Raw genomic sequence first — 42,973 nt, forward strand, 5'->3', positions numbered from 1 at the left:
TCCGGGGGGCGGCGCCGGGGGGGGGGGGGGGGGGGCGCCGTGGCCGGCCGGGCGCAGGGCCACGCCCGCGGAGAGGAGCAGCAGCACGCCGAGCATCACGAAGGGCGCGGCCGTCCCGGCGAGGCCCGCGAGGAGGCCCGCGGAGGCGGGCGCGGCGACCTGGCCGAGGCGGTTGCCCGTCAGCCGCAGCGCCAGCGCGGTGGAGCCGGCCCCGTCCGGGGCGGCCTGGACGACGGTGGTCATGGACAGCGGCTGGCCGACGCCGAGGCAGAAGCCGAGCGCGGCCAGCAGGAGGCCGAGCGCCCACGCGGGCAGCGGCAGGGCGAGCGCCGCGCACAGCAGCCCGGCTCCCAGGCAGCTGGCGGCCATCAGGGCGGTGCGGCCCATCAGGCGGATCATCGGGGTCATGACGAGCCGGCAGGCGACGGTGGCGGCGGCGCGCAGGCTCAGCAGCAGTCCGATGACCGCCGGCGCGATGGACCGCTGCTCGCCCACGACGGGGAGGTAGGCGGTGAGGATGTCGGTGGCGGAGAGCACGGCGAGGCTGATGAAGATGCCGGAGGCCACGCCCCGGGTGCGCAGGATGCCGCCGACGGAGACCCGCCCGGGGCGCGCGCCGTCGGCGGAGGGCGGGCGCGGCCCCTTCGCGGGGGCGCGGTGCTCGACGCGCCACAGGGAGGTGACCGCGAAGGCCGCGACGGCGGCGGACCCGAAGAGCGCGGCGGCGCTGGTGCGGGCCAGCGCGTCGGCGTGCTCGGAGACCACCAGACCGGCGGCGACGGGGCCGATGAGCTGGCCGAGGGAGGCGCCGATGGTGAAGTGGCCGAAGTTGCGGTCCTGGTCCTCGGGGGCGCTCTGGCGGGCCACCAGGGACTGCGCCCCGATCACGAAGGACAGGTGGCCCAGGCCCATCACCCCGCTCCAGACGGCCATCTCCACCAGCGACCCGGCCCGGCCGCTGAGCGCGCAGCCGGTCGCGATGAGCGCGACGCCGACGGGCAGCAGCGGGGCGCAGCGCCCGTGGTCGGTGCGCCGCCCCAGCGGTACGGCGGCGAACAGCGGCAGCAGGGCGTAGACGCCGGCGATCACGCCGACCGCCCGGGCGTCCGCGCCCAGCGCGAGAGCCCGGTAGGAGACGGCCGGGCGGGCCATGCTCACCGCCGCCTGCGCGAACGTGAAGGCGATGACCAGCCGCAGCAGCCAGCCCCTACCGGGCTCTCGTATGTCCACAGGTCCCACCGGTTCCACAGGTCAGATGATGCCGAACAACAGGCCCGCGCCGAGCACCACCAGCGAGGCGAGCGCCGCCCACTTCACCACGAAGCGGGTGTGGTCGCCGAACTCGACCTTCGCCATGCCCACCAGGACGTAGACGGCCGGGACCAGCGGGCTGGACATGTGCAGGGCCTGTCCGACCAGGGAGGCGCGGGCGATCTCCACCGGCTCGACGCCGTGCGCGGCCCCGGCCTCGGCGAGGATCGGCACGATGCCGAAGTAGAAGCCGTCGTTGGACATGAAGTAGGTCAGCGGGATGGACAGGATGCCGGTGACCAGGCCCATGTGCGGGCCCATGCCGTCCGGGACGCCGTCGACCAGCCAGCGGGCCATGTGCTCGACCATGCCGGTGCCGGTGAGGACGCCGGTGAAGACCGCGGCGGCGAAGACCATGCCGGCGACGTTGACGACGTTCTCGGAGTGGGCGGCGACGCGGGCCTTCTGGTCGGCGACGCTGGGGAAGTTGACGGTGAGCGCGATGGCGGCGCCGAGCAGGAACAGGACCGGGATGGGCAGGTCCTCGCGGATCATCATGGTCAGCAGCGCGATGGTGAGGGCCGCGTTGAACCAGTACAGCTTGGGGCGCAGGGTGGGCCGGTTCGGGTCGAGACCCTGGTGCTCCTCGGCGCCGTCCACGGCGCCGCCCGCGGGCGCCTCGGCGTCGGTGCCGCCGCCCGCGCCGCCGGTGGCCTTCTTGCCCGTACGGCCCTTGGCGCCGCGGCCGGTGCCGGAACCGGCGCCGACGAGCACGGTCTCGGGCTCGGCGGTGACCTCCTCCAGGGTCAGCGTGCCCAGGCGCTTGCGCTCGCGCAGCCCGAGGCCGTAGGCGAGGGCGAAGACGAAGACCAGGCCGCAGGCGAGGGCCGGGATCATCGGGACGAAGATGTCGCTGGCGTCGAGCTTGAGCGCGGCGGCGGCGCGGGCGGTGGGGCCGCCCCAGGGGAGCGTGTTCATCACGCCGTTGGCCATGGCCGCGACCCCCGTCATGACCACCAGGCTCATCTTCAGCCGCCGGTACAGCGGCACCATGGCCGAGACGGTGATCATGAAGGTGGTGGAGCCGTCGCCGTCGAGCGAGACGATCGCGGCGAGCACGGCGGTGCCGACGACCACCCGCATCGGGTCGGCCTTGCAGAACCGCAGGATGAGCCGGACGATCGGGTCGAAGAGGCCGACGTCGATCATCACCCCGAAGTAGATGATGGCGAACATCAGCATCGCCGCGGTGGGCGCGAGGTCACCGACGCCCTTGATGACGTAGTCCCCCAGGTGCGCCCCCTTCCCGACGAGGACGCAGAAAAGCGCCGGGATGAGCACCAGCGCGCCCATCGGGGTCATCTTCTTCATCATGATCAGCACCAGGAAGGTGGCGATCATGACAAATCCGAGGATTGTCAGCATATTTGGCTACCTCACGTTCACCTTTGAACTCCCCCAGAACTGGCGGTCGAGGTGACGTTAGGTGCCGCAACTTTGCGTTAACAAGGTCTTGACACGTGAGCAATAAGCGCAAAACCCCAGGTCAGCCCGGGGAGGGCGGCTGAGCGGAAGGGGCGGCTCAGGCCGAGGGTGCGACCACCGTGAGCTGCACCGGGCAGCCGTTGAGGACCGCCGTGCCCGAGAGGGGGTCGAGCCGGGAGCCGTCGATCAGCTGGTTGACGTTGACCCCGGGGTGCGCCGCGGCGACCGACATCCGGGTGCCGGGGCGGTCGTGCCCCCAGCCGTGCGGCAGGCTGACCACCCCGGTCCGCACCGCGTCGGTCACCTCCGCCTCGACCTCCAGCTCGCCGCCGTCGCCCTTGACCCGCACCAGGGCGCCGTCGGCCACGCCGAGCCGGGCCGCGTCCTTGGGGTGCACCTGGAGGGTGCAGCGGTTGCTGCCGCCGACGAGGGCGGGGATGTTGTGCATCCAGCTGTTGTTGGAGCGCAGATGGCGGCGGCCGACCAGCAGCAGCCCGTCGGCGCGGCTCTCCAGCGTCCGGCGCAGCCGCTCCGTCTCGGCGGCCAGCGGCTCGGGGCACAGCTCGACGGTGCCGCTGCGGGTCTTGAGCAGGCCGGGCAGCCGGGGCCGCAGCGGCCCCAGGTCGATGCCGTGGGGGTGGGCCAGGACCTTGGCGAGGGTCAGGCCCTCGGGGTCGGCGCCGAAGCCGTCGCCGTACGGGCCGAGCCGCAGCATCAGGTCCAGCCGCCGCTCGGCGCCGTCGACGCCGGTGAGGTGGGCGGCCAGCTCGCCGCGGTCGCGGCCGTGCACCGGCGACTGGGGGTCGGCCACGGCCTTGCCGAGGGCCGCGTCGATCGCCATGGCGTCCACGGCCGCCGGGTCGGCGCCGCCGCGGCCGCTCACGCACAGCACCAGCCGCGCCAGGATCTCGGCCTCGCTGAGCCGGCCGGCCTCCAGCGGGAGGGCGGGGCGGGAGTAGCGGACCTGGTTGCGGACGGCGAAGGCGTTGAAGGCGAAGTCGAAGTGCGGGCTCTGGCCGGGCGGGGGCGGCGGCAGCAGGACGTGCGCGTGGCGTGAGGTCTCGTTGAGGTACGGGTCGACGCTCACCATGAAGTCGAGCCCGGCCAGCGCCCGGTCCAGCCGGTCGCCGTCCGGCGCGGAGAGGACCGGATTGCCCGCTATCACGATCAGCGCCCTGACCCGCCCCTCGCCCGGGGTCTCGATCTCCTCGGCCAGCGCGGCGGCGGGCAGCTCGCCCTTCGCCTCGGGGTGCCCGCCGACCCTGCTGCGCCAGCGGCCGAGCGCGAACCCCTTGCCGGGGCGCGGCGGGCGCGGCGCCCTGGCGGTGGCGGACAGCGGAAACATGGCCCCGCCGGGCCGGTCGAGGTTGCCGGTCAGGGCGTTGAGGACGTCGACCAGCCAGCTGGTGAGGGTGCCGAACTCGACGGTGGTGGAGCCGATCCGCCCGTAGACCACGGCCCGGGGCGCGGCGGCGAGCTCGTGGGCGAGCGTACGGATCTCCTCGGCGGGCAGGTCGCAGGCCCCGGCCACCGCCTCGGGCGGGAAGTCGGCCGCCAGGCGCCGCACCTCGTCCACGCCCGTCAGGTGCTCGCCGACCGCCCCGGGCGCCACCAGGTCCTCGGCGAACACCACCTGCACCAGGGCGAACAGCAGCAGCGCGTCCGTGCCGGGCCGGATGGCCAGGTGCCGGTCGGCGGCCTCGGCGGTGCGGGTGCGGCGCGGATCGACCACGGTGAGCCGCCCGCCGCGGCGGCGCAGGGCCCGCAGCCGGCCGGGGAAGTCGGGGGCGGTGCACAGGCTGCCGCCGGAGTCCAGCGGGTTGGCGCCGATGATCAGCAGGTGGTCGGTGCGGTCGAGGTCGGGCACGGGGACGGCGTTGGCGTCGCCGTAGAGGAGGCCGCTGGAGACGTGCTTGGGCATCTGGTCGAGCGTGCTGGCGGTGAAGAGGTTGGGGGTGCGGAGCGCGCCGAGCAGCAGCGGCGGATACAGCCCGCCCGCCATGGTGTGGACGTTGGGGTTGCCGAGGAACACGGCCGTCGCCCGCGGCCCGTGCTCCGCCAACAGGGGGGCGAGGCCCGCCTCGACGGCGGCGAAGGCCTCGTCCCAGCTCGCCGGCTCCAGCCTGCCGCCGCGCCGCACCCACGGCTGCCGCAGCCGGTCGGGGTCGGCGTCCACCTGGCCGAACGACGCGCCCTTGGGACAGATGAAGCCCCGGCTGAAGACGTCGTCCCCGTCGCCGCGGGCCCCGGTGACCCGCCCCTCCTCCCCGATGGTCAGGGTCAGCCCGCAGGTGGCCTCGCACAGCGGGCAGATACGCAGGGCGGTACGGCTCATCGGTCCCTCCCGGGGACGGCGGCGGCGGTGACGCGATGGCCCCTCACCCTACCGACTGGTAGGCATGTGGGGGGGAGGGTGGCGGGTGTTCAGTCCAGGACGCCGGCCAGATACGCGCGCAGCAGCTCCTTCGTCTCCGCCACGATCACCGGGTCACCCTCCGGGTGGACGCGGAAGGCGAGCCGCAGCAGCGCGTCCGCGGCCTCGACGGCGAGCAGGAAGGCCACCCGCACCCGCTCCCCCGCCTCGCCCGACTCCTCCAGGCCGAGCCGCTCGCCGAGGAGTTCCCGCAGCCGGTCCGCGACCAGGTGGTTGGGCTGGTCGGGCGTCGCGGTCACGGGCACCGGCATGCCGAACTCGACCAGCGCGAAGCCCGGCGCCCCGCGCTTCATCGCCAGGTACTCGTCGACCACCACGTCCATCGCCTCCCGCCAGCCGCCGCCGTCCGCGCCGGACGCGGCGGACGCGGCGGACGCGGCGAGCCGCTCGGTGACGCGCGCGGCGTACTCGTCGAGATTGCGGTGGGCCAGGGCCTCGGCCATGGCGCGCTTGTTGGAGAAGAAGCGGTAGACGGACCCGATGGGCACGCCGGCGCGCTCGGCGACCGCACGGGTACTCAGGTCCTCGTAACCGGTCTCGTCGAGGAGTTCGGCGCAGGCGTCGAGGATCCGGCCGAGGCGTTCTGCGCTGCGGCGCTGGACCGGGGCGCGGCGGAGGGGCGGTATGGGCACGCCACCATCCTGCCCGATCATTGACTCACCCCGCTTTCGATTCCTATGGTCGTACATAGGAATCACGACATGGAATCACTGCGCCGAAAGACGAGTGAGCCAAGTGAGACGAGTGGGCCGAGTGGCGGGAGCCGGACGATGAGCGGCGGAACGGACAGCGGCGGGACGGACATCGAGCGGGCGCGCAAGACGGCCGAAGGGCTGGCCCACTCCCCCGGGTTCGGCAACGAACACAGCAGCGAGGCCGTCGCCGGCGCCCTGCCGGTCGGCCGGAACTCCCCCCAGCGCGCCCCCCTCGGGCTGTACGCGGAGCAGCTGAGCGGCACCGCGTTCACCGAGCCGCGCGCCCACAACCGCCGCTCCTGGCTGTACCGCATCCGCCCTTCCGCGGCGCACCCGCCCTTCGTCCGGGTCGCGGGCGGAGCGCTGCGCGGCGCGCCGTTCACCGAGTGCGCCCCGGACCCGAACCGGCTGCGCTGGGATCCGCTGCCCGAGCCCGCCCCCGGCACCGACTTCCTGGCCGGCCTGTGGACGCTCGGCGGCAACGGCGACCCCGCCCGCCGGGAGGGCATGGCGATCCACCTCTACGCGGCGAACGCGCCGATGACCGACCGGGTGTTCAGCGACTCGGACGGCGAGCTGCTGATCGTGCCCGAGCGGGGCGGGCTGCTGCTGTGCACCGAGTTCGGGCGGCTGCGCGCCGAGCCGGGCCATGTGGCGCTGGTGCCGCGCGGGGTGCGCTTCCGCGTCGAGCCGCTCGACCCCGAGGTGCGCGGCTACGTCTGCGAGAACCACGGCCGCCCCTTCACCCTCCCCGACCTGGGCCCGATCGGCGCCAACGGGCTGGCCAACCCGCGGGACTTCCTGGCCCCGGTCGCGGCGTACGAGGACGTCGAGGGCCCGGTGGAGGTGGTCAACAAGTTCTGCGGCGAGCTGTGGTCGGCGACCTACGACCACTCCCCGCTGGACGTCGTCGCCTGGCACGGCAACCACGTCCCGTACGTCTACGACCTGCGCCGCTTCAATGTGCTCGGCACCATCAGCTACGACCATCCCGACCCGTCGATCTTCACGGTCCTGACCTCGCCCTCGGACACCCCGGGCCTGGCCAACGTGGACTTCGTCGTCTTCGCGCCGCGCTGGCTGGTCGGCGAGGACACCTTCCGGCCGCCGTACTTCCACCGCAATGTGATGAGCGAGTACATGGGCCTGATCGAGGGCGCGTACGACGCGAAGCGCGCCGGCGCGGGCGGCTTCGTGCCCGGCGGCGGCTCGCTGCACAACATGATGTCCGCGCACGGCCCGGACCGGGAGACCTTCGAGCGGGCGAGCGCCGCCGAGCTGGCGCCGCACAAGGTCGACGACGGGCTGGCCTTCATGTTCGAGACCCGCTGGCCGGTGGCGGCCACCCGGCAGGCGCTGGAGGCGGACCACCTCCAGCAGGGGTACGACGATGTGTGGCGGGGCCTGGAGCGGCACTTCCGGTGACCTCCTTCGCCCCCGACTCCCTCACCCTCAACCGCAAACTGCCGCTGTGGTACCAGGTCTCGCAGTCCCTGCGGGCCTCGATACTCGGGCGCGGCCCCCACGAGCCGCTGCGGCTGCCCCCCGAGGACCGCCTGGCCGAGCACTACGGCGTCAGCGTCCTGACCATGCGCCAAGCGCTCAAGGAGCTGGAGTCGGAGGGGCTGATCAGCCGCCACCGGCGGCGCGGCACCTTCATCGAGCCCAGCGCCCGGCGCGGCGCGCCGGTGCGGCTGCTGGGCTCGGTGGACGCGATCGTGGCCCAGCAGTCCGGCGAGCGGACGACCGTGCTCGGCCACGGGCCCGCCGCCGTACCGGCGGAGCTGGCGGAGCACTTCCCGGGGCTACGCGAGGCCATGTCCTACCGGCGGCTGCGGCGCGACGCGGCGGGCGGCGAGCCGACCAACTGGGCCGAGAATTTCGTCCGCCCGGAGGTCGCGGACCGCATCGACGTGGAGGACCTGGCGCGCTGGCCGATGACGAAGGTGCTGCGGGACGCGGTGGGCGTGCGGATCAGCCGCATCACGGACACCGTCGAGGCCCGGCTGGCCGACCCGGAGACGGCCCGGCTGCTCCAGGTGCCCCTGCTCAGCCCGATCCTGCACTACACCGGGGTGACCTACGACGACGCGGGCCGGGCGGTCGACGTGGCCCGCATCCACTACCGGGGCGACCGCTTCTCGTTCACGGTCACCCTCGACGCGGAGTGACCGCCGCCGGGCGGCAGCCCCTTCGCGCCGCGCGGGCGTGGATACGATGCGGGGTGGGAGCGGGAGCGAGTGCCGGGGGAAGGGCTGCGGCGTGACGGCGACACGGGCCACAGGGGCGGCCGACCGGGCCGTATGGGCCGACGCGCCGCTGCTGGCGGACCTGATGCCCTGGTCGGTGGGGCCGCTGCGGCTCGGCCGGGCGTGGGTGCTGGGCCCGGACCCGGCGGTGCTCAAGGCGCGCTGGGAGCGGCTGGTCGCCGCCGGTGACGAGGGCGGGCGGGCGGCGCTGTTCCGCCCGAGCCGCTCCCGGACGCTGCGCAGCGCGGTGCCCCAGTTGCCCGGGCAGCGGACCTCCACCGCCCCGCTGGCGCTGGAGAGCGGGCGGTGCCCGGAGCCGGTGCGGGTGGCCCACGGGCCGTACGACCAGCAGTGGCTGATCCCCGATCACCGGCTGATCGACGCCGCCCGGCCGGAGCTGTGGCGGGTGGCCGACGACCGGCAGATCCACGCCGTCGAGGGGGCCGGCCCCGATCCGGCCCCGACGCTGACGTTCTCGGCGCTGCTGCCGGACGGCCACTCCCCCGCCGGCCGCCCCGGACGCATCCGGCCGCTCTACCGCCGCCCCGGCGGGCGCGAGCCCAATCTGGCGCCGGGGCTGCTCGGCCTTCTCGCCGCCCGGCTGGCCCGGCCGGTGGGCGCCGAGGACTTCCTGGCCTGGGTCGCCGCCTGCGCCGGTCACCGCCCGGAGGGCTGGGCGGTGCCGCTGGCCGCCGACCCGGAGACCTGGGAGGCGGGCGTGGAGCTGGGCCGCCGGGCGCTGTGGCTGCATACGCGCGGGGCGCACAGCGGCGAACGCCCGCGCCTACCGGGCGGTCAGCGCCCCTACGTACGCGCCGCGCTCCCCGAGCGCGGTCTGCCCGGGACCCTCGCGTACGACCCGGAGGAGGCGGCCCTGCACCTCGGCGCGGGCCGCGTCGCACCGGTGCCGCGCGCCGCGTGGGAGTTCCACGCGGGCGGGGTGCGGGTGCTGGAGAGCTGGTTCGAGCGCCGTACGGCCCGGGGCGAGCCCGGCACGCTGGAGGCCGTCGTCCCGGCCGCCTGGCCGCGCGAGTGGACGTCCGAGCTGCTGGAACTGATCACCGTGCTGGCGCTGCTCGCCGAGGAGCGCCCGGCGCGGCGGGCGCTGGCCGAGCGGCTGGCCGCCGGGCCGCGCATCGGCCCGGCGGAGCTGGGCGAGGCGGGCGTACTGCCGGTGCCCGGCGCGGCCCGCCGCCCGGCGTCCGTGCTGGATCATCACGAGGAGGGGCCGGGCGGGCAGTTCGCGCTGGTGTGAGCGCCGCTCCCCCGGTTCGCGACGGGTCGGCCCTGATACAGGGTTGTTGGGGAACGCGCAGGGTTGTTGGGGAACGCAGGACACCGACACGCCTGGTCATGGCGTGTCGGTGTCCTGTATGCACCACAGAGTCACTGCACGGCCTCACCGGCTGGAGCGGGCCGGACGGGCCGCACGGGTCAGTGGCGGCTGCCGAACAGCGAACGGCGCAGTCGGCGCAGCGGCGCGAACAGCGAGACCCTGGCGCCCCTGTTCCGCTCCGTGCGCGCGTGGTCCCGCGCGGTCAGCTCCTGCATCAGCACCGCCGCACCCTCCGCCTCCCGCTGTGGCACGGCAGGGCCGGCCAGCACCGCGAGATGGCGGTCGAGGCGGGCGCTGGTCGAACCGCTCCCGCAGGTGATGGCAGGCACGCGCGGCCTGCTGCGTACTGTTATCTGCTCCATTGTCACTCCCCACCCGTACGAGGGCACCCGCCCCGGGCAGAGTAACCCTACCTCGGCGAGCCGTCACCCACGCACCCCCGGTCGCTGATTCACCTTCACGTCAAGGGCGTTGACGCGTTCACCGCGAATCATGGATCACTCAGGGCGAGTTGCACGACCGGATTCGTGGTCGGCCGGGGCGAGCCGCCGGCCGGTTCCAAGGTCACCGCCAGGCGCTCGGTGTCCGCCCCGAAGCCGCCCGTGACCAGCGGGTCCCCCTCCCCGCTGCCCTTGAGGAGACCGGCCGGGCGGGGAGCGGCGGACCCGCCGGGACCCGCGTCGATCAGCCAGAGCTGGTAGGCGCGCCCCTCGGGCGGCGCGGGCAGCCCGAAGACGGTGACCACGGCCGCGCCGAGCCGGCGGGAGGTGACGGCGTTGATGCCGCGGCCCCGCGCGTCCCGCCCGCTCACGCCGCGGGCGTCCGGCGCCGACAGCACCTGCTCGACGGCGCGTGTCGCGCCCCGCGCGCGGTCCAGCTCCTCGCGGGTGCGGGCCAGTTCGACCCCGGGCACGACCGCGGCGGCCAGGGACAGCGCGGCGGCCGCCGCGGCGAGCCGCAGGCCGAACGCGGGGCGCCGGAAGGACGGGGACGGGCCCGCGGCGCGCGCCCGCCGCCCGCCGGGCCCGGGGCGGCCCGCGTGGGCGGCGCGGGCCGGCTGCCCGGCGGGTCCGCCGGCCGCGGCCGAGGGCGCCTCCTGAGGGGTGGCCCGGGCGGCCGCCAGCACCCGGTCCCGCATCCCTGGCGGGGCAGGGACCGTCACCGCCCGCGCCAGCCGCACCGCGCCCTGCGCCAGCTCCCGCACGTCCCGGGCGCACCCCGGGCAGCGGGCCAGGTGCCGCTCGTACCGACGCCGCTCCCGGGGCGCCAGCGCGTCGAGGGCGTACGCGGCGGCCGACGTGTGCGCCTTGCGCCCCCTGCCGCCCCGGTACGCCGGGGCCCGATCGGCCGCCCGGGCGAAGATCCAGTCGGCCGCCCGGTTGTCGGTCCCGCCGGGGGTCCGGTCCGGGGTCCCGCCGGGGGTCCGGCCGGAGGTCCCGCCGGGGGTCCGGTCCGGGGTCCCGCCGGGGGTCGGGTCGGGGGCCCCGCCGGGGGTCCGGTCCGGGGTCCCGCCGGGGGCCGGGTCGGGGGCCCCGCCGGGGTCCCGCCGGTGCTCATACCGCCGCTCCCAAGGTCCTCGCCCTCCCGGCGGCTGACCCGCTATCCGCAGGGCCGGCTCTCCTCCCCGCCCGACGAGCGGGCCGCCGCGCTGCGCACCGCGCCGGGCGGCCCGCCGCTCGCCGACTCGCGGGCGGGCGGGGCGTCAGAGGGCGCGGAGGGGGCGGAGAGGCGGGAGGAGGCGCCCGGCGGCGGGGTGTTCCCGCGCGGCGTGGACCGCTGGACCCAGGCGCTCACCGCGCTGGTGGCGCGGCACGACATCACCCCGTTCTTCGCCGTGACCGCCTTCGCCACCGCGATGCTGCTCGGCGCGGTGCACGCGCTCGCCCCGGGCCACGGCAAGACGCTCATGGCGGCGGCCGCGGCGGCGGGCGGGCGCACCGCGATGCGCGACGTGCTGGCGCTCGTGGCTTCGGTGACGGTGACCCATACGCTCGGCGTGTTCGCGCTGGGCCTGTTGGTCACGGCGGGGTCGGCCGCCGCGCCGTCCGTGATCGCGTGGCTGGGCGTGGCGAGCGGGGTGCTCGTGGCGCTGGCGGGGGCGGGACTGCTGCGCAAGGCGCTGCGGGTGCGTCGCGGTTCCGTACACCATCACCACCACCATCAACCTCATCACCATCACCACCCACATACCTCCGGCCGTCCCACGCTGCGCGGCACCCTCCTCCTCGGCTTCGCCGGCGGGCTCGTGCCCAGCCCGTCCGCCGTGGTGGTCCTGGTGGGCGCGGCGGCGCTGGGGCAGGCGTGGTTCGGCTTCCTGCTGGTGCTGGCGTACGGGGCGGGGCTGGCGCTGACGCTGACGCTGGCCGAGGCCGCGGTGGTGCGCCTGGGGCGCCGGGCCACGCGGCGGCTGGCCGCCCGGGCCGGGGACGGCGGCCCCGGCCGACGGGTGCTGCGGCTCCTGCACCGCGCCTCGCCCGTCGGCACGGCCGCCGTGGTGCTGGCGCTGGGCTGCGGGCTGGTGCTCAGGGGGGCGGCGGCCGCCATGGGCTGACCCATGCGAGGAGGCCCCGGACGGACGTCCGGGGCCTCCCGCTCTCACGTGGGGGGTGGAGAAGGTGCGTTTGGTGGCGAGGTACAAGCAAACAGCTGATCAGATCCCGTCGGCCGCGTTCAGGACGGGGAGGTAGCCGCCGGACTGACCCGCGGCGGTCGGGTGGTAGGACTCGTCGATGGGCCAGGTGACGCTGTGCAGCCACTCGCTGCCGGAGCAGATCTCGTGGCCGGTGAACGGGGTGGCGACGTCACCGAAGGAGAAGCCGTGGGCGGTGGCGCGCCCCCTGATGACGGAGTTCAGGAAGTCGGAGGCGTTGTTGATGGCGGAGCGCTCGCTCTCGGTGAGCCCCGCGATGCAGTCGCCCTGGAGCTTGTAGAAGCGCGGGTAGCCGAGGACGACGACGCGGGCGGACGGCGCCTTGGAGCTGATCGCGTTGTACACCTGGTCCAGCTTGCCGGGCAGAGTGTTCTGGGCGTAGCTGCGGGCGTTGGCGACGGCGGTGAGGCAGTTGTCCTCCCCGGGCAGCACACAGGTGGTCATGACGTCGGCGAAGCCGGCGTCGTTGCCGCCGATGGAGATGGAGACCAGGCCGGTGCCGGAGTTGAGCGGGCCGAGCTGGTTGTTGAGGACGTCGCCGGTCTTGGCGCCGGAGCAGGCGGTGAAGTTGAAGCTGGAGGGGGCGTGCGCATTGGCCCAGAGGCGGGGGTAGGCCTTGGTGCTGCGCTTGCAACTGCCGCTGGCGGAGTCGTAGCTGCCGGAGCCGACGCCGGACGAGTAGGAGTCGCCGAGCGCCACGTAGGCGGGCGCCGCGGCGCTCTCCGCGGCCTGGGCCGCGCCGGCGCCGGTGAGGGCGAGCACGGCGCCGACCACGAAGGAACAGGCGGTGGCCGTGAGTCTGGACAGTTTCATTCGGTCTCCCTTAGCAGGACTGCTGCCGATGCTGGTGCGACACGACCGCCCACCAAGGGGGCAATCGCGTTCGAAACCGTCTGTCACGTCGCTCGCGCGGTACCGCCTGCGCCCGGCGTGACATGGATATGTCATCCCGCCGAAACGAGGGGTCTATGCGTGTAGTTGGGAAAATCTTCTGGTCGTATCGATGAACTTCGCTCAGGACGGCCCGTCAGGAACGGTGCGGCTCACCGCTCCAGGCGGCTCAGGGCCCGCATGGCCTCGCGCTCGATGCGGGAAAGCTCGCCGAGGACGGTGCCCGCCTGGGCGAGGCACCGCTCATCGCCCGACTCACCGGCCTTCGTGATCAGCGCCGCGACTTCCGTCCACAGCAGGGCCGCCTCGGCGTACAGCCCGTGGCCCGTGCGCAGGTGGCCGCTGTCGAGCAGCGGGGCGCATTCGGCGAGGAAGTCGCGGTAGAGGTTGCGGAACAGGGCCCCGCCGGTGCCGGCCTTCTCCATCAGGAGGGCGGCCCGCGGCAGGTCCCGGCGCGGGTCGTCGGTGCGCTGGAGCCAGCCGCGGACCAGCTTCCCGGCCTTCTCGATGCCCCGGTGGCCGAGGTTGGCGATGGGCGGGTGGAGGAAGGCGTCGGCGCAGGCGGTGATGGCGTCGACGACCTGACTCCGGAGGGACGGCAGGCCCCTCGGGGCGGTGAGGGTGAACGACCGGTGCCTGGCGCTCATCGGCCCGCGCGCGGCCCTGGCCCGGGCCAGACCGGCCAGGCTGGTGGACACCGCCCCGCCTTGCTGATCGGTGTCCACCAGGTAGGCGTCCTGGTCGTCATAGCCGTACATGGCGACGATATGGCCGCCGAAGTGCACCTTCGAGGTGAAGTAGTCCAGGTGGTAGCTGTCGAGCTGGAGTCCGACGGGGCGGCCGGCGTCGATGGCCGCCACCACGTTCTCCCATCCCCTGCGGGGCGAGGTGGTTTCCCGGACCACCAGTTCCAGGTCGAGCCTCGCGGCCAGGTTCCGGGTGAGTTCGAAGGGCTTGACCCGTCCCCCGAGGAAGGGGAAGCCCATGTTCTTGCTGTCCCAGTAGACGAAGGACAGGCCGGAGCCGAGGCCGAACAGCATGGGCTCGGACAGATCGAGCCCTTGGTGGCGCAGCAGCACCCCCGAGGCCGTGGTCTCGCAGTGCCGCGTACCGCGGGCGTCGATGTCTGTCACCGTGGTCATGCCGTGCTCTCCTGGCCGGGGGACGATCCGCCCTCATGGTGGACTCTCCCACGGCGGGAGAGTCCACCCGCATGACGTCCACCCGTATGACACCCGCTGCATGACGCCCTATATCGGGTAAGACTATGCATGAACGCCCCCATTCGGCGGGCTTCTTCGAGAACAGCTCGGTAAACGCCCGTAAACCCGGGTGCGCGACGGCCCTTCGTGCTGAATCATGGCTCGGGAGTGCGCTGACCGACGCACCGCCCCGCTCCTCCCGTCTCGTCCCGTCCCGTCTTCCAGGAGGCAGGCCCTGCCCACCACACCCCCGGAGCAGTCGCTCCCCATCCGGCTGAACGTCGATGACAGCGACTCCCCGTCCGACGTCGTGGACGCGCTCTTCCTCGGGCGGTTCGCGACCGGCGAGCAGCCGTACGCCCGCAGCCACTCCGTGGACCGGGTCAAGTCCGGCAAGACGCTGCTGCCGCCCGCCGCGCGGGTGCTGCGCGCCGCCCGCGACGACGACCGCAGCGCCACCCTCGCCGAGGGCGACGGGTGGACGCTGCTGGTGTCCCGGTGGAACCAGGGCGCGGACGTGACCGTCACGGCCGTCGCGGAGGAACTCGCCGAGAAGGTGCTGCGCCAGGCGGTCGACGGCGCGGAGGACGAGCCGGAGCCCCAGCCGGAGAACGTGTCGATGGGCTTTTGGTACGTCTCCCCGCGGCGCGGCCCGCACCGCACCACCCGGCAGATCTCCGCCGGGACGTGGGAGGAGATCCGGGGCAACTACACCGCCCCGGTCGCCGAGGCCATGGACGGGCTGATGAAGGTCACCCCGGACGACATCGCGGGCCGGCTCCTGCTGCTGCACGGCCCGCCCGGCACCGGCAAGACCTCCGCGCTGCGCACCCTGGCCCGCTCGTGGCGGGACTGGTGCCAGGTGGACTGCGTGCTCGACCCGGAGCGGCTGTTCTCCGACGTCGGCTATCTGATGGACATCGCCATCGGCGAGGACGAGGGCTCGGCCAAGGGCCGCTGGCGGCTGCTGCTGCTCGAGGACTGCGACGAGCTGATCCGCGGCGAGGCCAGGCATACGGCCGGTCAGGCCCTGTCCCGGCTGCTGAACCTGACGGACGGGCTGCTCGGCCAGGGCCGGAACGTGCTCGTCGGGGTGACCACCAACGAGGACCTGGAGCGGCTGCACCCGGCCGTGGTCCGCCCGGGCCGCTGTCTGGCCAGGATCGAGGTGGGCCGGCTCACCCGGGCGGAGGCCGTCGGCTGGCTGGGCAGCGAGGAGGGCATCGCGCGGGACGGCGCGACGCTCGCCGAGCTGTTCGCGCTGCGCCGCGGCACCCGGCCCCCGTCGGTGCCCGCGCAGCCGGCCGAGGCGGACGCGGGGCTGTACCTGTAGCGCCTGCCGGGCCGGGCTGCTCAGGCGTACAGGTCCCGCAGGCGCACCGACAGGCAGGTCACACAGCCCTCCATCTTCTCGAACTCGCTGATGTCCACGGGCACCGGCTCGTACCCGAGGTCCGCGAACAGCTCGGCGCTCCTGGGCGCGCTCGCGGCCATCAGCAGCTTGCCGCCGCCGAGCAGCACGACGTGGGCGCCGGACGCCTCCGGGACCGCGAGGAAGCGCGGGAACGCCCGCACGTCGTCGACCAGCGGCGGATAGCCGATCACCGTGCCGTCGGGGAGGGCGGTGACCGCCGACTTGAGATGGAGCACCTTGCTGACCGGGACGGCCACCACCCGGGCGCCGAGCGGCTCGAAGACGGCGCGCAGCTGCCGTACGCCGCCGGCGTCGGTGCGACCGCCGCGCCCCACGTAGAGGGTGTCGCCGATCTTGAGGACGTCGCCGCCGTCCAGGGTGCCGGGCTCGCGGATCCGGTTCACCGAGCAGCCGAGCGCGGTGACCGTCTCCTCGGCACTGGCGATTTCGGCGCGCCGGGCGGCGGCACCGGGGCGGGCGATCAGCGCGACGTTCTTGTAGACGACCATGGTGTCCTCGACGAACACGCCGTCCGGGCAGTCGTCCGCCGGGGGCACCTCCACCGGCTCCCAGCCGTGGGCGCGCAGCGCCACGACGTAGACCTCCCACTGCCGCAGCGCCAGCGCGGCGTCCACCGGCTCGCGGTCGATGTGGGTGACGAGCCCTTCGGCGAGCCGGGGGCTGGGGCGCCGGACGACGGCTTTGGCACCGATGGCTGTGGTACCGATGGCTGTGGCACCGATGACTGTGGCAGGGGGCACGGTGTCTCCTCGACTCCATACTGTGCGGCCTTGACGCTCTGACACACCTTTGGTTCCTCGGCTCACCCGTCGGCGTAAGCCGCCCGCAGCGCCTCCTCGACGGCGGTGAGGGCGGCGGCCCGGTCCAGGCCGAGCCGCCGGGCCCGCTGGGCGTAGGCCGCCGCCGCGCTCGCGGCCTCGCGGGCGGCCGCGTCGCCCGCGGCGGCGACGAAGGTGCCGTGGCGGCCACGGGTCTCGATCACCCCGTCCGACTCCAGCGCGCGGTAGGCCTTGGCCACGGTGTTCGCGGCGAGCCCCAGCTCCCCGGCGAAGCCGCGTACGGTGGGCAGCTTGTAGCCCACCGGCAGGGTCCCGGAGCGCACCTGGTCGGCGATCTGGGCGCGGATCTGTTCGAAGGGGGCCGTCGCCGAATCCGGGTCGACGGTGATCTGCAGGGCCACGGGCCGGTCTCCAGGGCGTGCGGGCGGTTTTGTGGCATCCATTGTGTGCCACGGCCCGCCGTGAGGACGATCAGGACGCCTTCGCGCGCCCGCGCGGCACCAGCCGCTTGGCCAAGGGCCAGCACAGGATCAGCGCGATCACCACGTACACGGTCACCGCGAAGGGCGTGTTGACCAGGCCCGATACGCTGCCGTCGCTGATCTGGAGGGCCCGCCGGAGCTGTTGTTCGGCCGCCGGGCCGAGGATGACGCCGATCACCGCCGGCAGGACCGGCAGGCCGTAACGCCGCATCAGCAGCCCCAGCAGACCGATGATCAGCAGGATCACCAGGTCCAGCGGCTCGCCGCCCACCGCGTACGCGCCGATCGCCGCGAAGAAGAGGATGCCCGCGTACAGGTACGGCCTCGGGATCCGCAGCAGCTTGGCCCACACCGGAGCCAGCGGCAGGTTGAGCACCAGGAGCATCGCCATGGCGATGAACAGGGAGGCGATCAGCCCCCACACCAGGTCGGGTTCGCGTTCGAAGAGCAGCGGGCCGGGCTGGATGCCGTACTGCTGGAAGGCGGCCAGCATCACGGCGGCGACCGCGGTGGTGGGCAGGCCGAGGGTGAGCATGGACACCAGCGTGCCCGCGGCGGACGCGGAGGCGGCGGACTCCGGACCGGCCACGCCCTCGATCGCGCCCTTGCCGAACTCGTCGCGGTGCTTGGAGAGCCGCTTCTCGGTCACGTACGACAGGAAGGTGGGGATCTCCGCGCCGCCCGCCGGGATCGCGCCGAACGGGAAGCCGATGGCCGGGCCGCGCAGCCAGGGCTTCCAGGTGCGGCGCAGCTCTGCCTTGCCGAGCCAGGGGCGGCCGACCGGGATGGGCTCGTCGGGGCGGCGGCGCAGGTGCAGGGCCACCCACAGCGCCTCGCCGATGGCGAAGAGGCCGACGGCGACGATGACGACGTCGATGCCGTCGGCGAGTTCGAGGGAGCCGAAGGTGAGCCGCTGCTGGCCGGTCATCTGGTCCAGCCCCACCAGGCCGATGGTGAGCCCGATGAGGAGGGAGGCGAAGCCGCGGACGCGGGAGCTGCCGAGCACGGAGGTCACCGCGATGAAGGCCAGCACCATGATGGCGAAGTAGTCGGGCGCGCCGATGTCGACGGCGAGGTCGGCGACGGTCGGGGCGAGGAAGACCAGCAGACAGGTGCCGATCATGCCGCCCGCGAAGTGTCCGATCGCGGCGGCCGCGAGGGCCTGGGCGCCGCGTCCGGAGCGGGCCATGGGATGGCCTTCCATGGCGGCGACGACGGCGGCGGTCTCGCCGGGGGTGTTCAGCAGGATGGAGGTGGTGGAGCCGCCGAACATGCCGCCGTAGTAGATGCCCGCGAACATGATGAACGCGGCGGTGGGGTCGAGCCCGTAGGTGACGGGCAGCAGCAGCGCGACCGCCATGGCCGGGCCGATGCCCGGGAGCACCCCGATGGCGGTGCCCAGCAGCACGCCGACCGCCGCCCACAGCAGGTTGACCGGGCTCAGGGCGGTGCCGAAGCCGTCGAGGAGGGAGGAGAGGGAATCCATCGCGTTACAGCACCTCCATCAGCGGGCCGCCGGGCAGCGGCACCGCGAGCAGACGGTCGAAGACGAAGAAGGTGAGCGTGGACAGGACGGCCGCGATCAGCGGGTCGCGGTGGAAGGCGCGGCTGCCGAGGGCGTACGCCGAGCCCCAGAAGAGCAGCGCGCCGGAGATGGGGAAGCCCAGCGGCTCGATGAGGATGGCGTTGGCGAGGAAGACCCCGGACAGCAGCAGGACGGTGCGCCAGTCGCCGGGGGCGCTCAGGTCGATGTCCTCGCCGCCCTCGGCCTCGCCCTTGCCGCCGCGCAGCACGTCCACGGCCAGCAGGACGGCGACGACCAGCAGGGCGACGCCGACGACGATCGGCACGGTCCTCGGGCCGACGGGGCCGCGCTGGGCGAAGTCGGTGTCCATGGTGAGGGCGTCGGTGAGGACGAGGACGCCGATGGCCAGCAGCAGGGCGCACACGCCGAGTTCGGAGCGGCCGCGCAGGAACGCCCTGATGCCACCTCTGGTGGCCTCTGTGGTGCCGGCGGTCGCGTCGGTGTGGTGGTCCGTCACAGTCCCAGCTCCTTCAGCACCGTGTCCACGCGCCTGTCCTGGGCGGTCAGGAAGCGTCCGAAGTCCTCCCCCGTCATGAAGGCGTCGGTCCAGCGGTTGCGCCGGACCGCCTCCTTCCACTGCTTGGAGGCGTGCATCTTGGTGATCAGGCCGATCAGCTTGTCGCGCTCGGTGTCCGTCAGACCGGGCGGGGCGACGATGCCGCGCCAGTTGGTGAAGGACACGTCCAGCCCGGACTCCCTCAGCGTCGGCGCGTCCAGGCCCGGCAGCCGCTTCTCGCTGGTCACCGCGAGCACCCGCAGCTCGCCCGCCTCGATCTGGTCGAGGTACTCGCCGACGCCGGAGACGCCGAAGGCCACCTTGCCGCCGAGCACGGAGGCGAGCAGCTCGCCGCCGCCGTCGTAGGGGATGTAGTTGACCTTCTTCGGGGCGATCCCGGCGGCCTTGGCCATCAGCATGGGGGCCAGGTGGTCGGGACCGCCGGGCGAGGAGCCGCCGCCCACCGGCAGCGAGCCGGGCTTCTCGCGCCAGTCCGCCACCAGCTGTCCGAAGTCCTGGTACTTGGACCCCTTGGCCACGACCACGATGTCCGGCTCCTGAGTGAGCCGCGCGATGGGCGTCGTGTCGGCGAGCGTGGACGGGGCGTGGTTGGTGTGCACCGCGCCCACCACGCCCAGGCCCATGGACATCGCGAGCTTGCCGTTTCCGCGCTCGGCCACCAGGCGGCTCAGCCCGACCGTGCCGCCCGCGCCGGGCAGGTTGAAGACTTCGATGTTGCGGCTCAGGTCGGCGTCCTCGGCTGCCTTGGCCGCCGTACGGGCCGTGATGTCGTAGCCGCCGCCGGGGGTGTTGGGCACCATCAGGCGCAGTCCGGGGATGTGGGTGCCGCTGGCGGAGCCGCTGCCGGAGCTGAGCAGCGGGGGCCCGAGGAGCACGATCAGCGCCGCCGAGAGTATGGCGAGCGGGGTGCGCAGACGCGGACTGGAGAGCACGGTGACACCGCCTTTCTGTCCTTGCGTGGGTGTCGGTGTGAGGCGCGCCACATGTTGCCCGCGGGTTAACGCGCTGTCTCTCTTTCGGTATTAAGAGACCTTGTGGTCGTTGCGTACACGGCGAAGGCAACGGCGAAGGCAACGGGGAAGGCGCGTTCGATGACGAGAGTGCTGGTGGTCGACGACGACTTCATGGTGGCCAAGCTGCACAGCCGCTATGTGGCGGCGCTGGACGGCTTCACGGTCGCCGGGGTGGCCCACACGGGCGCCGAGGCGCTGCGCGCCGCCGACGCGCTCCGCCCCGACCTGGTCCTGCTGGATGTGTATCTGCCGGACATGGACGGCATCAGTGTGCTGCGCCGAATGCGGGCCCGGGAGGAACACCGCCATGTGGACGCGCTGTTCATCACCGCCGCCAAGGACCCGCACGCCGTGCGCGAGGCGCTGCGCGCGGGGGCGCTGCACTACCTCATCAAGCCCTTCGACCGCGCCGCCCTTCAGGAGCAGTTGCGGCACGCGGCCGCCCTGCGGGCCCGCCTGGACACGCTGGACGAGGCCAGCCAGGAGGACGTGGACCAGATCTTCGGCACCCGGCCGCGCGGCTCCCGGTCCCGGGGGCTCCCCAAGGGCCTGGCGGCGCACACCGCGAGCCTCGTCGAGCGCACCCTGCGCGAGCACTCCGAGGGGCTGTCGGCGGCGGAGTGCGCGGAGGCGGGCGCCTTCTCCCGGGTGAGCGCACGCCGCTACCTGGAGTACTTCGCGGAGACGGGGCGGGCCGAGGTCACCTTGCGCTACGGCGGCACGGGGCGGCCGGAGCGCCGCTACCGCTGGATCGCGTGACGGGGCCGTCGCCCGACGCGCCCGACGCCCGACACGCCCGACGCCCGACAGCCATTGCTTGCCGGGCACTTGCCTGCCGGGCACTCGCCCGACGTGGCCGTCGCGTGCCTGGGCCCGGGGCGCCCCGCCCTCATCGGAGCCCCGCTGACCAGCTATCTTGACCGCATGTCGTCACAGCAGCCTGCTCCCGGCCCGATACCGCCATCCGACGCCCCGCTGTCGCCGCCGCCGCGCCGGGGCCGCGGCCCCCTGGTCGCCGCTCTGCTCGTGGGGGTGCTGCTCGGCGGCGCCGGTGTCGGCGTGGCCTGGGCGGTCAGCGGCGACGACGGCTCCGCCAACGACGCCGCGGGCGACGCGCGGGACGCCTGCCGCGCGCTGAACGGGATCGACGAGTCCAAGTACACCGCCAAGGGGCCGGAGGGCGAGATCGCGCTCAACCGCTTCGGCGCGGCCCTCACGCTGTCCGCCGCGGCGGCCGCGGGCGACGACCGGTACAAGCCGCTGTCCGACGCCATGCTCCGGCTCCAGAGCGAGCACGCCAGGACCTACAACTTCGGCGACAGCAAGGTCAAGAAGAGCCTCGCCGAGGCCCGCCGGCTCTGCCAGGACATCTGACCGCGTCGCCTTCCCCCGGCGCGGCGTCAGGGGCTGTCCCCGGCGCCGGTGTCGGCGTAGATCTCCCGGGCTCGGCGCCTGGCCGCGTGCGCCCGGCCCCTCTCGCCCGAGGTCGGGTCCGGCCCGGCCCCCGGCGCGTCTCCCACCACCGCTCCCGGCACCGCTCCCGGCACCGTGTCCGGGACGCGGCCGATGATGTCGAGGGCCCGGGCCTCGCCCAGCCGGTGGCCCGTCTCGCGCTGCACGGACACCGCCTCGGCCGCGCGGGCCAGCGCCTCCCCGTACCGCCCGGCGGCGGCGTGGAGCGCGCCGAGTTCGGTGAGGGCCTGCCCCTCGACCAGCCGGAAGCCGCAGCGCCGCGCCAACTGCCGGGCCTCTTCCGCCCGGGCCAGCGCGGCGTCGGCGTGGCCGAGGCCCCGGTAGGCGGCGGCCAGGCCCAGGAGGCTGTCCGCCTCCGCGCGCCGGTTGTGCGCGGCGCGCGCCGCGAGCAGCGCGCGTTCGTGGCTCTCGGCCGCCCGCTCGCCGCTTCCGGCGCGCCGGTGCGCCTCGCCGATGGTGTTGAGTGCGTCGGCCTGGATCCGGCGGTTGCCGGTGTCCAGGGCGAGCCGCAGCGCGCGCTCGCCGTGGTCGAGACCCTCCTCGTGGCGCCCGCACTCCAGGTGGATCCGGCCGGTGACCTGGAGCGCGACCGCGTGGCCGTTGCGGTAGCCCACGGCCTCGTTGATGGCCAGGGCCTCGGCGAGGATGTCCAGGCCCTCGCGCAGCCGGCCGGCCTCCCAGTAGGCGATGCCGAGGTTGTCCAGGTGGTTGGCCTCGTAACGGACCCCGGCCTTGCGCCGGATGCTCAGGGCCGCCTCCAGGTCGCCCACGGCCTCGGGCAGCCGGCCCATGTCCCGGTGGACCAGCCCCACGCCGATGAGCGCCAACGCCTCGGCGTCGCTCTGCCCCAGCTCGCGCAGGATGGCCAGCGCCGCGTCGAAGTGCCGGAGCGCGTCGTCCAGCCGGGCCTGTTCCCACTCCACATAGGCCAGGCCGCCGAGGGCCGCAGCCTCGCCGGGACGCCAGCCGAGGGCCCGGTGCAACTCGATGGCGCGGTTGTGGTGGAGCGCGGACTCGCCGAGCACGCCGAGGTCCCACAGGGCGAAGCCGATGTTGTAGTACATGGCGGCCTCGCCGCGCCGGTCGCCCTCGGCGACCGCGGCGTCCAGCGCGCTCCGCGCGGTGACGTGCCAGGTCCCTCGGGGCAGGCACAGCCAGAAGTAGCCGAGCAGCGCGTCGGTCAGGTGCCAGGACACCGCGCGCGGCCCCTGCCGTGCGGTGCGCTCGACCGCGGCCAGCAGGTTGGCCCGCTCGGTCTCCAGCCACACGATGGCCTCGATCTCGTCGGCCGGCCGCACGGGTTCCCGCACCGGCGGGATGCGCAGGGTCTCGGAGCCCGCGGCGAACGGGGCGCGGGGCGCATCCGAGCCCCCCGAGCCCTCCGGGTCCTCCGAGCCCGCGCGGGACGGCCAGGACGCGGGGACCGCCGGGGACGTGGGGTCCGCCGGGGCCGCCCCGGCCACCCCGCCCATCTCGCGCGGCAGCCGGGGGATCTGCGGATAGAGGATCCGCCCCGCCGTGTCCGCGGCGAGCAGGTACCACGCGTACAGCCGGTCCCGCGCCGCCGCCGACTCCTCCGCCGGGTCGTCGGCCTCGCCCCGCTCGCAGGCGTACTCGCGCAGCAGGTCGTGCAGGCCGTAACGGCCCTCGCCGCGCTGCTCGACGAGGTGCGCCCCGGCAAGAGTGGTCAGCAGCCCCGCGGCCTGCCGCCCGGTGTCGTCCAGCAGCGCCGCCGCGGCGCCGGCGTCGAACTCCAGCCCTGGCACCAGCCCGAGCCGGCGGAACAGCAACCGGGCCCGGGGGTCGAGGGCGCGGTACGACAGATCGAAGGCGGCCCGGACGGCGGACCGCTCGTCGTCCTCCAGCTCCAGCACCGCCAGCCTGCTGCCCTCGGCCAGCTCGGCCGCCAGGTCGGCGATGCTCCGGCCGGGCTCGCAGGCCAGCTGGGCCGCGGCCACCCGCAGCGCGAGCGGGAGGCAGCCGCACAGCCGGGCGAGTTCGGCCGCGGCGTCCGGCTCCGCCGCCACGCGCGGCTCCCCGAGGACGGCGATCAGCAGGGCGTGGGCCTCGCCGGGGGCCAGCACATCGAGCACGAGGGGGTGCGCGCCCTCCCGCGCGACCAGGCCGCCGAGCCGGTTGCGGCTGGTCACCAGGGTCAGGCAGGAGGCCCCGCCGGGCAGCAGCGGACGCACCTGCTCGGCGGAGACCGCGTCGTCCAGGAGGATCAGCATCCGCCGGTCCACCAGCAGGGACCGGTAGCGGCGGAGCATCTCGTCCTCGTCGGCGGGGATCTCCTGCGGGGTCAGGCCCAGGCCGCGCAGCAGCTGCCCGAGGGCGTCGCGCGGGCGGAGCGGTTCGCGGTTGCCGTCGAAGCCGCGCAGATCGACGTAGAGCTGGCCGTCGGGGAACCGCTCGCGGACCTGGTGGGCCCAGTGGACGGCCAGGGCGGTCTTGCCCACGCCCGCGGAGCCGCCGATCGCGGAGATCACCACCGTGCCGGTGTCCGGGGCCGGGTCGCCGGCGGGTAAGAGCGCGTGCAGCCGGGCGACCGCCTCGACGCGGCCGGTGAAGCCGGGGACCGCGCGCGGCAGTTCGGCGGGGACCAGCCGCGGCCCGCTGTGGTCCAGCGGCGCGGGTGGCGGTGGGGCGGCGGAAGCGGCCGGGGCAGGGGCCGGGGAGTGCGGCGGTGGGGGCGGTGCCGGCGCGGGGGCGCGCACATCGAGGTCGCCCACCAGGATCCGCTGGTGCAGCGCCTGGAGTTCGGGGCCGGGATCGACCCCCAGCTCCTCGGCCAGCCGCTCGCGGGTGCGGGCGTACACTTCCAGCGCCTCGGCCTGCCGCTCGCACCGGTAGAGGGTCACGATGAGCTGTCGTACGACCCGCTCGTCCAGCGGGTGGGCGGCGGCCAGGCCGCGCAGGTCGGCCAGTAACTCGGCGTGCCGGCCCAGCGCCAGCTCGGTGTCACCCAGCGCCAGCCGCGCCGCGATGTGCTCGCTGCCCAGCCGCTCCCGGGTGTTCCCCGCCCAGTCGCCGGACAGCCCGGAGAGGGCCTCCCCGCGCCACAGGCCGAGCGCGCCGCGCAGCAGTTCCGCGGCGCGGGCCTGGTCCTCCTCGATGGCCGCGGCCTCGGCGACCAGGGCGCGGAACCGGTGGAGGTCCACCAGCTCGGGCGCCACCTCCAGCACATAGCCGCCCGCGCGCCGCGCCAGCCGGGCCGGCCCCGTCGCCGCGTCCCCGCTCTCTTCGAGGGCGCGCAGCGCCGCCCGCAGCCGCGCCACGTACCCGTACAGCACGCTGCGGACGGACGCCGGGGGCCCCTCCCCCCACACCCGGTCGATCAGCTGCCCGGCGGGTACCACCCGGTTCGCTTCCACCAGCAGCACCGCGATCACACAGCGCTGCTTGGCATGCCCGAGGTCGATGTGCCGGTCGCCGGCCCACGCCTCGACCGGGCCGAGGACCCGGAATTCCATACGAGACTCCCACCCCATGCCCTGCTTGTCCCCCGACCTCCCTGATCTTCTCGCGAATCCGGGGGCCCGCGTGCCGGACGGTCCAAGGTTTCTTCAAGATTTGGTGCAAGTCCGCTGCGGCAGAGTGTTCTCAGCGGCTCCGGCCGAGCACCGGAGCGGCGCCTCGGGGGCCGGCCGCCGACCTGCTCGACGGGGGATGGCAGGTCGGCGGCCGTCGCACGTCGGCGCGCGGGGGGACGCGCCGACGTGCACCACCCGGAGCCGGGACAGACCGTGACGGGCCGGGCTGTGACGGGCGGGACAGACCGTGACGGGCCGGGCCGGGTTGTGGCGTTCCGAGCCGGGCCGGGTCAGTCCGCGGCGGGGCGGGCGCCGATGACCACGGTCGCGCCCCGCTCCTCGTCCCCGGTCACCCGTGGGGTCAGTCCGTGCCGGGCGAAGGCCCGCGCGGCGCCCGGCGCCTGACGCTCGCTCGTCTCGACCAGCAGATGGCCGCCCGGCGCCAGCCAGCGGGCCGCCTCGGCGAGCACCCGCCGCTGGACGTCCAGCCCGTCCGCGCCGCCGTCGAGCGCCACCCTCGGCTCGTGGTCGCGGGCCTCGGGCGGCAGCAGCCGGATGGCGTCGGTGGGGACGTACGGGGCGTTGGCGACCAGTACGTCGACGCGGCCGCGCAGCGCGGCGGGCAGCGGCTCGTAGAGGTCGCCCTCGTAGACCCGGCCCTGGCCGGCGGGGATGTTGCGCCGCGCGCAGCGCACCGCGGCGGGCTCGATGTCCACCGCGTACAGCTCGATCCGGCCCAGGGCCGCGAGCAGCGCGGCGCCCACCGCGCCCGAGCCGCAGCAAAGATCGACCACGACCGCCCCGGGCCGGGCGAGGCCGACGGCCTGGTCGACGAGGAACTCGGTGCGCCTGCGGGGGACGAAGACACCGGGGTCCACGGCTATCCGCCGGCCGTGGAACTCCGCCCAGCCGAGGACGTGTTCCAGGGGCAGGCCCGCGACGCGCCGGTCGAGCATGGTGGCGAGTTCGTCAGCGGTGCGCGCGGTGCCGACCAGCAGCCGCGCCTCGTCCTCGGCGAAGACACAGCCGACGGCCCGGAGCCTGGTGACGATGGTGGAGAGGGGGAGAAGTGACGGTGAGACCGACATGTGAGCCTTTCGGAACGCCTGAGGGCGCTCCCGCGGTCACCTATGCCTTGAGGGACCGCACGGCCGCGAGAGGGGAGCACCCGACCTGACAAGCGGTAATGGGTCTCACCTCCTCGGTCGTTCACTGCTGGAGCCGCGAACACTGTACCCGAGGCGGGCGGGGGCGCAAGCGTGTGCGAGGGCCGTCCCGCCGGACTCCCGCCGGACTCCCGCCGGCCGCGGAGAGGGCGTGGCGGATGTCTCGGAGGTGTCTTGACGCAGGGAATGTTAGCGGTAACACTCCGGGTCGTGGACAAGCCTCCGAGCATGCGCTCGCTCCCTGGGCCCGACGATCGGACCCCGCTGTTCAGCCGCGCCGCGGTGGTCGCGTCGTGCGTGGGCTTCATCCTGATCGGCGCCCTCCAGGCGCTCTACGGCCCGGCGATCCCCGCCTTCCGCGACGAGTTCGGCCTGACGCCCTCCACCGCCGGCCTGGGCCTGAGCGCGCACTTCCTCGGGGGCGTCGCGGGCGTCCTCGTCTTCGACCGGCTCTTCGGCCGGGCCGACGCCGGCCGCATCGGCAACCGCAAGCTCCTGGGTGGTTCGTATCTGCTCATGGCCGTCGGCGCGGCCGGTTTCGCCCTGGCCCCCGCGTGGCCCGCCGCCCTCGCCATGGCGCTGGTGGCCGGCCTCGGCTTCGGCGGCATCGACTACGGCCTGAACCAGCTGTTCGCCGTCGGCTTCGGGCGCCGCAGCACCGCCATGCTCAACGTCCTCAACGCCCACTTCGGCATCGGCGCGATCCTCGGGCCCGCGCTGATCGGGCTGGTGGGGGCGGACCGGTACACCGCCGTCTTCCTCGGCTTCGCCGCGCTGACCCTGCCGCTGCTGCTGTGCCTGGCGGGCGTGCGCGACGAGGCCCCGCCGCGCACGGCGGACGGCCGGGACGGCCAGGCCGGCGGGGACGACGCGGCACGGGACGGCGGAGGCCGCGGGGGCGTCGCGGACGACGCGAACGGCGCGGACGGCGCGGACGGCGCGCGCGGACGGCGCGGACGGCGCGGACGGCGCGGACGGCGGGAACGACGCCGAGGCGCGGCGGGCGCGGGCGCGGTCCCGCGGCCTGGCCACCGTGCTGGGTGCCTTCGTCCTGCTCTACGTCCTCCACGTCGGCATCGAGGCGGGGGTCGGCGGCTGGGAACCCACCCACCTGGAGACCGTCGGCTACGGCGCCACCGCCGCCGCGTCCGCGACCTCCGTGTACTGGCTGATGATGACGGTCGGCCGCTTCCTGGTCGTGCCCCTCGCGCTGCGCTGGCCCGCCCGGTCCATCATCGTGGTGAGCTGCGCGGGCATGACCGCCTGCCTGCTGCTCGCCGCGGTGCCCGCGCCGGCGCCGTTCGCGTACGCGGGCGTCGGCCTGTTCATCGCGCCGATCTTCCCGACCGGCCTGCCGTGGCTGAACGACGCGGCACCGCGCGCCCGCCGGGCCGGGGCGCTGGTCATCGCGGCCTCCATGGTCGGCGGCGTGGCGGCGAGCCCCGCGCTGGGCAAGGCCATCGAGCTGTCGGGCATCCGCGCCGTACCCCTGATCCTGGCCGCCGTGTCGGCGGTCTGCCTGGCCACGACGGTCTGGCTGATCCGCGCCACCACGCCGCGCCGGGCCGCCGCCACCCGCCCGGCGGCCACCACCGCGCCGTCCCCGGCACAGGCGCCGGGGCCCAGGACACCCCCTAGGGTGTAGGCACGCGAACACAGCCAGGCAGGCGCGGCAGGCGCGGCAGCAGGAGGGAAGACCCGGTATGGCGGAGCCCGCCAGGACCAGGCGGCGCCGGGGCACGGCCGGCTCCGGGGCCCGGATGGCGGATGTGGCCCGGCTCGCGGGGGTGTCCGGGCAGACCGTGTCGCGGGTGCTCAACGACCATCCGAAGGTCCGGGCGGAGACCCGGGAGCGGGTGCGGGCCGCGATGCGGGAGCTGGGCTACCGGCCGACCGCGAGCGCCCGCACGCTGGCCAGCGGGCGCAGCCGGATGCTCGGTGTGATCTCCTTCGACGCGACCCGCTTCGGCCCGGCCGCCACTCTGGCGGGGATCAACGAGGCGGCGCAGTCGGCCGGTTACCTGGTCAGTACGATCGCGCTGACCGCCGCCGACCAGGCGTCCGTGGCGAGCGCGCTGGACCGGCTGCTGGGCGAGGGCGCGGACGGGGTGATCGCCATCGCGCCGCAGCGCTCGGTGAGCCAGGCCCTGGTGGAGTCGGGCCACGACATCCCGCTGGTCACCCTCGACAAGAGCTTCGGGGAGCGGATCCCGGTCGTCGCCGGGGACTCGGCGTCCGGCGCCCGCCAGGCCACCGAGCACCTGCTTGCCCTCGGCCACCGCACGGTCTGGCACATCGCGGGCCCGGTGGGCTGGATCGCGGCGGAGGCCCGGGTGGACGGCTGGCGGGCGGCGCTGAAGGACGCGGGGGCCGCCGCGCCCGGGCCGCTGTTCGGGGACTGGAGCGCGGACTCGGGCTATGAGCTGGGCCGCCGGGTGGCCGAGCGGCCGGAGGTCACGGCGGTGTTCGTGTCGAACGACCAGATGGCGGTGGGTGTGCTGCGCGCCCTGCACGAGGCCGGGCGCCGGGTGCCCGAGGACGTCAGCGTGGTCGGCTACGACGACATCCCCGAGGCCGCGCATCTGCTGCCGCCGCTGACCACCGTCCGTACGGACTTCGCCGAGGTGGGCCGCCGCTGTCTGGCGCTAATGCTGGACCAGCTCCACCGCGCGCCCGAGCCGGGGGTCCGGGTGGACATCCCCACCGAGCTGGTCGTCCGCCGCAGCACCGGCCCCGCACCCGCGCCCGGGATTTAACGGGCGGCGCGCGGCTCGGGCCGGGCCGTATGCTCCTTGCATGGTGAGACTGGAGCGGCTCCGGGCGGACCACGCGCCCGCCCTGCTGGCTTTCGAACGGGAGAACCGCGAGTATTTCGCGCGGTCCGTCCCGGACCGCGGCGACGCGTACTTCGCGGACTTCGCCGCCCTCCACCGCCTGCGGCTGGCCGAGCAGGAGGCGGGGGTGTGCCACTTCCATGTGGTCCTGGACGAGGCGGGAGACCTGGTCGGCCGGGTCAATCTGATGGATGCCGTGGAGGGCTCGGCGGACCTCGGCTATCGCGTGGGCGAGCGGGCCGCCGGCCGGGGTGTCGCGAAGGCCGCCGTCGCGGAGGTGTGCCGCCTGGCCGTCGGGTCGTACGGGCTGACCACGCTCATGGCGTCCGCCACCCGCGACAATGCGGCCTCCATGGCCGTGCTCCGGGGCAGCGGGTTCACGGCCGTGGAGGACATCACGCTCGAGGGGAAGCCCGCGATCCGGTACCGGCGCCGGCTCACCGCCACCGGCTGACGCGCCGACTGCCCCAAGCGGCCGGCCGGCCGACGCGCCGGCCGTCCTGGGCGGCCGGCCGACACACCGGCTCCGGCGACACGTGGACCGACCGCCCGGGAGAATCAGACCCCCACGTACTCCCGCAGGTGGCGGGCCGTCAGGGTGTCGCCGTGGGCGACCAGGTCGGCGGGGGTGCCGGTGAACACCACCCGGCCGCCGTCGTGGCCGCCGCCGGGGCCGAGGTCGACGAGCCAGTCGGCGTGTGCCATCACGGCCTGGTGGTGTTCGATGACGACGACCGTGTTTCCGTCGTCCACCAGCCGGTCCAGCAGGGCCAGCAGCTTGTCCACGTCGGCCAGGTGGAGTCCGGTGGTCGGCTCGTCCAGGATGTACGTCGAGGACTTCTCGGCCATGTGGATGGCCAGCTTGATGCGCTGGCGCTCGCCGCCGGAGAGGGTGTTCAGCGGCTGGCCGAGCCGCAGATAGCTCAGCCCGACGTCCACCAGCCGCCCCAGGACGGCGTGTGCCTGCCCGGAGGGGAAGAACTCGTGGGCCTCCGCCACCGACATGGCCAGCACCTCGCTGATGTTCTTGCCGCGCAGCGTGTACGTCAGCACCTCGGGCGTGAACCGCTTGCCCTCGCACTGCTCGCACACCGAGGCCACCCCGGCCATCATCGCCAGGTCGGTGTAGATCAGCCCGATGCCGTTGCAGTGGGGGCAGGCCCCTTCCGAATTGGCGCTGAAGAGGGCGGCCTTGACGCCGTTGGCCTTGGCGAAGGCGGTACGGATCGGGCCAAGCAGCCCGGTGTACGTGGCCGGGTTGGAGCGGCGTGAACCACGGATGGGCGACTGGTCGGCCACCACCACCCCGTCCCGTCCGGCGAGGTATCCGTGGATCAGCGAGCTCTTGCCCGACCCGGCGACGCCGGTGACCACGGTTAGCACGCCGGTGGGGATGTCCACGTCGACGCCCTTGAGGTTGTGCAGGTCGGCGCCCTTGATGGACAGCTGCCCGCGCGGGGTGCGGACCGTCTCGCGCAGCCGCGCCCGGTGTTCCAGGTGGCGCCCGGTGAGGGTGCCGGAGGCGCGCAGCCCGCTGACGTCGCCGGTGAAGCAGATCTCGCCGCCGCTCGTGCCCGCGCCGGGGCCGAGGTCCACCACGTGGTCGGCGATGGCGATCACCTCGGGCTTGTGCTCGACGACCAGCACCGTGTTGCCCTTGTCGCGCAGCCGCAGCAGCAGGTCGTTCATCCGCTGGATGTCGTGCGGGTGCAGGCCGACGGTCGGCTCGTCGAAGACGTATGTCACATCGGTCAGGCTGGAGCCCAGGTGTCGCACCATCTTGACGCGCTGCGCCTCGCCGCCGGAGAGGGTGGCGGAGGGGCGGTCCAGGCTCAGATAGCCGAGCCCGATCTCGACCAGTGATTCGAGCAGTTGCCGCAGATTGGCGAGCAGCGGCGCCACCGAGGCGTCGTCGATGCCCCGTACGAACCCGGCGAGTTCGCTGATCTGCATGGCCGAGCACTGGGCGATGTTGACTCCGCCGATGGTCGAGGAGAGCGCGGCGGCGCTCAGCCGGGTGCCGCCGCAGTCCGGGCAGTCGGCGAAGACGACGGCCCGGTCCACGAAGGCGCGGATGTGGGGCTGCATCGATTCGCGGTCCTTGGAGAGGTAGAGCCGCTGGATCTTGGGGATGAGCCCCTCGTAGTTGATGTTGTGGGAGCCGATCTTGATCTTGGTGGACTCCTTGTGGAGGAAGTCCGCCCACTCCCCCTCGGTGTAGTCCGCGAGCTTCTTGTCCGGGTCGAAGAGGCCGGAGTGGGCCATGACCTGCCAGTACCAGGAGTCCACGGCGAAGGTGGGGACGGTGATGGCGCCCTCGTTCAGGGACAGTCCGCGGTCCACCAGCTGATCGACGTCGATCTTGGAGACCTGGCCGAGCCCCTCGCACGCCGGGCACATGCCCTCGGGGCTGTTGAAGCTGAAGGCGGTCGAGGTGCCGATGTGCGGGGTGCCGAGCCGGCTGAAGACGATCCGCAGCATGGTGTAGGCGTCGGTGGCGGTGCCCACGGTGGAGCGGGAGTTGGCGCCGATCCGCTCCTGGTCGACGACGATCGCGGCGCTCAGATTGTGCAGCCCGTCCACGTCGGGGCGGCTCAGGCTCGGCATGAACGACTGGACGAAGGCCGTGTACGTTTCGTTGATCAGCCGCTGCGACTCGGCGGCGATGGTGCCGAACACCAGCGAGGACTTCCCGGATCCCGACACCCCGGTGAAGACCGTGAGCCTACGCTTGGGGATGTCCAGGGAGACGTCCTTGAGGTTGTTCGCCCGTGCTCCGCGGACCTGGATCACATGGTGGCTGTCGGCCGGGCGGGGTCCGGACGTGGCGTTCACGGCTTCTCCTCCTGGAACACGATCTACGTACGCTGTACTCTATACGACGTACAGAATAGCCGCGGAGGAGCGCGGCCGGGCGAGGAACGGTGTGTATGGCCAAGGAACGCAGCGGCGCGGGAGACCCGGCCCGCACCCTGGAACTGCTGTGGCGCGAGCCCGCCCCCCAGGACGCGCCACCCCGCCGCGGCCCCAGACAGGGCCTGAGCGTCGACGCCGTCGTCCGGGCCGCCATCGCGCTCGCCGACTCCGGCGGCCTGGAGGCGCTGACCATGCGCGGGGTCGCCCAGCGCCTCGGCGTCACCCCCATGACCCTCTACACCTACGTGCCCGGCAAGGCCGAGCTGCTGGACCTGATGATGGACGCCGTCTGCCTGGACATGCCGCGCACCGGCCGGCCGGACGGCCCCTGGCGCGCCCGGGCCGAGGCCCTGGCGCGCGAGAACCTGGAGCTGTGCCGCCGCCACCCCTGGGTGGCGACCCTGCCCGCCATCCGCCCGCCGCTCGGCCCGGGCATCATGGCCAGGTACGAGCACGAACTGGCCGTGTTCGAGGGCCTGGGCCTGGACGACGTCGAGATGGACGCCGCGGTCAGCCTCCTGTTCGACTTCGTCCGCTCCGTGGCCCGCTCCGAGTCGGACGCCCAGGCCGCAGCCCGGGACAGCGCCATGTCCGACGCCCAGTGGTGGGAGGCCCACGCGCCCCTGCTGGCCAAGGTCTTCGACGCCGAGCGCTACCCCCTCGCCGCCCGGGTGGGCGCCGCCGCGGGCGCGGCCCACCAGAGCCCGTACAACCCCGACTACGTCTTCCGCTTCGGCCTGGAGCGGATCCTGGACGGCCTCGCCGCGCTCATCGCGTCCCGGGGCGGCGCCTAGGTCACCCGGCGGCGCCTGGGCCACTGGATTCCGGCGGCTCCGGTCACCATGCGGTGACGACCGGCGCGCCGGGTGCGTGCCGCCGCCAGGCCTCGTTGAGGCGCGCGAGCCGGCCCGCGGCGGCGATGCCGCGCAGGGACGCGACCTTGCCGTCGGCGACCTCGAACGCCACGACGCCCACGACCCGGCCGTCGACCACGGCGACGACTGCCGGCGAGCCGTTGACCAGCGCGATGTGGAGCGCGGGGGAGCCGCCCGCCAGCCGCCGCTTCGCCGGGGTGGGCTTGAAGCCGGCCCGCACGTAGGAGGCGATGCGCTCCCGTGTCGTGTGCCGCAGCAGCCGCCTGGCCAGTCCGGCGCCGTCCGAGACGGCGGTCGCGTCGGCGGTGAGCATCGCCACCAGCCGTTCGGTGCGCCCCGACGTGGCCGCGGCGAGGAACTCTTCGACGATCCGGCGTGCGGACGCGGGGTCCACCTCGCCGCCGCCGCGGCGCTCGGCGGTGACCCGGCGCCGGGCCCGGTGGACATGCTGCTGGCTCGCGGACTCGGTGATGTCGAGGATCCCCGCGATCTCGGCATGGGAGTACGAGAAGGCCTCACGCAGGACGTAAGCGGCGCGCTCGACCGGCGAGAGGCGCTCCATGAGGGTCAGTACCGCCAACGACACCGATTCGCGCTGCTCGAAGGTGTCGGCGGGGCCGAGCATCGGGTCGCCCTCGAGGAGTGGCTCGGGCAGCCAGTCTCCGACGGCCCGCTCGTGGCGCGCCTGCGCCGAACGGAGCCGGTCGAGGCAGAGATTGGTGACGACCTTGGTCAGCCACGCCTCCGGCGCCTCGATGCGTCCCCGGTCCGCCGCCTGCCAGCGCAGGAACGTGTCCTGCACGGCGTCCTCGGCGTCGGCGGCCGAGCCGAGCAGACGGTACGCGAGCGAGGCCAGCCGACCCCGGCCGGCCTCGAATCGATCGATGGCTGCGCTGTCCATGCTCAAGGAGCCTATGCGGCGGCCTTCGCGCCGGCCCGGCCGGGCGCGGTGGCCAGGCGGCGCTTGCGCTTCGGCATGCCGAAGGTCGGGTGGGCGATGCTCCACCCGGCCCCCTTGAGCACGCCTGCCTTGAGCCGCGCGGCGGTCCGGCCGCCCAGGTACCAGGACTTCGACCGGACGTCGGCGTCCACCATCTGGAAGATCGCGTCCCGCCGCCCCAGGCTGATGTGGTTGCCGTAGTACTTCAGCCCGACGGTCGGGACCTCGCCGCCCGTCAGGCGCGCGATGATGGCGGCGGCCGCCTGCATGGTGGTGGAGCCGGCCGACGCGCAGGACATCGGCAGCGGCCGGCCGTTGTCGCCGATCGCGTAGGCGCAGTCACCGGCGGCGTAGACGTCCGGGTGCGAGACCGAGCGCATGGTCCGGTCGACGACGATCCGGCCGGCCTCGGTGACCTCCAGGCCGGCGGCGGCCGCGAGGGGGTCCACGGCGAACCCGGCCGACCACACGGTCACATCGGCCGGGATGGACGTACCGCCGGCGGCGATCGCCCGTGTCGGCTCGACGGCTTCGATGCCGGTGTTCTCGTGGACGGTGATGCCGAGCCGGGCGAAGGTCTGGCGCAGATGGCGGCGGGCCTTCGGGGAGAGCCAGGCGCCCAGCTCGCCGCGGGCGGCGAGCGCGACCGACAGGTCGGGCCGGGACTCGGCGAACTCGGTGGCGGTCTCGATGCCGGTCAGCCCCTCCCCGACGACCAGCACGGCACCCCCCGCGCCCAGGCCGGCCAGGCGCTCGCGCAGCCGCAGCGCCGAGGACCGGCCGGTCACGTCGAAGGCGTACTCGGCCACGCCGGGCACGCCATGGCGGGCGACCGAGCTGCCGAGCGCGTAGAGAAGGGTGTCGTACGTCAGCTCGCCGTCGCCGTCCTCGCCGGTCACGGCGACCGTCCTGCGCTCGGGGTCGACCGCGGTGACACGCGCCAGGCGCAGCCGCACCCCGGTGCCCGCGAACACGTCGGCGAGCTTGGGGAACGCCAGGTCCTGGCCGATCGCGAGCTGGTGCAGCCGCATCCGCTCGACGAAATCGGGCACGGCGTTGACGACGGTGATCTCGGTGTCGGCGGGGGACAGCCGGCGGGCCAGGTTTCCGGCGGCGAAGGCGCCGGCGTATCCGGCGCCGAGTACGACGATGCGGTGCTTCATGGCGATGCTCCTGTCTCATGCGCGTGCCCCTTGAACGAGACGGCGCCCCGATTGCTGACAGGAGCCGGGTGTGACGCGGGTCACCGCATCACCTCGCCGAGTACGACGAGGCCGAGGCGAACGAGAAGAGCGAGGAGAGCGAGGGCGGCGGAGCCCGGGAGGAGCCTCAGCGCAGGAGCAGCTGGAGCCCGCCCACCACGGTGGCCGCGATCACCAACCGCTCGAAGAGCCGCTGGTTGATCCGGTCCACCACCGCCCTGCCCAGGAACGCCCCGGGGACCACGCACAGCGCCAGGCCCGCGTCCAGCAGCAGCGAGTGTCTGTCGATCAGGCCGAGGCCGACGCTGAAGGGCACCTTGGCGACGTTGACGATCAGGAAGAACCACGCCGAGGTGCCCAGGAAGCCGAGCTTCCGGAAGCCCGCGGAAAGCAGATACATCGACATGACCGGCCCGCCCGCGTTGGCCACCATCGTGGTGAACCCGCCGAGCACCCCGTACGACCCGGCCTTGAGCCGCGCGCGCTGCCGCCCCTCCCCCGCCGGCTCGCCCCGCCCCTCCTCTTCCCCCTGTCCCTTCTGCTCTCTCGCCTGTTGTCCGGCCGTCCGCCGGCGCCAGACCGTGATCGAGGCCATCACCAGCAGGATCACCCCGATGGAGGTGCGCACCGCGGCGTCGTCGGCCCACAGCATGAACACCGTGCCCGCCACCACCCCGGCGGCCACGGCGGGGAACAGCCGCACGAGCGTCGCCCAGTCGGCGTGGCGCCGATAGGCGCGGACGGCGAACATGTCGCCGACGATGAGCAGCGGGAGCAGTATCCCGGTCGACTCACGGGCCGGGAGTACGGCCGCGAAGATCGCGAGGCTGACCGTGTTGGCGCCGCTGACCGCTGTTTTCGAGAACCCGACGAGGGTCGCGGCCCCGGCGAGCGCGACGAGTTCCCAGAGAGTGATGGTGTCCATGCCAGGGGCTTATGCTAAGCCCCCGCCTTCCGGACCCCTCAGGCGGCCGAAAATGACCTGCGCGCTCGCCAACCCCCGGTGTACGGTGCTGCGCATGGGTTCTCTGTGACAGTCCCCGCGCGACCGCGTCGAGCTCGGCTCCGCCGTCGCGCGTTCTCCTCCGCGCCGCCGCTCCCCTTTTACGCGAGCTGACGCCACCCGCCTCGGCGGGGGCGCCATGGGGTGTTCCGGTGTCCCGGTGCCCCGGTGTGCGCGGACGCGCCCATCCGCCCGTTCTGATCGGCACGGCCGAGAACAGGGGACTCTCCCATGGTTGCCGCACAACTCTCTCTTCAGCACGTCACCCGCCGCTACGACGACCACATGGTGCTGGACGACGTGTCCTTCACTATCAGGCCGGGTGAGAAGGCCGGCATCATCGGCGACAACGGGGCGGGGAAATCCACGCTCCTCAGGCTGGTCGCCGGGCGGGACCTGCCCGACAACGGCGAGCTGACCGTGGTCGCGCCCGGCGGCGTCGGCTATCTCGCCCAGTCCCTCGAGCTGCCGCCCGAGGCCAGTGTCCAGGACGCCGTCGATCTGGCCCTGGCCGATCTGCGTGACCTCGAAGCGCGGATGCGCCACGCCGAGTCGGGGCTGCGCGGCCTGACGGGGGCCCAGCTCACGGCGGCGCTCGACACGTATGCGGGCCTGGTCGCCCGGTACGAGGCGCGCGGCGGCTACGAGGCGGACGCCCGCGTGGACATCGCCCTGCACGGGCTCGGCCTGCCGGGCCTGGACCGCGCCCGGGTGCTGGGCTCGCTGTCCGGTGGCGAGCGGTCGCGGCTGGCGCTCGCCGCCACCCTCGCGTCCCGGCCGGAGCTGCTGCTGCTGGACGAGCCGACCAACGACCTGGACGACCAGGCGGTGGCCTGGCTGGAGGCGCACCTGCGGGCGCATCGCGGCACCGTGCTCGCGGTCACCCACGACCGGGTGTTCCTGGAGAAGGTCACCACCACGATCCTGGAAGTCGGCGAGGGGAAGGTGGCGCGCTACGGCGACGGCTACGACGGGTATCTCGCCGCCAAGGCCGCCGAGCGCCGGCGCCGGCTGCGGGAGTACGAGGACTGGTGCGCCGAGCTGGCGCGCAACCGGAAGCTGGCCGCCACGAACGTGGCCCGGCTGGATGCCATCCCGCAGAAGGCGTCGCTGGCCGTGTTCGGCCATGGCGCCTTCCGCGCCCGGGGCCGTGGCCACGGTGCGATGGCCCGTATCCGCAACGCCAAGGAACGCGTCGAGCGCCTCACCGACCGCCCTGTCGCCCCACCACCGGAGCCGCTGGTCTTCGCCGCCCGCCTCACCACCGCAGCCGGCGATGACGGTGGTGACGGTGGCGCGGGCGACCGGGCGCCGCGGCCTGCGGCCGAACTCACCGGCGTCCGCGTCGGGGACCGGCTGCGCGTGCCCGCGCTGCGGATCGCGGGCGGCGAGCGGCTGCTGATCACCGGGCCCAACGGGGCGGGCAAGACCACGCTCCTGCGGGTTCTGGCCGGTGAACTGCCGCCGGACGAGGGGACGGCGCGCGTCCACGGCCGGGTGGCGCACCTGCGGCAGGAGGCCACCCCCTGGCCATCCGGCCTGACCCTGCCGCAGGCCTTCGCCCACGGCCGCGCGGGCGACCTGGACGAGCACACCGACGCCCTGCTCTCCCTGGGCCTGTTCGCCCCGGCGGACCTGCGGCTGACCGTGGGCGAACTGTCGTACGGGCAGCGGCGCCGGATCGAGCTGGCCCGCCTGGTCAGCGAGCCGGCCGACCTGCTGCTGCTGGACGAGCCCACCAACCACCTCTCCCCCGCCCTCGTCGAAGAGCTGGAAGAAGCCCTGGCGGGTTACTCGGGCGCGCTCGTCGTCGTCACCCACGACCGCCGTATGCGTGCCCGCTTCACCGGACGCCACCTGGAGATGCGGGCCGGACACGTGGACGCCGACGCCACCGCGACAGCGGGCCGGCGGACGTAGCTCAGCCGGGCAGCACGCTCCCCAGGTCGAGCCCCGCGAGCCGCTCGGGGTCGGTGAGGATGTCGATCGCCGCGATCCTGCCGCCCCGGATCGTGAACGCCATGACCGACACCGCCCGGCCCTCCGCGACGGACACCACCCCGGGCGAGCCGTTGACCAGCACCGCGTGTCCGGTCTCCGCGAACCGGGCGAAGGTGATCGCCTGCGAGGCCACGTCCGCCGCGCCGCGCCGCAGCAGGCTCGGGCGGAGGGTGCCGCCGTCGGAGCGCGCCACGACGTCGGGGTCGAGGACGGCGAGGAGGGCGTCGAAGTCGCCGCCGCGCGAGGCGGCGAGGAAGGCGTCCACCACCTCGCGCTTGCGGGCCGCGTCGGTGTCCGCCGCCGGCGCGGCCCCCTCGACCCGGCGGCGGGCGCGGCTGGCGAGCTGCCGGGTGGAGGCGGGGGTGCGGCCCAGGATGGGCGCGATCTCGTCGAAGGGGACCGAGAACAGATCGTGCAGGACGAACGCCAGCCGCTCGGCGGGCGCGAGGGTCTGCAACACGATCATGAGGGCGATCCCCACCGAGTCGGCGACCAAGATCTCCTGCTCGGGATCCACCCCGCCCCGGCCGCTCACCACCGGATCGGGCAGCCGGATCAGCCCGTCCTGGTCCTCCAGCGGCTCCTCACGGCGCGTGCCACGGGAGCGCAGCATGTCCAGGCACACCCGGCCGGCCACGGTGGTGAGCCAGCCGCCCAGGTTGCGCACGTCGGAGACGTCGGAGCGGCTCAGCTTCAGCCAGGTCTCCTGCACGGCGTCGTCGGCCTCGTTCAGCGAGCCCAGCATGCGGTAGGCCACGGCACGCAGATGGGAGCGGTGCTCCTCGAATCTCTCGGCCAGGACTTCTCTGTCGCTCACCCGTCACGTCCTCGTGCTGCGGTCCGTCAGTTCGGTGACGGACGCTACCGGCCGGGGGGCCGGGTCACTCCTCCGAGGCCCCGATCCGCCGCCTGACGTCCGCCGTCAGCTTGGCGAGCAGGCCGGTCAGCAGTTCCCGCTCCTCCGCAGAGAGCCCCGCCACCAGCCGGGCCTCGCGCCCCAGCACCTCGTCGACGGAGCGCTCGATGAGCGCGTGTCCCTCGTCCGTCAGGGACACCAGCACGCTGCGCCGCCCCGTGCCGCCCGGGGCGCGGCGGACCAGCCCCTCGCGTTCGGCGCGCGCCACGCGCTGGGAGATGGCGCCGGCGGTGACCAGGGTCCGGCGGCTGATCTCGCGGGTGGTGAGGGCGTACGGGGGGCCGGAGCGGCGGATGACCGAGAGCAGGTCGAGGGTGGCGGCGTCGATGCCCGCGGCGCGCAGGGCCCTGGCGCGGTCGTCGTCGAAGAGCTTGGCCAGCCGCCAGATCGGGGTGACGATCTCGATCGACTCGGTGGGCGCGCTGGGGCGTTCGCGCCGCCAGGCGGCGGCGATCTCGGCCACCGGATAGGGCTCGGTCGGCTGCTCCGGGGGGGCGGTCTCGTCGTCGGCCATTTGCGTACTCCCCTGCGAGGCATCTACGTTTAGATCTAAACGTAGCAGCTGGGAGGAGCTTACCCATGCCCCGTACCGTGCTCATCACCGGAGGAACCAGCGGCATCGGCCTGGCCACCGCCGCCCGGTTCGCCGCCGACGGCGCGGATGTCACCGTCACCGGGCGCCGCCAGGAAACCGTCGAGCGGGCGGCCAAGGAGCTGGGCGTCCGCGGTGTCGTCTGCGACGCGACCGAGACCGGCCAGATCGAGGCGCTGGCCGCCCGCCTCGGCGACACGCTCGACACCCTCGACGTCCTCGTCAACGCGGCGGGCGGCCTGCCGCCTGCCGTCACCGGCGACGGTTCGCCCCTCGACGCGGTCAGGGCCCAGTGGGAGACCAACTGGGCGCAGAACCTGATGACGGCCGTCCTGACCACCACCGCCGTGCGGGAGAAGCTGGCCCCGGGCGGGACGGTCATCAGCATCGGCTCCATCGGCGCCGAGCGGGGCGGCGGCGCCTACGGCGCGGCGAAGGCAGCGCTCGCCGCCTGGAACGCCTTCCTGTCCGCCGAACTGGGCCCGCGCGGGGTCACGGCCAACGTGATCGCGTCCGGGTATGTGGAGAACACCAACTTCTTCGGCGACGGGATGACCCGCGAGCGCCACGACGCCCTCGTCGCCGAGACCCACAACAAGCGCGCCGGCCGGCCCGAGGAGATCGCCGAGACCGCCTTCTTCCTCGCCTCCCCGGGCGCCCGGCACATCACGGGCCAGACGATCCACGTCAACGGAGGCGCCTTCACGACCCGTTAGCCACCCGCAGGAGGATCGGCAGCGAACTCGTCGACCGCTACCCTGACGAGCGGGGTTGACCCGGCCGAAGTGGCCGTCAACGGGGGGACAGATGGACAACAGCGAGCCCGAGCGGCCCGCCTCCGCTCGCCGGCGCGGTGAGCTCGACACGATGCGCGCGCTCGTCGTGCTCGGCCTGGTCTTCTTCCACGCCGCGCTCGTCTTCGACCCGGACGACGACTTCTACGTCAAGAACGCCGAGACCACCGGCGCCATCACCGTCCTGGCCGGGTTCGGGGTGGTGTGGGCGATGCCCATGCTGTTCCTCGTCGCGGGCCTGGGTGCCCGGCACTCGATCCGCCGCCGGGGCCCCGGCGGCTTCGCCCGCGAGCGGCTGCTGCGCCTCGGTGTCCCGCTGGTCTTCGCGACGCTCACGCTGCTCCCGCTCCCCCAGTGGCTGCGGCTGCGCGCCGCCGACCCCGGCTACCACGAGTCGTACGGGCGCTTCTGGCTGCGCTTCCTCACCGTCCACCCGGACCCGGCCGACTTCCCCTTCGTCCTCGAAGGGCGCCACTTCGAGACCGGCCACTTGTGGTTCGTCGTGCTCCTGCTCGCCTTCTGCCTGCTGCTCGCACCGGTGGCGGCGGTGCTCGGGACCGGCTCCGGGCGCGCCGCCACCGCGCTGGGGCGCAGACCCGGTCTGCTGCTCCTGCCCGCGCTGCCGCTCGCCGCGATCAACGCGCTGCTGGGCATGGAGGAGGGCTTCGCGGGCTGGAACCGCTGGGCGTACCTGCTGTTCTTCCTCTACGGCTACGCGCTGGCCGACGACGAGCGGATCCGTGCCGCGATGCGCCGCCTGGCCGTACCGGTCGGGGTGCTCGGGGTGGCCCTGTTCGCGGGGACCGCGCCGGGGTTCGTGGTGGGGGACGACCCGTTCACCGCGTGGACCCCGCTCGCGCTGTCCACCCGGGCGATGTTCGGGGCGGCGGGGTGGTGCTGGGTGATGGCGATCCTCGGCCTCCTGGACCGCCCCCGCCCCCGCCTCCGCGCCCACCCCGGGCCCCGGCCCGCGCCCCGCGGCCGGCCGGTCCGGGAGTACCTCACGGCCGCCGCGCTGCCGCTGTATGTGCTGCACCAGCCGGTGGTGGTCGCTTTCGCGTACGGGGTGGTGGGCTGGTCCGCGCCGATCGCGGTCAAGTACGCGGCCATCGTGGCGGGTTCGCTCGCGGTGATCCTCGTGGTGTACGAGTACGCGATCCGCCGGACGCCGGTGACGCGTTTCCTGTTCGGCATGCGCTCCCGCGAGGGCCGTCAGGGCACGACGGTATAGCTCAGGTCCTCGCCCGAGTACGCCCAGTACGAGGGCGATCCTCCGCCTTGCGATGCTCCCCCAGCTACCGCTGGGAGGTGCCCCCTGCACCAGACGCCGCTCGCGGCCGGACGCCCCCTTTGAAGACGGACCCTAGTGCCACAGCATCCAACGTTTGCCCCATGGCCCAGGCGTCGACCCCACTGCGTGGATCATGCTTCTCACGATATGAGCTGCCGAGTAGGATCCTGGGATCTCAGGAGCTTTCCACGAAGCGCGCGCCCGGCCCGGGCGTGCGGCAAACGTCGTCCGGGGCGAGGTGGCTGTGCCCCGCAGCGCACTTGAGGACGACCTTGACCGGCTCGTCGCAGGAGCTCTCATCGTCGGCGGGCCGGTGCCGGACGATGACCGACGGGCCCCGCGGGTCGGCGAGGTACGTGTCACCCCATTCCAGGAGCGCCACGAGCGTGGGCCGCAACGCCCGGCCCTGCTCGGTTAGTTCGTAGGCGAAGCGCTGCCGATCCCCGGGCTCCTGATAGGGCACGCGGCGCATCACTCCCGCGGTCACCAAGGTCTCGAGCCGAGTCGCCAGGAGATTTCTGGCGATCCCGAGGCGAGAGTGGAACTCTCCGAACCGGCGTGCGCCGTCCAGCGCTTCACGGACGATCAGCAACGACCAGCGCTCCCCCACCACCGAGAGGGCGCGTGCCACCGAGCAGTTCACTGGGTCGATTCGCCGCGTCTCCATGGGGCGAGTGTACCCACCTGGGTTTACAAGCTGGACTTAGCCCTCATAGGCTCCCGCCTGAGTTGAAGAATTAAACTCACAAAGGAGATCGCCCATGCCCATGCTTGACGTGCACATTCCCGACGGCGCGCTCCAGCCGGACGCGGAGACGGCGCTGCTGAACCGCATCACCGAAATCCTCGTCCGCAACGAGGGATTCGACCCCGCCGATCCGGTGAGCCGTTCCGTCTCCTGGCTCTGGCTGCACCGACCGGCCGGCATCTACGTCGGCGGAGAACCCGCGGACGCACCTCGCTACAAGGTCGTCCCGTCCGTCCCCGAGGGCCAGCTCGACGAACAGAAGCGTGCGAGCGTCATCGCCGAGGTCACCGAGGCAATCCTCGACGCGGAGAACGGCGCCTGGCCGCGTGACGCCAGCCGGATATGGGTATTCCCCACCGAGATCCCCGAGGGCCACTGGGGCGGCTGGGGCCAGATCAGACCGCTCGCGACAATCCTCGCCCGACTCACCGGCGGCGACACCAAGCGGGCCCGTAGGCTCGCGCGTGAACGGATCGCTGCCAGCCGAGCCGAACACGCCCGCCTGCCCTGATGAGCGGCCCCTTGTCCTTCGGGTGGAGCGCCTCGAAGCCATCGGCGTTGAAGTTGTGGAGCACGTCCCGGACCCGGTCCGCACTGGTCCAGCATCCGAACGGCGCGTCACGTCACCACAGGGCAAAGGTTCTCTGATGCGGCACTAGTAGGTTGTCGCGGCTAATCTAATTTT

Annotated in this window: 35 protein-coding genes and 3 pseudogenes; 15 read left to right on the forward strand and 23 right to left on the reverse strand. The window is 73.9% G+C overall.

Annotated features, from left to right (window positions below; genetic code table 11):
* From BBH68_RS00245 to BBH68_RS00260, 4 genes are all read right to left on the reverse strand, one after another.
* Positions 1-1,230, reverse strand: a 1,230-nt coding sequence (locus tag BBH68_RS00245) for an MFS transporter (protein ID WP_065957951.1), incomplete at its 3' end; no start/stop codon positions are given.
* Positions 1,231-1,251: 21 nt separating this feature from the next.
* A complete protein-coding gene (locus BBH68_RS00250) occupies positions 1,252-2,676 on the reverse strand; it encodes a CitMHS family transporter (RefSeq protein ID WP_065957952.1) in 1,425 nt (474 codons plus the stop codon).
* Between the two features lie 157 nt (positions 2,677-2,833).
* A complete protein-coding gene (locus BBH68_RS00255; protein WP_065957954.1) occupies positions 2,834-5,071 on the reverse strand; it encodes a molybdopterin oxidoreductase family protein in 2,238 nt (745 codons plus the stop codon).
* 89 nt (positions 5,072-5,160) lie between these two features.
* Positions 5,161-5,823, reverse strand: coding sequence for a TetR/AcrR family transcriptional regulator (locus tag BBH68_RS00260; protein WP_065957956.1), 663 nt, complete (start codon positions 5,821-5,823; stop codon positions 5,161-5,163).
* Positions 5,824-5,940: 117 nt separating this feature from the next.
* Between BBH68_RS00260 and hmgA the strand changes: the two genes are divergently transcribed.
* The 3 genes from hmgA (at position 5,941) to BBH68_RS00275 (ending at position 9,369) form a co-directional block, all read left to right on the forward strand.
* On the forward strand, positions 5,941-7,290 hold the full coding sequence (gene hmgA / locus BBH68_RS00265) for a homogentisate 1,2-dioxygenase (protein WP_065957957.1): 1,350 nt from the start codon (positions 5,941-5,943) through the stop codon (positions 7,288-7,290).
* Complete coding sequence (locus BBH68_RS00270; protein ID WP_065957961.1) at positions 7,287-8,036, forward strand: GntR family transcriptional regulator; 750 nt, start codon at positions 7,287-7,289, stop codon at positions 8,034-8,036. Before hmgA ends, BBH68_RS00270 begins: the two co-directional genes overlap by 4 nt.
* Before the next feature lie 91 nt (positions 8,037-8,127).
* Positions 8,128-9,369, forward strand: coding sequence for a type ISP restriction/modification enzyme (locus BBH68_RS00275; RefSeq protein ID WP_079150711.1), 1,242 nt, complete (start codon positions 8,128-8,130; stop codon positions 9,367-9,369).
* A gap of 179 nt (positions 9,370-9,548) precedes the next feature.
* Here the strand turns inward: BBH68_RS00275 and BBH68_RS00280 are convergent, their stop codons facing one another.
* Both BBH68_RS00280 and BBH68_RS00285 read right to left on the reverse strand, forming a co-directional pair.
* Positions 9,549-9,812 carry a hypothetical protein gene (locus BBH68_RS00280; RefSeq protein ID WP_065957963.1) on the reverse strand — a complete coding sequence of 88 codons (264 nt, stop codon included), beginning with the start codon at positions 9,810-9,812 and terminating at the stop codon, positions 9,549-9,551.
* Between the two features lie 128 nt (positions 9,813-9,940).
* Positions 9,941-10,813 carry an anti-sigma factor gene (locus BBH68_RS00285; RefSeq protein WP_065957965.1) on the reverse strand — a complete coding sequence of 291 codons (873 nt, stop codon included), beginning with the start codon at positions 10,811-10,813 and terminating at the stop codon, positions 9,941-9,943.
* 204 nt (positions 10,814-11,017) lie between these two features.
* Here BBH68_RS00285 and BBH68_RS00290 point away from each other — a divergent pair.
* Positions 11,018-12,001, forward strand: a pseudogene (locus BBH68_RS00290) (urease accessory protein UreH domain-containing protein); the annotation flags it as partial.
* Positions 12,002-12,100: 99 nt separating this feature from the next.
* Here the strand turns inward: BBH68_RS00290 and BBH68_RS00295 are convergent.
* Complete coding sequence (locus tag BBH68_RS00295; protein WP_065957970.1) at positions 12,101-12,913, reverse strand: SGNH/GDSL hydrolase family protein; 813 nt, start codon at positions 12,911-12,913, stop codon at positions 12,101-12,103.
* A 230-nt stretch (positions 12,914-13,143) separates the two neighbouring features.
* Positions 13,144-14,133 carry a BtrH N-terminal domain-containing protein gene (locus tag BBH68_RS00300; protein WP_065957971.1) on the reverse strand — a complete coding sequence of 330 codons (990 nt, stop codon included), beginning with the start codon at positions 14,131-14,133 and terminating at the stop codon, positions 13,144-13,146.
* A gap of 217 nt (positions 14,134-14,350) precedes the next feature.
* Here BBH68_RS00300 and BBH68_RS00305 point away from each other — a divergent pair, with 217 nt between their 5' ends.
* On the forward strand, positions 14,351-15,526 hold the full coding sequence (locus tag BBH68_RS00305) for a DUF5925 domain-containing protein (RefSeq protein ID WP_425428746.1): 1,176 nt from the start codon (positions 14,351-14,353) through the stop codon (positions 15,524-15,526).
* Positions 15,527-15,546: 20 nt separating this feature from the next.
* Here BBH68_RS00305 and ddaH read toward each other — a convergent pair whose 3' ends face one another.
* The 5 genes from ddaH to BBH68_RS00330 all read right to left on the reverse strand — a co-directional run bounded on the left by ddaH (position 15,547) and on the right by BBH68_RS00330 (position 19,923).
* On the reverse strand, positions 15,547-16,368 hold the full coding sequence (gene ddaH, locus BBH68_RS00310; RefSeq protein WP_342673108.1) for a dimethylargininase: 822 nt from the start codon (positions 16,366-16,368) through the stop codon (positions 15,547-15,549).
* A gap of 62 nt (positions 16,369-16,430) precedes the next feature.
* Positions 16,431-16,808, reverse strand: a complete 378-nt coding sequence (locus tag BBH68_RS00315; RefSeq protein WP_065957973.1) for a GntR family transcriptional regulator — start codon at positions 16,806-16,808, stop codon at positions 16,431-16,433.
* Positions 16,809-16,878: 70 nt separating this feature from the next.
* Complete coding sequence (locus BBH68_RS00320; protein ID WP_065957976.1) at positions 16,879-18,375, reverse strand: tripartite tricarboxylate transporter permease; 1,497 nt, start codon at positions 18,373-18,375, stop codon at positions 16,879-16,881.
* Positions 18,376-18,379: 4 nt separating this feature from the next.
* Positions 18,380-18,931: a tripartite tricarboxylate transporter TctB family protein gene (locus BBH68_RS00325; RefSeq protein ID WP_065957978.1), complete on the reverse strand. Its 552-nt coding sequence runs from the start codon at positions 18,929-18,931 to the stop codon at positions 18,380-18,382.
* Positions 18,928-19,923 (reverse strand): Bug family tripartite tricarboxylate transporter substrate binding protein, encoded by a 996-nt coding sequence (locus BBH68_RS00330; RefSeq protein ID WP_065957981.1) that lies wholly within the window; start codon positions 19,921-19,923, stop codon positions 18,928-18,930. Before BBH68_RS00330 ends, BBH68_RS00325 begins: the two co-directional genes overlap by 4 nt.
* Positions 19,924-20,082: 159 nt before the next feature.
* Between BBH68_RS00330 and BBH68_RS00335 the strand changes: the two genes are divergently transcribed.
* Together BBH68_RS00335 and BBH68_RS00340 are read left to right on the forward strand one after the other, a co-directional pair.
* On the forward strand, positions 20,083-20,763 hold the full coding sequence (locus BBH68_RS00335) for a response regulator (protein WP_065957985.1): 681 nt from the start codon (positions 20,083-20,085) through the stop codon (positions 20,761-20,763).
* Positions 20,764-20,928: 165 nt separating this feature from the next.
* Positions 20,929-21,378, forward strand: a complete 450-nt coding sequence (locus tag BBH68_RS00340; RefSeq protein WP_245737830.1) for a hypothetical protein — start codon at positions 20,929-20,931, stop codon at positions 21,376-21,378.
* Positions 21,379-21,404: 26 nt separating this feature from the next.
* On the opposite strand, the gene BBH68_RS00345 is transcribed toward BBH68_RS00340, so the two are convergent.
* Both BBH68_RS00345 and BBH68_RS00350 read right to left on the reverse strand, forming a co-directional pair.
* On the reverse strand, positions 21,405-24,950 hold the full coding sequence (locus BBH68_RS00345; protein ID WP_065957987.1) for an AfsR/SARP family transcriptional regulator: 3,546 nt from the start codon (positions 24,948-24,950) through the stop codon (positions 21,405-21,407).
* Positions 24,951-25,300: 350 nt separating this feature from the next.
* Positions 25,301-26,098 carry a putative protein N(5)-glutamine methyltransferase gene (locus BBH68_RS00350; protein WP_065957989.1) on the reverse strand — a complete coding sequence of 266 codons (798 nt, stop codon included), beginning with the start codon at positions 26,096-26,098 and terminating at the stop codon, positions 25,301-25,303.
* Positions 26,099-26,404: 306 nt separating this feature from the next.
* On the opposite strand from BBH68_RS00350, the pseudogene BBH68_RS44385 reads away from it, so the two are divergent.
* The 3 genes and pseudogenes from BBH68_RS44385 to BBH68_RS00370 all read left to right on the forward strand — a co-directional run.
* Positions 26,405-27,811: pseudogene (locus tag BBH68_RS44385) on the forward strand (MFS transporter); the annotation flags it as partial.
* A gap of 68 nt (positions 27,812-27,879) precedes the next feature.
* Entirely contained in the window at positions 27,880-28,932 is a 1,053-nt protein-coding gene (locus BBH68_RS00365; RefSeq protein WP_065957992.1) for a LacI family DNA-binding transcriptional regulator, read from the forward strand.
* Positions 28,933-28,972: 40 nt separating this feature from the next.
* Positions 28,973-29,464 carry a GNAT family N-acetyltransferase gene (locus BBH68_RS00370; protein WP_065957994.1) on the forward strand — a complete coding sequence of 164 codons (492 nt, stop codon included), beginning with the start codon at positions 28,973-28,975 and terminating at the stop codon, positions 29,462-29,464.
* A 104-nt stretch (positions 29,465-29,568) separates the two neighbouring features.
* Here the strand turns inward: BBH68_RS00370 and BBH68_RS00375 are convergent, their stop codons facing one another.
* Positions 29,569-31,803 carry an ATP-binding cassette domain-containing protein gene (locus BBH68_RS00375; protein WP_065958025.1) on the reverse strand — a complete coding sequence of 745 codons (2,235 nt, stop codon included), beginning with the start codon at positions 31,801-31,803 and terminating at the stop codon, positions 29,569-29,571.
* A gap of 137 nt (positions 31,804-31,940) precedes the next feature.
* Between BBH68_RS00375 and BBH68_RS00380 the strand changes: the two genes are divergently transcribed.
* Positions 31,941-32,720 (forward strand): TetR/AcrR family transcriptional regulator, encoded by a 780-nt coding sequence (locus BBH68_RS00380; protein WP_065957996.1) that lies wholly within the window; start codon positions 31,941-31,943, stop codon positions 32,718-32,720.
* Positions 32,721-32,763: 43 nt separating this feature from the next.
* Here BBH68_RS00380 and BBH68_RS00385 read toward each other — a convergent pair whose 3' ends face one another.
* The 3 genes from BBH68_RS00385 to BBH68_RS00395 all read right to left on the reverse strand — a co-directional run bounded on the left by BBH68_RS00385 (position 32,764) and on the right by BBH68_RS00395 (position 35,868).
* Positions 32,764-33,702 carry a sigma-70 family RNA polymerase sigma factor gene (locus BBH68_RS00385; protein WP_065957997.1) on the reverse strand — a complete coding sequence of 313 codons (939 nt, stop codon included), beginning with the start codon at positions 33,700-33,702 and terminating at the stop codon, positions 32,764-32,766.
* Positions 33,703-33,713: 11 nt separating this feature from the next.
* Positions 33,714-34,904, reverse strand: coding sequence for an NAD(P)/FAD-dependent oxidoreductase (locus BBH68_RS00390; protein WP_065957999.1), 1,191 nt, complete (start codon positions 34,902-34,904; stop codon positions 33,714-33,716).
* A 166-nt stretch (positions 34,905-35,070) separates the two neighbouring features.
* Positions 35,071-35,868 (reverse strand): sulfite exporter TauE/SafE family protein, encoded by a 798-nt coding sequence (locus BBH68_RS00395; RefSeq protein ID WP_065958001.1) that lies wholly within the window; start codon positions 35,866-35,868, stop codon positions 35,071-35,073.
* A 309-nt stretch (positions 35,869-36,177) separates the two neighbouring features.
* On the opposite strand from BBH68_RS00395, the gene BBH68_RS00400 reads away from it, so the two are divergent.
* Positions 36,178-37,866, forward strand: coding sequence for a TlrC/CarA/OleB/SrmB family ABC-F type ribosomal protection protein (locus tag BBH68_RS00400; RefSeq protein ID WP_065958004.1), 1,689 nt, complete (start codon positions 36,178-36,180; stop codon positions 37,864-37,866).
* 1 nt (position 37,867) lies between these two features.
* Here the strand turns inward: BBH68_RS00400 and BBH68_RS00405 are convergent, their stop codons facing one another.
* Together BBH68_RS00405 and BBH68_RS00410 are read right to left on the reverse strand one after the other, a co-directional pair.
* Positions 37,868-38,764 (reverse strand): sigma-70 family RNA polymerase sigma factor, encoded by an 897-nt coding sequence (locus BBH68_RS00405; protein ID WP_065958005.1) that lies wholly within the window; start codon positions 38,762-38,764, stop codon positions 37,868-37,870.
* Positions 38,765-38,828: 64 nt separating this feature from the next.
* The gene (locus tag BBH68_RS00410) at positions 38,829-39,377 is read right to left on the reverse strand and encodes a MarR family winged helix-turn-helix transcriptional regulator (RefSeq protein WP_065958007.1); all 549 of its coding nucleotides are present in this window, start codon (positions 39,375-39,377) and stop codon (positions 38,829-38,831) included.
* A gap of 65 nt (positions 39,378-39,442) precedes the next feature.
* On the opposite strand from BBH68_RS00410, the gene BBH68_RS00415 reads away from it, so the two are divergent.
* Both BBH68_RS00415 and BBH68_RS00420 read left to right on the forward strand, forming a co-directional pair.
* Positions 39,443-40,171, forward strand: a complete 729-nt coding sequence (locus BBH68_RS00415; protein WP_065958008.1) for an SDR family NAD(P)-dependent oxidoreductase — start codon at positions 39,443-39,445, stop codon at positions 40,169-40,171.
* Between the two features lie 91 nt (positions 40,172-40,262).
* Complete coding sequence (locus tag BBH68_RS00420) at positions 40,263-41,480, forward strand: acyltransferase family protein (RefSeq protein ID WP_065958010.1); 1,218 nt, start codon at positions 40,263-40,265, stop codon at positions 41,478-41,480.
* A 235-nt stretch (positions 41,481-41,715) separates the two neighbouring features.
* Here the strand turns inward: BBH68_RS00420 and BBH68_RS00425 are convergent, their stop codons facing one another.
* Entirely contained in the window at positions 41,716-42,207 is a 492-nt protein-coding gene (locus tag BBH68_RS00425; RefSeq protein WP_065958013.1) for a winged helix-turn-helix transcriptional regulator, read from the reverse strand.
* 94 nt (positions 42,208-42,301) lie between these two features.
* On the opposite strand from BBH68_RS00425, the gene BBH68_RS00430 reads away from it, so the two are divergent.
* Positions 42,302-42,799 carry a tautomerase family protein gene (locus BBH68_RS00430; protein WP_065958016.1) on the forward strand — a complete coding sequence of 166 codons (498 nt, stop codon included), beginning with the start codon at positions 42,302-42,304 and terminating at the stop codon, positions 42,797-42,799.
* A 7-nt stretch (positions 42,800-42,806) separates the two neighbouring features.
* On the opposite strand, the pseudogene BBH68_RS44205 reads toward BBH68_RS00430, so the two are convergent.
* Positions 42,807-42,887, reverse strand: a pseudogene (locus tag BBH68_RS44205) (helix-turn-helix domain-containing protein); the annotation flags it as partial.
* Positions 42,888-42,973 lie beyond the last annotated feature (86 nt).

It is taken from the genome of Streptomyces sparsogenes (genome assembly GCF_001704635.1).
In the GTDB taxonomy this organism is placed as follows: domain Bacteria; phylum Actinomycetota; class Actinomycetes; order Streptomycetales; family Streptomycetaceae; genus Streptomyces; species Streptomyces sparsogenes.

Excerpts from the sequence above, each read along its gene's own strand:
- BBH68_RS00350 (WP_065957989.1), bottom strand. The coding sequence starts at position 26,098 with ATGTCGGTCTCACCGTCACTTCTCCCCCTCTCCACCATCGTCACCAGG.
- BBH68_RS00385 (WP_065957997.1), bottom strand. The coding sequence starts at position 33,702 with ATGGACAGCGCAGCCATCGATCGATTCGAGGCCGGCCGGGGTCGGCTG.
- BBH68_RS00395 (WP_065958001.1), bottom strand. The coding sequence starts at position 35,868 with ATGGACACCATCACTCTCTGGGAACTCGTCGCGCTCGCCGGGGCCGCG.
- BBH68_RS00370 (WP_065957994.1), top strand. The coding sequence starts at position 28,973 with ATGGTGAGACTGGAGCGGCTCCGGGCGGACCACGCGCCCGCCCTGCTG.
- BBH68_RS00295 (WP_065957970.1), bottom strand. The coding sequence starts at position 12,913 with ATGAAACTGTCCAGACTCACGGCCACCGCCTGTTCCTTCGTGGTCGGC.
- BBH68_RS00410 (WP_065958007.1), bottom strand. The coding sequence starts at position 39,377 with ATGGCCGACGACGAGACCGCCCCCCCGGAGCAGCCGACCGAGCCCTAT.
- BBH68_RS00415 (WP_065958008.1), top strand. The coding sequence starts at position 39,443 with ATGCCCCGTACCGTGCTCATCACCGGAGGAACCAGCGGCATCGGCCTG.
- BBH68_RS00345 (WP_065957987.1), bottom strand. The coding sequence starts at position 24,950 with ATGGAATTCCGGGTCCTCGGCCCGGTCGAGGCGTGGGCCGGCGACCGG.
- BBH68_RS00250 (WP_065957952.1), bottom strand. The coding sequence starts at position 2,676 with ATGCTGACAATCCTCGGATTTGTCATGATCGCCACCTTCCTGGTGCTG.
- BBH68_RS00320 (WP_065957976.1), bottom strand. The coding sequence starts at position 18,375 with ATGGATTCCCTCTCCTCCCTCCTCGACGGCTTCGGCACCGCCCTGAGC.
- hmgA (WP_065957957.1), top strand. The coding sequence starts at position 5,941 with ATGAGCGGCGGAACGGACAGCGGCGGGACGGACATCGAGCGGGCGCGC.
- BBH68_RS00400 (WP_065958004.1), top strand. The coding sequence starts at position 36,178 with ATGGTTGCCGCACAACTCTCTCTTCAGCACGTCACCCGCCGCTACGAC.
- BBH68_RS00420 (WP_065958010.1), top strand. The coding sequence starts at position 40,263 with ATGGACAACAGCGAGCCCGAGCGGCCCGCCTCCGCTCGCCGGCGCGGT.
- BBH68_RS00390 (WP_065957999.1), bottom strand. The coding sequence starts at position 34,904 with ATGAAGCACCGCATCGTCGTACTCGGCGCCGGATACGCCGGCGCCTTC.
- BBH68_RS00365 (WP_065957992.1), top strand. The coding sequence starts at position 27,880 with ATGGCGGAGCCCGCCAGGACCAGGCGGCGCCGGGGCACGGCCGGCTCC.
- BBH68_RS00255 (WP_065957954.1), bottom strand. The coding sequence starts at position 5,071 with ATGAGCCGTACCGCCCTGCGTATCTGCCCGCTGTGCGAGGCCACCTGC.
- BBH68_RS00300 (WP_065957971.1), bottom strand. The coding sequence starts at position 14,133 with ATGACCACGGTGACAGACATCGACGCCCGCGGTACGCGGCACTGCGAG.
- BBH68_RS00305 (WP_425428746.1), top strand. The coding sequence starts at position 14,351 with ATGGCTCGGGAGTGCGCTGACCGACGCACCGCCCCGCTCCTCCCGTCT.
- BBH68_RS00260 (WP_065957956.1), bottom strand. The coding sequence starts at position 5,823 with ATGATCGGGCAGGATGGTGGCGTGCCCATACCGCCCCTCCGCCGCGCC.
- BBH68_RS00425 (WP_065958013.1), bottom strand. The coding sequence starts at position 42,207 with ATGGAGACGCGGCGAATCGACCCAGTGAACTGCTCGGTGGCACGCGCC.
- BBH68_RS00380 (WP_065957996.1), top strand. The coding sequence starts at position 31,941 with ATGGCCAAGGAACGCAGCGGCGCGGGAGACCCGGCCCGCACCCTGGAA.
- BBH68_RS00340 (WP_245737830.1), top strand. The coding sequence starts at position 20,929 with ATGTCGTCACAGCAGCCTGCTCCCGGCCCGATACCGCCATCCGACGCC.
- BBH68_RS00335 (WP_065957985.1), top strand. The coding sequence starts at position 20,083 with ATGACGAGAGTGCTGGTGGTCGACGACGACTTCATGGTGGCCAAGCTG.
- BBH68_RS00430 (WP_065958016.1), top strand. The coding sequence starts at position 42,302 with ATGCCCATGCTTGACGTGCACATTCCCGACGGCGCGCTCCAGCCGGAC.
- BBH68_RS00280 (WP_065957963.1), bottom strand. The coding sequence starts at position 9,812 with ATGGAGCAGATAACAGTACGCAGCAGGCCGCGCGTGCCTGCCATCACC.